Below are 57,035 nucleotides of genomic sequence, written 5' to 3'. Positions count from 1 at the left end.
ACGTAGATGGGCGGGTTCTTTTCGCCGCCGAACGACGCTTCCGTGTCGGACTGGCTGATTTCGCGCATGGGCACGCGGATGTCGGGGCGGCTGCCCTGCACGTAGATCTTGCGCGAATTGGGCAGCGGCGCGATGGCGGCTTCGTCGACCGTGGCGGTGGCGGAGAGGAATTTCGGATTGGCGTTCATTTTGGCTCCTTGGCTAGACTATTTTTAAGCCTGGAGCCAGCTAAGGAGGTTCGGAATTGCGCACGCGGAAAAGCGGGGTGCGGTCATCCTAAAGCTTCCCTTCGCTGGCATTATCCAGATCAGGTTCGGAGGGTATTTCTCACCCGCGCTTGCACCGTGTTTCCACAGCGAAAGGCAGGACCCCTAGCGTTTGCCGCCTTGCGGCAGCGAGCCAATTATACGCGTTTCAAGACGCGTGGCCAGATGATTTCTTGCAGTTGTCGTCTTTGTGTATCTGCTGCGCCGCAACAGATGACGGCGCCTATTGCTTCTTGCCCCAGCGCCAGCGCGTCGGTTCGCCTTTCAGCCAGCACACGCCGACGAGCGCGCCGGCGATGACGGCTTCATAGACGATGTACAGGGCCAGCGATTCCTGCGGCGGGAAGAGGAAGGCGCCGCAGGCAAACAGCCCCAGGGCGGCCAGGAAGACCAGCCAGCCTTGCCAGGTGATGGGCATGCCCCAGCCCCAGCCATAGGTCTTGGCGGGGAACCAGTAGCGCGGGGGCGTTGCCGGAGGCGATTTGTCAGCCATGATGCATTCCTTGTCGATATCGATACCGGCAAGTATAAAGCAGCCCGCCGCCCGTCAAGCCTTGCGCAGGCGCTGCGTGACGTCGAGGCCGATGCCGCGGTAGCCGATGAAGCGGCTGCCATTGTCGAACATCGGTTCGCCGCTCACCTGCAGGTACTGCGTGCTGCCGTCCCCGTTCGTGCGGCTGTAGATAAAGTCGAGGAATGGTTCCCGCGCAGCAATCTTGGCGTCGAGCAAGGCGCGCTCGCTGGCATTCCAGCGCTGCGGCTCTTCCTCGCTGCCGATGCCCAGCATGTCGGCCACGGGGCCGGAAAAGCGCGTCAAATTGCCCTGCGCATCCTGTTCCCAGTACCAGTCGGACGACAGTTCCGTGAAGCGCTGGAAGCGCGCTTCGCTTTCGCGCAATTCCGCCGTGCGGTCTTCCACCATCTTTTCCAGCGACTTGCTGTATTCGCCCAGCTTCTGGTACAGCAAGCGCACTTCCAGCATGTTGTGGATGCGCGTCTTGACTTCCACCAGGTCGAAGGGCTTGCTGACGAAATCCTTGGCGCCCGCCTGCAGGGCGCGCAGCTTGTGACCGGGCTGGGCCGTGATCACCAGCACGGGCAGGTAGCTGCCCGCTTCGAGGTCGCGCAAGCCTTCCATGACTTCGAAGCCATCCATTTCCGGCATCTGCAAGTCGAGCAGGATCAGGTCGTAGCGGTGCTGCTGGTGCAGCGCGCGCACGGCTTGCGGGTCCATGGTGGACGTGATGCGCGTGTAGCCGGCGCTGCGCAGCACCTGCTCGAGCAGCATGACGTTGGCCTCCTGGTCATCGACGATGAGGATGCTGGCGTTCAGGATCTCGGTGGCTTGAAGCATGGCGGTATTCCTAAAAATGGGTGCTGAATTAGCGTACTGCGTGAATGTCGTCGGCCAGGCCATGCGCAGCCGCATGGTGCAGGGCCACGTCGAGCGCGTCCATGAATTCGACGACCTTGATGGGCTTGGTCAGATAGCGGAAGAAACCCGCCTGCAAGCCCTTTTCGATGTCGCGCGGCACGGCGTTGGCCGACAGGGCCATGACGGGAATGTGGCGGGTCAGCGGATCGCCGAGCAGGATGTGCAGGGCGCCATAGCCGCTGATGCCGGGCAGGTTGATATCCATCAAGATCACGTCTGGCTGGTAGGTGCGCGCCAAGTCGATGCCCAGGTGCGCATCGATGGCCGTCAGCAGCTTCAAGTCGCTGCGGCGGGCGATCAGTTGCTCCACCAGCGCCAGGTTGGCGGGATTGTCTTCCACGTACAGCAGGGTGCGCAGGCTTTCCTGCGGCTCCTGCACCTGTGGCAGCGCATCCCCATCGTCCAGCGCCAGTGCAGGCGCGCGGCTGGCGGCCAGCTCGAACCAGAAGGTAGTGCCCACGCCCACCGTGCTGTCGACGCCGATGGTGCCGCCCATCAACTCCACCAGCTGCTTGGTGACGACGAGGCCGATGCCCGTGCCCTCTTCCGTGCTGTTTTCCTGTCCCAGGCGGTTGAAGGGCTGGAACAGCTGCGCCACCTGGGCCGCATCGAGGCCGGCGCCGCTGTCGCGCACGCTCACGCGCACCTTCTCGCCGTGGCGGCTGCATTCGACGGTGACGGCGCCGCCGCCCTGGTTGTACTTGATGGCGTTCGACAGCAGGTTGATCATCACCTGTTTCACGCGCGTGCGGTCCGCATGCACGTAGAAGGCCTGGCCGCAGCGGGGGAAATGCAGGCGGATGCCGCGTTTTTCCGCCTGCGGCGCGATCATCGCCTGGCAATCCTGCAGCACGTCGAGCAGCGACATCGCCTCTTGCGACAGAGTCACCTTGCCCGATTCGATCATGGCCAGGTCGAGGATTTCATTGATCAAACGCAACAGGTACCAGCCGCCCTTGAGGATCTGCTCGATCGAACGCTGCTGCGGCGGGCTGGGCGGCGGCACGTCGGACGCCATCAGCTGGGCAAAGCCCAGCACGGCGTTCAGCGGCGTGCGCAATTCATGGCTCATGCTCGAGAGGAATTCGGATTTGGCGCGGTTGGCCTTTTCCGCCACCTGGCGCGCCTTTTTCAGCTCGGCATTATTGCTCTCGACGAGCGAGCGCGTGTACGCCTGCTGCTCCTGCAGGCGCTGGTCCAGCAGCGCCTGTTCCGCCTCGACCTGCTTGCGCGCCGTGTTGTCCGTGCCGATCAGCAGGTAGCCGATGACCTTGTTCTGCGCATCGCGCAAGGCCGTCACGGAGACGATGGCGGGAAAGCGGCTGCCATCGTTGCGGATGTGGGTCAGCTCATAGATGTCTTCGATGCCGCGCATGGCCTTGAAGAAGAGCGCTTCCACGCCCGGCGTGATGGGCGTGTCGAGCTCGACGCTGAGAGCGGCGGCGCGGGTGACGATTTCTTGCGCGTCAGAAATTCCGGCCGGCGTCAGCTTGTCGACGACGTCGCTGGCGGCATAGCCGAGCATGCGTTCGGCGCCCACGTTGAAGATCTGGATCACGCCCTGCGCATCGGTGGCGATGCACGAGAAATTGGCGCTGTTGAAGATGGCGTCCTGCAGGGCGCCCGCCTTGAGCACCTGGCGCGGCAGGCTGGCCGCCGCCGTGCGCCGGTACAGCGCCACCAGCATCAGCAACAGCAGGCCAAGCAGGGCCTCGATCAGGATCGCCGTATCGAACGGCGCACGCCAGGCCAGCGCGCCGACGGCCAGCAGCACGATGGCGCTGAACGAGAATGCCAGTGCCATGGGCCAGCGCGACGGGGCGCGATGGGGATTATTTTCAACTGAGTGCATGGGAAGCCCGGGCAATGAAACAGTAAGAGGGGGAAAGGGGGACTCAGGCGCCCTGGCGCTGGCGCACGTCCGACAGCAGGCGCGCGAATTCCTTCTTCACCACGCCATAGCATTCGCACACGTGGCCTTCGAGCCCGGCGCGGTCCAGCACGGAGATATGCCCGCGCCGGTAGCTGATGAAGCCGCGCTGCTGCAAGCGCCCTGCCGCTTCCGTCACGCCTTCGCGGCGCACGCCCAGCATGTTGGCGATCAGTTCCTGCGTCATGGTCAGCTCGCGGTTCGGCAGGCGGTCCATGGTCAGCAGCAGCCAGCGGCACAGCTGCTGCTCCACCGTATGGTGGCGGTTGCACACGGCCGTCTGCGACATCTGCGTGATCAGCGCTTGCGTGTAGCGCAGCAGCAAGCGCATGACGGGGCCGGCGCGATCGAACTCTGCCATCAGCAGGTGGGCCTTGAGCCGGTAGCCGACGCCGCCCGTCTGCACGACGGCGCGGCTCGGCGTCGAATTGCCGCCCATGAACAGCGACACGCCCACGATGCCCTCGTTGCCGACGCCGGCAATTTCCGACGAGCCGCCGTTTTCCAGCAGGTAATGGATGGAAACGATGGCGGTGGTGGGGAAATACACATGCTGCAGCTTGTCGCCCGAGTCGTAGATCACGTCGCCCAGCAGCATGGAGACTTGCTCCAGGTGGGGCGCCAGGCGCGCGAAATCGGCGTCGAGCATGGCGGCGAGCAAATGGTTTTGATTCGGGTTGTGCAGCTGGGCATGCGGACTCGACATGGGCAGTTTTCCTGGTTTCCAGTCGTCAGCTAGGGGGTAGATGAAAGGCGTCCGAACGAGGGTCGCCATGGTGTGCAGCGTAACACACTGCTTGCACGGTGGCCCGACTATATTTCTTATCGGCATGATCGTCCGTTCGGTACCGAACGGACCCTGCGGCGCCTGCCGCCCTACAGTCAGTCACTGCCCGGCCTGCCTGATCATGGATAGGCACCGGCGCTGCCACGGGACCCATCATGCAATCATTCTTCAAGCGCATCTCCATCTCCGTCTCCACCTCGGCCCTGCTGACCCTGGCCGTCGGGCTGTGCCTGACGGCCCTGTGCTATGTCTCGGCGCGGCAGATCGAAGCGGAAAGCGCCCGGCTGCTGTGGCAGCAGCATGCCAGCGGCCATGCGCTGAGCGCGGCCATGCTGCCCGCGCATGGACTGACCCTGGATGCGAACCGCCGCGGCTCGCTGTACGTGCTGCTGGGCGGAATGCTGTCGAGCCTGCTGGCCACGGCGTATGTGTACCAGCTGGTATCGCGCAATTCCGTGATTGCCCGCATCACGGGTGAACGCACGGCGGCCCTGCAGTTTGCCAACCTGCGCCTGTCCGAAGACATCGCCGCGCGCATGCGCAATGAAAAGTCGCTGCGGCTGCGCGAGCGCATCATCGAAGTCTCGGCCAATGCCATCATCCTGTGCAGCGCCGACGCGCCGGGCTACCTGATCGAATACGTCAACCCCGCCTTCGAGCGCATCACGGGGTACGCGGCCAGCGAAGTCATCGGGCAGCGCCTGGAAGACTTGCAGGGCCCCGAACAGGGGCGGCAGGACATGCACGCCATCACGGCCGCCCTGCGCGAGCGGCGCGAAGGCAAGGCCATCGTGCGCAATGCCCGCAAGGATGGCAGCTGCTACTGGAGCGAGCTGTTCGTGGCCCCCGTACGCGACGATGGCGACGGCGCCGTCAGCCACTTTGTCGTCGCGCAATACGACATCAGCACCGTCATGCGCTTCGAGCAGGAGATGGAATTCCAGTCGCGCCACGATATCCTCACGGGCCTGGCCAACCGGGCCCTGCTGCGCGAACGGCTGGCACAGGCGATGGCCGTGACGCGGCGCAACCATTTGCCCCTGTGGGTGGTCTTTATCGACCTCGACCGTTTCAAGTTCGTCAACGACACGCTGGGCCACGACGCGGGCGACCGGGTACTGCAAAACGTGGCCGGGCGCCTGCGCGACGCCACGCGCGAAGTCGATACGGTGGCGCGCCTGGGCGGCGACGAATTCGTGCTGCTGCTGCCCCAGCATGGCGGCGGCGAACCGGGCGCGGCCACCTTGCAGCGCATCCTCGACGCCGTGGCCCAGCCGCTGCAGCTGGGCGAGTACGAATTCATGCTCAGCTGCTGCATGGGCGTGGCCGTGTACCCCGCCGATGGCCAGGATGCCGATACCCTGGTCAAGCACGCCGACATCGCCATGTACCGCGCCAAGGAACAGGGACGGGGCCACTGGCAATTCTATGCCGCGAGCATGAATGCGGGCACCCTGGAGCGGCTGGGACTGGAAAGCGAGCTGCGCCACGCGCTGGCGCGGGACCAGTTCCACCTCGAATACCAGCCCCAGCTGGACCTGGCCAGCGGCAAGGTGGTGGGCATGGAAGCGCTGCTGCGCTGGACCCACCCGCAGCTGGGACGCATTCCCCCCATCGATTTCATCGGCCTGGCCGAGGAAATGGACTTGATCATCCCCATCGGCGACTGGGTCCTGCGCACGGCATGCGCCCAGACGCGCGCCTGGCAGCTGGCCGGCCATGGTCCGCTGCGCCTGGCCGTCAATTTGTCGGCGCGGCAATTCAAGCAAAAGAACCTGCTGCACGCCGTGGCGCAGACGCTGGAGGCGACGGGACTTGATGCGGCCCTGCTGGAATTGGAGTTGACGGAAAGCATGGTCATGCGTGACGTGGAACAAGCCACGGCCACCATGGACAAGCTCAAGGCGCTGGGCGTGCAACTGTCCATCGATGACTTCGGCACGGGCTATTCCAGCCTGGCCTACCTGCGCCACTTCCCCATCGACGTCTTGAAAATCGACAAATCCTTCGTCAGCGACATCACGCACAGCGACGACGACGCGGCCATCGTGCGCGCCATCATTTCGCTGGCGCACAGCCTGCGCCTGAAGGTGATTGCCGAAGGCGTGGAAACGGCGCAGCAGCTGGCCTTCCTGCGCCAGCACGGCTGCGACCAGATGCAGGGCTACCTGTTCAGCCGCCCGCTGGCCGCGCCCGCCTTCGGGGAACTGTTGATGCAGGGAAAAATGCTGCCCGCCTAGAAGGCGTGACGCAAGCCGATGTTCAAGGCCCGGTCGCCGCTGCCCACTTCCGTGGCGTTGCCCACCATGTAGGCGGCACCGTTGCGGTTGCGGATGTGCGCGTAGGCAACATAGACCTTGCTGCGCTTGGACAAGGCATACGTGGCACCGACGGCCAGCTGCTGCGCGTCGCGGTTGGCCGCATCGCGGTCATCCTTGTGGATGAAGGAGGCCAGCAGGGTGGTCGCGCCCAGCGGCACGGAAACGCCGACGATGGCGTCGCGGCTGTCCGTCGAAGCGGCGGGCGCCTGCGCCGCGCCGTACGGATTTTCCGCAAAGAACATGGAACTGCCGTCGCCCGTGTTGCGGCCATAGCCGGCAAAGGCCGTGGCCACGCCAAAGTTGTAGTTGCCGGCCAAAATGGTGTTGTTGGCGTCGGCCTTGCCGACATCGCCGCCACGGCTCTGGCGCGCCAGGCGCAGGGTCAACGGACCGTTGACGTAGCCCAGGGCCAGGCCCAGCGAGCGTTGATCTGCCGCAATTCCCGTGTGTTCGCCAAAGCCATACATGACCGTGCCCGTGACGCCGCGCCATTCCGGCGAGGTGTAGCGCACGGTATTGTCGATGCGCGTGGCCGAATAGCCGGCCAGGTTGGTCGAAGCGCCCGCCATGCCGCCCTCGAACGGGTCGGCCACGTCCGTCAGCGCCTGGCTTTGCAGGTTGTACTGGCGGCCCACGGTCAGCATGCCCAGCGGGCTGTTGAGGCCGACGAAGGCCTGGCGGCCGAACAATTGCCCCGCCTGGTCCGAGCGGCCCGTGTCGCTGAGCAAGCCCGCTTCCAGGGTGAAGACGGCTTGCCAGCCATCGCCCAGCGCTTCCGTGCCCCGGAAACCGAGGCGCGAACCGGCCGAGACGCCACTGGTGAGCTTGCTGATGCCGCGTTCCTGCACCAGGGCCGCATCCATCAAGCCATACACGGTGACGGACGACTGGGCGTGGACGGCGGGCAAGGCGCCCAGGGCAGCGAGTGCGAGACAGATTTTCTTCATGGTGGTTTCCTTATGCAGGCGAAACCGGGAAAGCGCGCGGCCATGGCAAGCCCACAGGCGGCAAGGCGCGCCGTGGATCAGTGCCGTATCGAAAGACGACTGGCCAGATAACAACATTCCTGGCTAAGCTGTGGCGGCGCGGCCGGTGAACGATGGCGCGCGGTGGTCCGCCGTGAATGGTGCACCGCTGGCGGTGCGCGTGGCTCAGGCGCCCGGCCCGCAGGGGACGCACTGAATTGGCAGGCATCGCAGATGCGCTGGCCGGGTGGCGCGGACGGGAGTTGGATAAAACTGCGTCCGCTGGCGCCGTCCGCAAAGTTGAGGCAGGAGGCGCCGAGGCCGGCATTATAACATCGTCAGCGCTTTCACCCCCGTTCCGTTGCCGCCAAACGGGCCGCAAAGCCGCGAAAACACTGAAAAAGGCCGGTTGCCGCAGTGCAGGCGATGCCGCGTCATCTATAATGGTTCCTTTTGCCAATCACACGCCAAATCATGGAATTAGCCAAGTCTTTCGAGCCCGCCGACATTGAACAATTCTGGCGCACCGAGTGGGAACAGCGCGGTTACTTTACCGCCACCCTCGATGCGGGAAAACCTTCCTTCAGCATCCAGTTGCCGCCGCCGAACGTCACCGGCACCCTGCACATGGGCCATGCGTTCAACCAGACCATCATGGATGGCCTGACCCGCTACCACCGCATGCTGGGCCACAACACGGCCTGGATCCCGGGCACCGACCACGCGGGCATCGCCACGCAGATCGTCGTGCAGCGCCAGCTGGACGCGCAAAAGATTTCGCGCCATGACCTGGGCCGCGAGAAATTCGTGGAAAAAGTGTGGGAATGGAAAGAAAAATCCGGTTCCATCATCACCGGCCAGATGCGCCGCCTGGGCGCCTCGGCCGACTGGCAGCGCGAATACTTCACCATGGACGAGCCGCGCTCGAAAGTCGTCACCGACGTCTTCGTGCGCCTGTTCGAGCAGGGCCTGATCTACCGCGGCAAGCGCCTGGTGAACTGGGACCCCGTGCTGGGCACGGCCGTGTCCGACCTGGAAGTGGTGTCCGAGGAAGAAGACGGCTCCATGTGGTACATCAAGTACCCGCTGGCCGACGGCAGCGGTTTCCTGACGGTGGCCACCACCCGTCCGGAAACCATGCTGGGCGACGTGGCCGTGGCCGTCGATCCGACGGACGAGCGCTACACGGCGCTGGTGGGCAAGATGCTCAAGCTGCCATTGACCGACCGCGAAATCCCCATCATCGCCGACGAATACGTCGACAAGGAATTCGGCACGGGCTGCGTGAAGATTACCCCGGCGCACGACATGAACGATTACGCCGTGGGCCAGCGCCACAAACTGGCGCAGATCGTCATCCTGACGCTGGACGCGAAGATCACGGACGACGCACCCGAAGCGTATCGCGGCATGGACCGCTTCGCCGCGCGCAAGCAGATCGTCGCCGACCTGGACGCGCAAGGCTTGCTGGAACAGGTCAAGCCGCATAAATTGATGGTGCCGCGCGGCGACCGCACGGGCGTCGTCATCGAACCGATGCTGACGGACCAGTGGTTTGTCGCCATGAGCAAGCCGGCCCCGGAAGGCACTTTCTTCCCGGGCAAGTCGATCGCGGAAACGGCGCTGGATAAAGTAGCCAGCGGCGAAATCAAGTTCGTGCCGGAAAACTGGAGCACCACCTACAACCAGTGGCTCAACAACATCCAGGACTGGTGCATCTCGCGCCAGCTGTGGTGGGGCCATCAAATTCCGGCCTGGTACGACGACAAGGGCAATATCTTTGTTGCGAAAACGCAAGCCGAAGCGGAAGCCAAGGCCCTGGCCGCCGGCAGCACGGGCCCCTTGAAACGCGACGACGACGTGCTCGACACGTGGTTCTCGTCCGCCCTGGTGCCGTTCTCGACGATGGGTTGGCCTGAAGAAACCCCGGACATGAAGGCTTTCCTGCCATCGTCCGTGCTGGTGACGGGTTTCGACATCATCTTCTTCTGGGTCGCGCGCATGGTCATGATGACGGCGCACTTCACGGGCAAGGTGCCGTTTGAAACCGTCTACGTGCACGGCCTCGTGCGCGATTCGACGGGGCAAAAGATGTCCAAGTCCAAAGGCAACACGCTGGACCCGATCGACCTGATCGACGGCATCGATCTGGAAGGCTTGATCGTCAAGCGCACGACGGGCCTGATGAACCCGCGCGACGCGGAAAAGATCACCAAGGCAACGCGCAAGGAATTCCCGGAAGGCATTTCCGCCTACGGCACGGACGCCGTGCGCTTCACCATGGCCAGCTATGCATCGCTGGGCCGCAATATCAATTTCGACCTGGGCCGCTGCGAAGGCTACCGCAACTTCTGCAACAAGATGTGGAACGCCACGCGTTTCGTCATGATGAATACGGAAGGCAAGGATTGCACGGCGAACGACGTTGATCTGTCGCAAGCGGACAAGTGGATCATCTCCCTGCTGCAAAAGGCGGAACTGGACGTGGCCAAGGGCTTCGAAGACTTCCGTTTCGACAACATCGCCGCCACCATCTACAAATTCGTCTGGGACGAGTATTGCGACTGGTACCTGGAAGTAGCTAAAGTGCAAGTACAGCAAGGCACGGAAGGCCAGCAGCGCGCCACCCGCCACACCCTGCTGCGCGTGCTGGAAGTGGTGCTGCGCCTGGCCCATCCGATCATTCCGTTCGTCACGGAAGCGCTGTGGCAGAGCGTTGCGCCGCTGGCCGGCAAGCTGCCGAAGGCCGACGGTGAGCCCAAGGGCGTGTCCATCATGATGCAGCCGTATCCGATCGCCAACACCGACAAGATCGACGAATCGGCCGAAGCGTGGATGCAGCAGCTGAAAGCCTTGACGGACGCGACGCGCAACCTGCGCGGCGAAATGCAGATCTCGCCATCCGTGCGCGTGCCGCTGATCGTCGAGGCAAGCAATGCGACGGAAAAGGCCGCGCTGGCGTCGTACGCACCGTACATCCAGTCGCTGGGCAAGCTGGCCGAAGTGCAGATCGTCGATGCGCTGCCGGACTCGCCGGCGGCCGTCGCCATCGTCGGCACCACCAAGCTGATGCTGAAAGTGGAAATCGACGTGGCGGCCGAACGCGAGCGCCTGTCGAAAGAAATGGCACGTCTTGAAGGCGAGATCAACAAAGCCAACGGCAAACTGTCGAACGAAAGTTTTGTCGCCCGCGCACCGGCTGAAGTGGTGGCGCAGGAAAAAGCCCGCGTCGCTAACTTCTCCGCGACGCTGGAAAAGATGCGCGAGCAGTTTGCCAAGTTGTCAGCATCCTAAGCAAACCCAAGCAATGTTGCAGTTGAAAAGCCGCCCTACCGGGCGGCTTTTTTTTGGCCATGCGCCTATGCTGTCATGGTTAAGCGTTAAATTTAGTAGAAAATAGTACGACCGGTCATTTATTTGCTACACTCGACAAACAAAAACCAATGAGGAGACTTACCATGAAATTTGCCGCATTTGCCATCAGTGCCATGCTGTGCGTCGCCCCTGCCCTCGCCTTGGCTGCAGATGTATCGCCGGTTGGCCTGTGGAAAAACATCGACGATGAGACTGGCAAGCCAAAGGCGCTGATACGCATCACGGAAAACAATGGCGTACTGCAAGGCCAGATTGAAAAGCTGTTCCGCGAGCCGAATGAAGACCAGAGCCCAAAGTGTGAAAAGTGCGAAGGTGCACGCAAGGATCAGCCCGTTATCGGCATGGTGATCCTGACTGGCCTGAAAAAAGATGGCAACGAATTTACCGGCGGTGAAATCGTCGATCCCAAAAATGGCACTGTCTATAAAAGCAAAATCAGTCTGAGCGATGGCGGCAAGAAAATCAGCATGCGCGCTTACAAGGGCATACCGATGCTGGGCCGCACGCAAACTTGGCTGCGCGAAGAATAATCCCTCCCCTGCGCTATCGAAGCCGGCCGCTGCGCCGGCTTTTTTGTGTCTATCTTCCGCACACGGCCGTTGTTTTCGAGGCCGAATTGCTCGCGTTTGCGCCGATTTCCAGCCAAAGACAGGCTATGCGCGCCACCGAACATACTTGAAGTTTCCTAAGTGAAATAGTGCAGGTCTGTGACGCCATCGCCCTGTAGCGACGGGCGGCATGGCTCTGCCGGGTGACCTCATCCGCGGATGCCCGGCAATGACTGCCATGCACAAAGGAACTATATGAATCTCTTCAAGCGATACTTGAACCCGCTGCTCGTCTCGGCAGGTTTTCTGGCCATGACCGCCCTGGCCGGTTGCGGCGGCGGCGACCAGGGACGCGAACCCATCCTCGGCTTGCCGGGCGCCACCTTGTCCAGCCTGGCCGTCACGCCAGCAACGGCCACGGTCGCCATCGGCGCCGGCCAGCAATTCACGGCGATCGCCACGTATAGCGATGGCTCCTCGCAGGACGTCAGCGCCAGGTCGGCATGGACTTCCGCCACGCCAGCGGCCGCCACCGTCAACGCCAGCAGTGGCGTCGCTGCCGGCGTGACCGCCGGCAGCAGCAGCATCACCGCCACTTTCGGCGGCAAGAGTGCCGCGGCGCAATTGACCGTGTCGCCCGCCACCCTGACGGCCATCGCCATCGCCCCGCTCACCCCGGCCATCGCCATCGGCGGCACGCAGCAATTTGCGGTGGCCGGCAGCTTCAGCGACGGCAGCACGCGCGACGTCACGGCAGTGTCGGCCTTTGCTTCGGCCAGCCCTGCCACGGCGAGCATCGCCGCTGGCGGCTTGGCGCTGGGCAAGGTTGCCGGCACCACGCAGATCACGGCCTCCACGGGCACCCTGACCGCCAGCACCGTGCTGACCGTCACGCCAGCCGTGCTGCTGTCGATCGCCGTCACGCCGCAAAACCCGACCGTGCCGGTCGCCGCCACGCGCCAGCTGACCGTCATCGCCACCTATTCGGACGGCACCACCCCGGACGTCAGCGCCAGCAGCACCTACAGCGCGGCCAATGCCGCGTCGGCCAAGGTCGGCGCCAGCGGCCTGGTCACCGGCGTCGCCTCGGGCAGCAGCATCATGACGGCCAGCTTCGGCGGCAAGAGCGCCAGCACCACCGTCACCGTACCGGCCGTCACCCTGACCGGCATTGCCGTCACGCCAGCGACGGCCAGCATCACCGTCGGCGCCACGCAGCAATTCATCGCCACCGCGACCTATTCGGATAACTCGACGGCCAACATCACGGCCAGCGCCCTGTGGACGAGCGCAGCGCCAGCCACGGCCACCGTGCTCAACACGGGTGTGGCCACGGGTATCACCGCCGGCACCGCCAGCATCACCGCCACCTCCGGCGCCCTGTCCGGCAGCGCCCTCCTGAGCGTCACCGCCGTGGTCGTGCCGCCACCCGTGGTCCTCGTGTCGATCGCCGTCACGCCGCAAGCCCCGACCGTGCAGATCGCCGCCACGCGCCAGCTGGCCGTCATTGCCACCTACTCGGACAGCAGCAGCGTCGACGTCACGGCCGGCAGCGCCTTCGTTTCCGCCACACCAGCTGCAGCCAGCGTCGCCAGCGGCGGCCTGGTGACGGGCGTTGCCTTTGGCAGCAGCATCATGACAGCCAGCTTTAACGGCAAGAACGCCAGCACCACCGTCACCGTGCCTGCGGCCACCCTGGTCAGCATCGCCGTCACGCCGGCAACGGCCAGCATCGCCGTCGGCGGCGTGCAGCAATTCGTTGCCACGGCTACCTATTCCGATAACTCGAACGCCGTCATCACCAACAGCGCTACCTGGACTTCGGGCAGCATCGCCACGGCCACGGTGCTGAACACGGGCATCGCCACGGGCATTACCGCCGGCACCAGCACGATCACCGCCACCTCCGGCGGCCAGTCAGGCAGCGCGCTGCTGACCGTCACGGCAGTCGCCATCCCGCCCGTCCTGAACCCGATCATCCTGGGCCGCGCGGCACCGTTCGGCGTGCTGGCCGGCACCTCGATCACCAACAATTCGGGCGGCACCACCCTGGTCACGGGCGACGTCGGTGCGCCGTCGCAAACCGTCGATCCGACCCAGGCGGCAGGTTTTAATAACTACAAGTCGGGCGCCATCCTTGCCGGCGCCATGACGGATTTACAAGCGGCGATCACGGACGGCAACAGCCGCAGCTGCGACGTCAGCTTTGCCGGCGGCATCGACCTGGGCGGCCAGACCTTCGGCCCGGGCGTGTACTGCTATGCGGGCGCCATCAGCATCACGGGCACGCTGACCCTGAACGGTCCCGGCGTGTACATCTTCCGCACGGCGCTGACCCTGAACTCGACCGTCAATTCGGTGGTGGCCCTGAACAACGGCGCCACGGCCGACAACGTCACCTGGCTGCCCGTCGGCCCCACCACCCTGGCCGCCAACAGCGTCTTCAAGGGCAATATCCTGGGCCAGTCGGCCGCCATCACGGTGGGCGACAACACGACCCTGCTCAACGGCCGCGTGCTGACGGCTGCCGCCGTCACCCTGCGCAACAACCAGATCACCAAATAATCGGGACATGACCATGACTATCGCACACACACTGGGCGCCCTGGGCGTAATGGCCGGCGCCTTGCTGGCGGCGCAAGCGGCACAGGCGCAGGACAACACCTTCATCAACCCGGACTGGGCCAACAGCGCCTGGTACCTCGGCGCGGGCGTAGGCCAGTCGCGCGCCACCATCGACGAGCCGCGCCTGCGCGCCAGCCTGGCCGCCAATGGCGAGACCGTCACCGGTTTTGCCAAGGACCAGCGCGACACCGGCTATAAACTGTTTGTCGGCCGGCAACTGAACCAGTATGTCGCCGTGGAAGCGGGCTACTTTGACCTGGGCAAGTTCGACTTCCAGTCCACCACCAGCGGCAACGGCGTACTCAACGGGCAAGCGGGCTTTCGCGGCGTGAACCTGGACTTGCTGGGCCAGCTTCCGCTGTCGCAGCGTTTGTCACTGCTGGGCCGCGTCGGCATGCATTACACGAAGACCAGCACGGAGTTCAGCGGCAACCGCCTGCTGGGTTCGTCCAACATGCATGCGAGCGAGCGCAAGCTCAACGCCAAGCTGGGCCTGGGCCTGGAATACAAGTTCAGCGAAGCGCTGGCCCTGCGCGGCGAAGTGGAGCGCTATCGCGTGAACGATGCCGTCGGCAACCGCGGCGATGCGGACCTGTATTCCGTCAGCCTCGTGTATAAACTGGGCCGCCCGGCCAGCGCCACGCCGGCCTACCAGCCCGCGCCACCGGCGGCATTGCCGCCGATCAGCGAAAGCATGCCGGCGCCCGTCGCCGTGGCCGAACCGGCCCCGGCCCCCGTCTCGGAAAAAGTGTCGTTTGCCGCGGAGGCGCTGTTTGATTTCGATCAATCGACGCTCAAGCCGCAAGGCAAGGCGGCGCTGGACCAGCTGCTGGGCCAGTTGCACGGCATGGATGTGGAGGTGATCGTCACGGTGGGCCATACGGATGCCGTCGGTTCCGCTGCCTACAACCAGAAACTGTCCCTGCGCCGCGCCGAAGCCGTCAAGGCTTACCTGGTGGCGCAAGGCGTGGAGACGGGCCGCGTCTACACGGAAGGCAAGGGAGAAACGCAGCCCGTGGCCGACAACACGAGTGCCGCCGGCCGCGCCAAGAACCGCCGCGTGACGGTGGAAGTCGTGGGCACGAGAAAAGTCATGCGTTAAGTTTGACGCGCACAAAAAACCGGCTTACGCCGGTTTTTTTTCGTCTGCGGATTATGCTGCCGGAGCAGGCTTGCGGTGGTGCTTGCTCAGATGCCGGTCCAGGCTGTTGGCGAACTGCTGGCGGTCCGACTGGCTGAAGGCAGCCGGGCCACCCGTGTCCACGCCGCCGCTGCGCAATTCTTCCATGAAGGCGCGCATGGTCAGTTGCTGGGCGATATTATCCTTTGTGTAAAACTCGCCACGGGGATTCAGGGCATAGCCGCCCTTGGCCAGCACGTCGGCGGCCAGCGGGATGTCGCCCGTGATCACCAGGTCGCCCGGGTTGAGCAGGCGCACGATTTCCTGGTCGGCTACGTCGGCGCCGGACGGCACTTGCACGGTGCGGATGAAGCGCGACGGCGGCACGCGCAAGCCCTGGTTGGCCACCAGGGTGAGCGGCAACTCCAGGCGGTCGGCCACGCGGTACAAAATGTCCTTGATGACCACGGGACAGGCATCCGCGTCGATCCAGATCTGCATGCCCGGCATGCCCGGCCTTCCCTCGTCCGCCATCACAGTTCCCACGCTTCGCCGCCCGGGCCCATGCGCGGCGCGCTGACGCCGAAGTGCAGGTAGGCGGCCGGCGTGGCGACCCGGCCGCGGGGCGTGCGCTGCAAGAAACCTTGCTGTATCAGGTAAGGTTCCAGCACATCTTCGATGGTGTCGGCCGCTTCGCCGATGGCGGCCGCCAGGTTGCCGATGCCGACGGGGCCGCCGCCGAACTTGAACAGTACGGCTTCGAGCAATTTACGGTCCATCACGTCGAAACCGGCGGAATCGACGTCGAGCATGGCCAGGGCACGGTCGGCCACCACCTTGGTGATCTCGCCATTGCTTTTGACTTCCGCGAAATCGCGCACGCGGCGCAGCAGGCGGTTGGCGATGCGGGGCGTGCCGCGCGCGCGCTGGGCGATCTCAATCGCGCCTTCCGGGTCGATGGGCGCCTTCAGCAAGGCGGCGCTGCGCGTGACGATCTTCGTCAGTTCGCCCGTGTTGTAGAACTCCAGGCGGGCGACGATGCCGAAGCGGTCGCGCAGCGGGTTGGTCAGCATGCCGGCGCGCGTGGTGGCGCCCACTAATGTAAACGGCTGCAGGTCGAGTTTCACGGAGCGGGCGGCTGGGCCTTCGCCGATCATGATATCGATTTGATAATCCTCAAGTGCAGGATACAAAATCTCTTCCACGACGGGCGACAGGCGGTGGATTTCATCGATGAACAGGACGTCGTTCGCTTCCAGGTTCGTCAAAATCGCCGCCAGGTCGCCCGGGCGCTCCAGCACGGGGCCGGACGTCTGGCGCAGATTGACGCCCATTTCGCGGGCGATGATGTGCGCCAGGGTCGTCTTGCCCAGGCCCGGCGGGCCGAACAGCAAGGTGTGGTCGAGCGCTTCCTTGCGCTGGCGCGCGGCCGTGATGAAAATTTCCAGCTGGTCGCGGATCTTTTCCTGCCCTACGTACTCGTCGAGCTGCTTCGGGCGCAAGGCCCGTTCGATGGCCTCTTCATTGTGCGAGATGGGCGCCGCATCGATGATGCGCTGTTCCGTGAAGCTGTCGGTCTGGATGCTCATGCCCTATCAGCCTTTCGACAGCGCTTTCAGCGCCAGTTTGATGCCATCGGACACGCCGCTGCCGGCCGGCACGTTCTTGACGGCGGCCAGCGCTTCCTTGTCCGAATAGCCGAGCGCGACAAGCGCGTTCAAGATGTCCGACTGGGCATCGGGCGCCGCGTGCGCGCCCAGCGGACCGAGATCCGCACCGATCTTGCCCTTCAATTCCAGCAGCAGGCGTTCCGCCGTCTTCTTGCCGATGCCGGGCACTTTCACGAGGCGGCCGGAATCCTGCAAGGTAATGGCTTGGGCCAGGTCGGCAATCGTCATGCCCGAGAGAATCGACAGGGCCATGCGCGCGCCCACGCCCGTGATCTTGATCAACTGGCGGAACACGGCCCGCTCGGCCGCATTGCCGAAGCCAAACAGCAAATGCGCATCTTCGCGGATGGCCTGGTGCGTGAACAGCACGACTTTTTCGCCCACGTGGGGCAAGTTGTAAAAGGTGCTCATCGGCACGTCGACTTCATAGCCGACGCCCTGGCAATCGACCAGCAATTGTGGCGGATTTTTTTCGAGCAAAATACCGGAGAGACGGCCTATCATCGCGTGTTCCTAATGTTGTGTATCGTAGTTTTTATGGATTATGAGGGCCATGCAGCTATCCCACCAGGCGGCCGCGCTTCATACGCAAGCCCTGCAGCTGCGGTGCCAGCGCACCGAGCATGGCCAGCGCATCGATGCTGTTGGCGTGGCAAATGGCCACGCCCAGGGCATCGGCCGCATCCGTGCCGGGCAGGCCGGGCAGTGACAACAGCCGGGAAACCATCTCCTGCACCTGCTCCTTGGCCGCCTTGCCGTGGCCCGTGACGGCCTGTTTCACTTGCAGGGCCGTGTATTCGGCCACCGACAGGTCGGCGTGCACGAGCGCGCAAATGGCCGCGCCCCGTGCCTGGCCCAGCAGCAGGGTCGATTGGGGATTGACGTTGACAAACACTTTTTCGATGGCCGCGCAATCGGGCTGGTAAGTGCCGACGATTTCGCTCACGCCCTGCAGGATGATCTTCAGGCGCGGCGGCAATTCCCCTTCGGAACCCGTCTTGACGGTCCCCGACGCGATATAGCGCAGCTTGTTGCCGTGTTTTTCAATGACCCCAAAGCCCGTCGTGCGCAGGCCAGGATCGATGCCAAGAATAATCATCGCCAGATTCTATAATGAATACGGCAGGCACCGGTGAATAACCGGTGCCTGCCGTATTGTCACATTTAAGGAAGGTGGGATAAACCGTAGCGAGCGGCGATGCGGCGTGGCCGAGAAGCGCAACTGTGCTGGAGCACAGTGAGCATCGCAGGCCGCGCCCCGCGCCGCGCAGTAGGTTTAGACCGCCTTCTTAATGACGGAAGTGACGCGTTCCCGTGTACAGCATGACAACGCCGCGCTCGTCCGCCGCATCGATCACTTCCTGGTCGCGCATGGAGCCGCCCGGGTGGATGACGCAGGTCGCGCCCGCGTCGACGACGACGTCGAGGCCGTCGCGGAACGGGAAGAAGGCGTCCGACGCCACGACGGAACCCGTCAGCGACAGGCCCGCGTTCTGTGCCTTGATGGAAGCGATGCGGGCCGAATCGATGCGGCTCATCTGGCCTGCGCCCACGCCCAAGGTCATGTTATTGCCGCAGAAGACGATGGCGTTCGACTTGACGAATTTCGCCACTTTCCAGGCGAACATCAGGTCGGACAATTGCTGCGGCGTCGGCTGCAGCTTGCTGACCACGCGCAAGTCGCCGATGCCGACGTTTTTCGCGTCCGGCGATTGCACCAGCAGACCGCCGCCGACGCGCTTGAAGTCCATGGCGTTGACGCCATTGCCCAGCGGAATTTCCAGCATGCGCACGTTTTGCTTGCTCGACAGAATTTGTTTCGCTTCGGCGGAGAACGATGGAGCGATCAGCACTTCGACGAAGAGCTTGGCGATTTCGCCGGCGGTGGCGCCGTCCAGTTCGGTATTAAACGCGATGATGCCGCCGAATGCCGAGGTCGGGTCCGTCTGCAGGGCGCGCGCGTACGCTTCGGCCGCATTCTTGCCCAGGGCTACGCCGCATGGATTCGCATGCTTGACGATGACGCAGGCAGCGCTTTGCTCGAAGCCGCCCATGCTCTTCACGCATTCCCAGGCCGCATCGGCGTCGGCGATGTTGTTGTACGACAATTCCTTGCCTTGCAGCTGGCGGTAGTTGGCCAGTGCGCCATCGATGGTGACGAGGTCGCGGTAGAAGGCAGCGCTCTGGTGCGGGTTCTCGCCGTAGCGCATGTCCTGCACTTTTTCAAAGGCCACGTTGAGGATTTGCGGATAGGCGCCGCGCTCGGCGTGCACTTTCGTCGGGCCCAGGCTGGTCAGGTAGTTGGTGATGGCGCCATCGTATTGCGCCGTGTGCGCAAAGACTTTTTTAGCCAGCATGAACTTGGTGTCGTAGCTGACGTCGCCGGCCGTGCCGTCGGCCGAGCGCAATTCCGCCAGCACCGCATCGTAGTCGGTCGGGTCGCAGATGACGACCACGTCCTTGTGGTTCTTGGCCGCCGAACGCAGCATGGTCGGGCCGCCGATATCGATGTTTTCGATCGCGTCTTCCAGGGTGCAGTCGGCCTTGGCCACCGTGCCCTGGAACGGGTACAGGTTGACGACCACCATGTCGATGGTCGGCATGTCATGCTCGACCAGTTTCGACATGTGCTCAGGGAAATCGCGGCGCGCCAGGATACCGCCGTGCACTTTCGGGTGCAGGGTCTTCACACGGCCATCGAGCATCTCCGGGAAACCCGTGTAATCGGCAACTTCCGTGACGGGAACACCGTTGTCTGCCAGCAATTTGGCGGTGCCGCCCGTGGACAGGAGGTTGACGCCGAGGGCGGACAGGGCACGGGCGAAGTCGAGGACGCCGGTCTTGTCGGAAACGGAGAGGAGAGCTTGTTTGATCATGGCTGTGGCTAGGTGGTTAAGTGTTCTTGGCGAATGGCGCAGCGGTCAGCTTCAGGCTCAGCCCGCTGCGGCGGATTCAAATCTTGGCGTCACTTGCATGCCGGCATTACAGCAAACCGTGCTCCTGCAATTTCTTGCGCAGAGTATTGCGGTTGATGCCCAGCATCTGCGCGGCGTGCGACTGGTTGCCATCGGCGCGTGTCATCACGACTTCCAGGATGGGCTTTTCCACGGTCAGCACGACCATGTCATAGATATTCGATGCTTGCTGTTCGCCCAGGTCATTGAAGTAATCTTCTAGACTTTTCTGTACGACTTCCTGAATGCTTTCTTTGCTCATTTGTATGCTTCAACCGGCTGAACACCTGGCCATCCGGCGCCGCGCCGCTCCTGCGGTCCGCGTGCTGCCATCCTTCCTCGGTGTTGTAATTAATATTGCATGACGCTCTGTATAGGCGCTCGCCCTTGTACTGCTTTCAACTGTTTACGCAACGGATACAGGTGAAACGTTGCTTTCTGCTCATGCTGCCGTGGCCGTTTCTATCAGGCCACTTTCACTGGATTCGGAGAGGCGGTATTGTAACCGTTCGCCAAATTTCCATTGCGACTCAAAAAATTGATCCACGGCCAGCAATTGCGCCTCCGTCGACTCCAGCAAGTTCATTTGCTGGCGGAACGCTTCGCCGCCTTCCAGGTCCTTCACGTACCAGCCGATGTGCTTGCGCGCCGTGCGCACGCCGAGAAATTCCCCGTAAAACGCGTAATGGGCGCGCAAATGCTCGTCCATCAGAGTGCGCACTTCGTCCACGTAGGGCGCCGGCAACAAGGTACCGGTGCGCAGGAAATGGTCGATTTCGCGGCAAATCCACGGCCGGCCCTGCGCCGCGCGGCCGATCATGACGGCATCGGCACCCGTTTGATCGAGCACAAAGCGGGCCTTCTCCGGGCTGGTAATGTCGCCGTTGGCCACCACGGGGATGCCCACCGATGCTTTCACGGCGGCAATCGTTTCATATTCGGCATCGCCCTTGTAGCCATCGGCGCGCGTGCGGCCGTGCAGGGTCAGCATCTGGATGCCGGCCTCCTCGGCGATGCGGGCGATTTTCAGGGCATTCTTGTTTTCGCGGTTCCAGCCCGTGCGAAATTTCAGGGTGACGGGCACGTCGACGGCATTGACGACGGCGTGCAGGATCTTTTCGACCAGGCTTTCGTTTTGCAACAGGGCAGAACCGCACCAGCTGTTGCACACCTTTTTGACGGGGCAGCCCATGTTGATGTCGATGATCTGCGCGCCCCGGTCCACGTTGAATTTGGCGCAGTCGGCCAGGTCCTGCGGGTCGGCGCCGGCGATCTGCACGGCTTTCGGCTCCATTTCGCCTGCGTGGTCCGTGCGGCGCGAACTTTTTTCCGTCGCCCACAGGCGCGGATTCGACGCCGCCATCTCCGACACGGCGTAACCGGCACCCAGTTGCTTGCACAACTGGCGGAAAGGCCGGTCCGTCACGCCCGCCATGGGAGCGACGAAAACGTTGTTGCGCAGAATGTAAGGGCCGATTTGCACTGAAGAACCTGGAATGGACGGAGGAACCTGCTATTTTAACCGATTCCCTGCCTAATTAATAAGCACTATTTTTCCACCTCAGTGCGTCAGAGCGGGCGATGCGCTTGTGCAGCACAGCAAAACAGGCCGCTGGCGGGCCGGGCCGACGACTCGCCAGGCCCTTAGCCCAGCTCGTCCATCGCGGGCGCGCTCAAATGCTCGACATTTCCCCAGTGCACCAAATGCAGCTTGCCATCCGCGTAAGAAAAACGGTTCACGCTGGCATTTTTCACCTGGAAGTCGCGTGGACTGTCTAGCGTCATGCCGACCGCCTCGCGGTAGGCGCACTCGAGCACGCCGCCGTGGGCCACTATGGCAATCGTCTGGCCGTCATGGCGTTCGGCCCAGCGGGCGATGGCGCCGTTCGCGCGCGCATAGAACTGGCGGAAGCTCTCCGCCTGGCGTTCGCCCGACGGCATCACGGCGTCGATCTGGCGCGATTGCCATTGCGCGTATTCATGCGGATAACGCGCCGCGATGTCCGCGTACAACAAGCCTTCGAAGGCGCCATAGCAGCGCTCGCGCAGCAAGGAGTCCGTCTGCACGGGCAAATGTTTTACGTCGGCCACGGCCTGTGCCGTCTGCTGCGCGCGCTGCAAGTCGCTGGCGATGATGGCGGCCAGCGGCTCGTCCGCCAGCGCCTGCCCCAGCGCGGTCGCCTGCGCCAGGCCCGCCGCGTTCAGGGCGATGTCGATATGGCCCTGCAGGCGACGGTCCGCATTCCAGGCCGTTTCGCCATGGCGTATCAATAGTATGTTTGTGCTCATGTTTTCAAGGTAAGTGCCAGCCCGGGATTGAGCGAGTAGGCAACGACGAGCTGGGCTTCGTCGAGGATGTGGCCATAGATGGCGGCATGGGCTTGCTGCCCCGTGAAGCGCGCCGGCAAGTCCAGGCGCGGCACTTCGAGCGCGTACAGGCGGAAGATGTAATGGTGGATACGCTCGTCGTTCCACGGCGGGCACGGGCCGTCGTAGCCGTAATAGTCGCCGGCCATGTCCGGGTCGGCGGCAAACCAGCCCGTATAGTCATTCAAACCTTGCCGCAGCCCGTTACCAGTAGCGGCCGCCTTGCCGCGCGGCGTGATGCCGCTGGAAAATTCCCCGGCGGCAATGGCACGCAAGGTGGGCGGCAAGTCGAGCAAGCTCCAGTGATAAAAATCGCCGCGCGGCGCCGCCAGCGGCAAGACCTGGCCTTCAACATTGACCAGGCTGGCGTCCTGCGGCGCATCGGGATCGATGCAGAACAGCACCAGCGACTCGGTGCCGTTGGGCACCTCGTCCCAGGCCAGATGGGGATTGCGGTTGCCGGCGAGGCGCACGCGGCTGGCCGGATCGATCTCGGCAAAGGCATACTCGGCCGGCATCAGGCCGCCATCACGAAACGTCTCGCTCCACAATTTCATCGCTTGCTCCCCCTTTAGTTATTGTTTTGCACTTATTTAGCGTTCACTTGCAGCCAGAAGGTGACGGGCCCGTCATTCGTCAGCGACACTTGCATGTCGGCACCGAACTGCCCCGTTTGCACGGTCGCATGGCGGCTGCGCGCCTGTTCCACGAAGTGCGAAAACAGGCGCAAGCCGTCCTGCGGCGCGGCCGCCGGCGTAAACGACGGGCGCGTGCCGGACTTGGTGTCGGCCGCCAGTGTAAACTGCGGCACCAGCAGCAAGCCACCGGCCACGTCCGTCACGCTGCGGTTCATCTTGCCGGCATCATCGGCGAACACGCGGTAGCCCAGCAGCTTTGTCAGCAGGGCATCCGCTTCCTTCTCCGTATCGCCCCGCTCGGCGCACACGAGCACCATCAGGCCGGCATCGATGGCGCCGACGGTGGCGCCGCCGACGTCGACCTTCGCCTGGGTAACGCGCTGCAGCAGCGCGATCATGCCGTCAAGGTGACGCGCGCGAAACTGCGCTTGCCAACTTGCAACACGAATTCGCCAGCCGCCACTTGCAGGCCCTTGTCGCTGATGACGGTGCCGTCGATGCGCACGCCGCCCTGGTCGATCTTGCGCATGGCTTCCGAGGTGGATGGGCACAGGCCCGCCTGTTTCAGCAATTGCGGGATACCCAGCGGCGCGCCGGCCAGGGTCACTGCCGGGATATCGTCGGGAATGCCTCCCTTCGAGCGGTTGACGAAATCGGCCAGCGCCTCTTCCGCCGCCTGCTGCGAGTGGAAGCGGGCGACGATTTCTTGCGCCAGCGCAACCTTTGCATCGCGCGGATTGCGGCCTTCCTCGACTTCGCGCTTGAGCTGCGCCAGTTCGGCGATCGAGCGCCACGACAGCAGCTCGTAGTAGCGCCACATCATGACGTCGGAAATGCTCATCAGCTTGGCGAACATGGTGTTGCCCGGTTCCGTGATGCCGATGTAGTTATTCTTCGACTTGGACATTTTTTCCACGCCGTCCAAACCTTCCAGCAGCGGCATGGTCAAAATACACTGCTGCTCCTGTCCGTACTGCTTTTGCAGTTCGCGGCCCACCAGCAGGTTGAACTTCTGGTCCGTGCCGCCCAGTTCCAGGTCCGATTTCAGGGCCACCGAGTCGTAGCCCTGCATCAGCGGGTACAGGAATTCATGCACGGAAATCGGAATGCCGCCCTGGAAGCGCTTGGTGAAGTCGTCGCGCTCGATCATGCGCGCCACGGTGTAGTGGGAAGCGAGCTGGATGATGCCGCGCGCGCCCAGCGGATCGCACCACTCGGAGTTATAGCGGATTTCCGTCTTGCTGGCGTCCAGCACTAAAGATGCTTGCGCGAAATACGTCATCGCGTTAATCTCGATCTGTTCTTTCGTCAGCGGCGGGCGCGTGACGTTGCGGCCCGAAGGGTCGCCGATCATGGAAGTGAAGTCGCCGATGAGGAAAATGACTTGATGGCCCAGGTTTTGCAACTGGCGCATCTTGTTCAGGACGACAGTGTGGCCCAGATGCAAGTCGGGTGCGGTCGGGTCCAGGCCCAGTTTGATGCGCAGTGGAACACCGGTTTTCTCGGAGCGGGCTAATTTTTGCGCAAATTCGCTTTCGATCAAGAGTTCGTCGACGCCACGCTTGGTAATCGCGAGGGCTTCTTGTACTCTGTCCGACAGCGGCAGCGCGGTCTGAGCGGCGTTAGCCTTTGTAGGCGATGCAGTGGTGTTGATTTCCATAAAATTTGACTGTAGATCTCAAAATGGTAGTAGGTTTGCGGAGTTTGTTATAATGCTCGATCCCATCAATCTTGCCGTATGAGCGAACCAAAATAACAATAACAAAAAGCACTAGTTCAGGTCACGTTCAAGGGCAAATTTTAACTGATTGCATGAACCCTATACATAAAATCACAGGCTCACGCTTGTACACACAGCTGGCGACGACGCGCAAGGCACGCATTATTGGCGTGTCGGCAGTGCTGCTTGCCGTGGCCGCCTTCGGCGCGGTCGCTGTGTCGCCCATGGCGCCCGACGCGTCCGACCTGCCGGTCAAGTCGATCGCCCAGAACCTGGAAATGCCGGATATCGCCTCGCAAATCTCCGCGATGGAGCAGGTAGACCAGAATTTCACCCACGAAGAAAAAGTCCGCGCCGGCGATACCCTCGCCACCCTGCTGACCCGTCTCGGCGTGGATGATGCGGCGGCCGCCAATTTCATCAAGACGGACAAGATTGCGCGCGGCGTGATGTTGCTGAAATCGGGCAAGCGCGTACAGGCGCAAACGTCCGAAACCGGCGAACTGAACTGGATGCGCGCCACTCTCGTCGACGGCACCGACAAATCGGTCAAGAACATCCTGATCACCCGCAAGGGCGACAAGTTCGTGGCCACGGAAGTGGCAGCCCAGCTGGAACGCCGCGTTGAAATGCACGCGCGCAAGATCACCTCCACCCTGTTCGCCGCCACCGACTCCAGCCTGGACGGCACCCGCCTGCCAGACTCGATTTCCGCGCAAATCGTGGAAATGTTCTCCACCAATATCGACTTCCGCTCCGACCTGAAACGCGGCGACTCGTTCAATGTTGTCTATGAAACATTCTGGCAAGACGGCGAATTTGTCCGAGCGGGCCGCATCCTGGCCGGTGAATTCACCAACCGCGGCACGACCTACCAGTCCGTTTGGTTCGAAGACCCAGCCAGCAAGCAAGGCGGCGGTTACTACAGTTTCGACGGCAAGTCCCTCAAAAAAGCCTTCCTGAAATCCCCCCTCGAATTCTCCCGCATCTCGTCAGGCTTCTCCATGCGCGTGCACCCGATTTCCGGCAACTGGAAAGCGCACAAGGGCATCGATTTCGCCGCAGCAACGGGCACGCCCATCCGCGCTTCGGGCGACGGCGTGGTCGATTCCGTCGGCATGCAAAACGGTTATGGCAATGTTGTTGTCCTGAAACACTGGGCCAACTACAGCACGGCCTATGCCCACATGAGCCGCTTCGCTTCCGGCCTGAAAAAAGGCCAGAAAGTCAGCCAGGGCGATGTGATCGGCTACGTCGGCACCACCGGCTGGTCCACGGGCGCCCACTTGCACTATGAATTCCGCGTCGGCGGCGTGGCACAGGACCCAAGCAAGCTGAACGTCCAGGCACAGGCGCCGCTGACGGCTGCCGAACTGACCCGCTTCCGCCTCGTGTCGGCCGACATGATGCACCGCTTCACCCTGCTGCGTCCGAACGACACGGCCCTGGCGTCGCGCTAAGCAACACTGCCTTCGGGCAACAATCAAAGGCACCGCCCATGCAGATGGCCGGTGCCTTTGTTTTATGTGCACGAGAAAATACGGCACAATGCATCCATTACTTACGCACGCGAGGAAATACCCATGCTGTATATCGGTTTGATGTCGGGCACCAGCCTGGACGGCGTCGACGGCGCACTGGTCGACTTTGCCGACGACGGCAGCGTGCGCAGCCTGGGCGACGCCTATATTCCCTTTCCCGCCAGCCTGCGCGCCGACCTGATGGCGCTGCAAAGTGCCGGGCAGAATGAAATCGAACGCGAAGCACTGGCCGCCAATGCACTCGTGCGCCATTACGCGGACTGCGTCGCCATGCTGCTGAGCAACGCGGGCATCGGTGCCGATGCCATCGCCGCCATCGGTGCGCATGGCCAGACCATCCGCCACCGCCCCGAACTGGGCTTTACGCGCCAGCTGAACAACCCGGCTCTGCTGGCCGAACTGACGGGTATCGACGTCATTGCCGACCTGCGCAGCCGCGACGTGGCGGCCGGCGGCCAGGGCGCGCCGCTGGTGCCCGCCTTTCACCAGGCCATTTTCAATGCGCCGGGCCACACGCGCGTGCTGGCCAACATCGGCGGCATCAGCAACATCAGCGTGCTGCACGCGGACGGCACGGTGACGGGCTATGACACGGGCCCCGGCAACGCACTGATGGATGGCTGGGTGCTGCGGCACCTGGGCCAGCCCTACGACGCCGACGGCGCCTGGGCCGCCACGGGCCAGGTCATCCCTGCCCTGCTGGCGGACTTGCTCCATGACCCATATTTTGACTTGCCGGCGCCGAAAAGCACAGGCCGCGACCTCTTTCACGCCGACTGGCTGCAAGACAAGCTGGCGAATCACCGTGGCGCCCAGCCCGCCGACGTGCAGGCAACCTTGACGCAATTGACGGCGTCCAGCCTGGCGCAGGCCATCGCGCGCGACGGGGCGCAGGCGGAAAACGTGTATGTGTGCGGCGGCGGCGCGCAGAACGCCAGCCTGATGGCGGCGCTGGCGCGGGAATTGCCGGGCATGGCGGTGGCATCGACGGACGCCTTGGGCGTGGCGCCCAGCCAGGTGGAAGCGCTGGCGTTCGCCTGGCTGGCCTGGCGTTTCACCCAGCGCAAGCCGGGCAACTTGCCGGCCGTGACGGGCGCGCGGGGATTACGGGTGCTGGGGGCGCTGTATCCGCGTTGAGCAGATGTAGAAACACAAATAGCGGATCATCGATCCGCTATTTGTATAGCTGCGCCTGTAAACCGGTGCACCTGAAAGACGTTCAGGGCAAGGCGCATTGCCGAAGACAGTACGAATAGTACGGCGAGGCAATACAACGCCGCCATGGACGTTGTCTCAGGTGTGCTTGCTTATACCGAGAACGACGAACCGCAACCGCAGGTCGAGGTCGCGGTCGGATTCTTGATCACGAACTGCGCGCCTTCCAGGTCATCCTTGTAGTCGATTTCCGCGCCGACCAGGTACTGGTAGCTCATGGAATCGATCAACAGCTGAACGCCGTTCTTGACCATGGTGGTGTCATCTTCATTGACGATTTCGTCGAAGGTGAAGCCATACTGGAAACCCGAGCAGCCGCCACCTTGCACGAAGACGCGCAATTTCAGGTCGGGATTGCCTTCTTCTTCGATCAGCTGCGCGACTTTCTCGGCGGCGCTATCGGTAAAGATAATGGGTGAAGGGATCACATCTTGCATTTCAGCGACGGCATTCATATCGGACACTCCTACTAGAAAACATTAACTCATTATAGACTGTTGGCGCAACTCGCGCTCTGCCAGCCCTCGGCGCCAGCAGCCACTGTTGTTCTTGATCACATTTCAGACACGGCCAGGTGCAGCACGGGGTCGGCGCTTTCATGGCGGCTGAGCTTACCCTGCACCAATGCGCCGCTGTGCATTTCCAGCACCTTGTAGTAGACCTCTCCTACAATGCGGGCTTTTGGCTGGATTTCAAGCATTTCGGACACGTACACGGGACCGTTGATCTCGCCGCTGACGACCAGGCTGGAGCAGCGCACCTCGCCATCGATGCGCCCCGCCTCGCCCAGCACCACGTAGGTGGGGTCGCCGGCTTCGCCCGTGACGTTGCCGCGCACATGGCCATCGATGCGCAGGCCGCCGCAAAACAGCAAGTCGCCCTCGATCCGCGTCGAGGCGCCGATCAGGGTATCGATGGGGTTTTTCGCGTTGCGCTCGAACATGAACGTCATCCTATGGGGGTACGTGGCAGTCCAATTTAGCACAGGTCCGGCAAAAACGCGCTGGACCCGCGCAAGCACTCGTGCCTATTTTTAAGGCATCACGGCGATATGTTGCAAACCGGCCGTTTCTTTCAAGCCAAACATCAAGTTCATGCACTGCACGGCCTGGCCCGATGCGCCCTTGACCAGGTTATCCTGCACCACCAGCACGATGACGGTATTGCCGCCTTCAGGACGGTGCAGGGCCAGGCGCAGCATGTTCGAGCCGCGCGTGGAGCGGGTTTCCGGATGCGAGCCGAATGGCATCACGTCGACGAAAGGCTCGTCCTTGTATTGCGCTTCGAACAAGGCTTGCAGCTCTTCATTGCTGACGTCCTTATTCAGCTGCGCGTACAGGGTCGAATGCATGCCGCGGATCATCGGCACCAAATGGGGCGTGAAGGTCAGCGCCACCTTGTCGTCCGTGAAACGCTGCAACTGCGCCGTCGTTTCCGGCAGGTGGCGGTGGCCGGCCACGCCGTAAGCCTTGAAGCTGTCGCTGCTCTCCGAGAACAGGATGCCGATTTCCGCCTTGCGGCCGGCGCCGGACACGCCCGACTTGCAGTCGGCGATCAGGCCGCCCGCATTCACCAGACCCGCCTTAAGCAGCGGGTAAAAGCCCAGCTGCATGGTGGTCGGGTAGCAGCCGGGGTTGGCGATCAGCGTGGCTTGCTTGATGTCTTCGCGGTTCAGTTCCGGCAAGCCGTACACGGCCTGTTCGATCAGTTCAGGGGCCGTGTGGGGAATCTTGTACCACTGCTCGAACTTGGCCTGGTCTTTCAGGCGGAAGTCGGCGGCCAGGTCGATGACTTTCACGCCGGCGGCCAGCAAGGCCGGGGCTTGCGCCATTGCCACACCGTGGGGCGTGGCAAAGAAGACGACGTCGCACTGCTCCAGCTTGGCTTTCTCCGGCGAGGAAAACGCCAGACTCACGTGGCCGCGCAGGGAAGGATACATGTCAGCAACGGGCAAGCCATCTTCCTTGCGCGAAGTAATCGCCGTCAACTCGACATCCGGATGGGTTGCCAGCAAACGCAGCAATTCCACGCCCGTGTATCCAGTGCCGCCGACGATGCCAACTTTGATCATGTTCTTTCCTTGTGTATAGACTGCATAGAGATGGAGGGGAGACGCCCCCCATGGGATTTCCGCGTATTTTACAGCGCAACGGCACATCCCGCTGAAATGCAAAAAAGCCGCGGGACCGGAGTCCAGCGGCTTTTCGCACAGCACCGGGAAGGTGCTGCAGCGTAAAAATTAACGCTTCGAGAATTGCTTTGCGCGACGTGCTTTGCGCAGACCAACTTTTTTACGCTCGACTTCACGTGCATCGCGGGTCACGAAGCCGGCTTTTGCCAGTTCCGGTTTCAGCGCTGCATCGTAGTCGATCAGAGCGCGGGTGATGCCGTGACGAACTGCACCAGCCTGGCCCGACTCACCGCCGCCATGGACGTTGACTTTGATGTCGAAACGCTCGACATTGCCGGTCAGTTCCAGTGGTTGACGGATGACCATCAGACCCGTTTCGCGCGAAAAGTATTCGTTTGCTGGTTTGCCGTTAACAACGATCAAGCCTGTGCCAACTTTGATAAAAACCCGAGCCACTGCACTTTTGCGACGGCCGGTTCCATAATTGTAATTACCGATCATGTCAGTTCCTTAGAGAACAAGTGCTTTAGGTTGCTGAGCAGCGTGCGGATGGGAACCTTCCGCGTACACTTTCAGCTTCTTGATCATTGCGTAGCCGAGTGGGCCTTTAGGCAGCATGCCCTTGACCGCTTTCTCAAGCGCGCGACCTGGAAAACGCTGTTGCATTTTCTGGAAGTTGGTTTCGTAGATGCCGCCTGGATAGCCAGAGTGACGGTAGTAAATTTTCTCAGTAGCTTTGGTACCGGTCACACGCAGTTTGCCTGCGTTGATGACGACGATGAAGTCGCCGGTATCGACGTGAGGAGTAAATTCTGGTTTGTGTTTGCCGCGCAGTCGGAGTGCCACTTCGCTGGCAACACGTCCGAGGACTTTGTCCGTCGCGTCAACCACGAACCAATCGCGCTGGACTTCATGTCCTTTAGCGGAAAATGTTTTCATGTTGACTTCCTAATAGATTACACGCTCAAATGGTGGTTCCGACTATATTGCTGTACGGACTCTGCCTTATTTACTTTTCCTGAGCGAACGGAAAGCCGACAAGTATAAGCGGCTTTGCCCTGCCGCGTCAAGCCGCAATGCAGGCCGGCTGCGGCCCGGCGGCCGGCACATGGACAGGCATTCCTCTATTACAATACAAAACGCTTACAATTTTCGGAGAGTACGATGGAATGCAAAGTCAGCTGGAATGGCCCGTCGGGCATGAGTTTTCGGGCAGAAACGGGTTCCGGCCACCTGGTGACCATGGATGGCGCGCCCGACGGCGGCGGCCATAACCTGGCGCCGCGCCCCATGGAAATGGTCTTGCTGGGCACGGGCGGCTGCACCGCCTATGACGTGGTGCTGATCCTGAAACGGGGGCGCGAAGCCGTCAGTGGCTGCGAAGTGACCCTGAAGGCCGACCGCGCCGAGACCGATCCGAAAGTGTTCACCAAGATCCACTTCCACTTCACCGTGCGGGGCAAGTCTTTGAAACCGACGGCCGTGGAACGGGCCGTGGCCTTGTCGCATGACAAATACTGCTCAGCATCGATCATGCTGGCGAAAACCGCGGAGATCACGCATTCCTTCGAGATCATCGAGGAAAGTGCCTGACCAAACCTGCTGCGCGTCGGTATAGGCGGCCTGCGATGCTCACCGTTCTCCAGCACGGTTGCGCTTCTCGACCACCTCTCCCTTCCGCTCGCTACGGTTTTGCCAGGCGTTTCACGTCTCAGGCATGCATAAAAAAGGCGCTCTTCGGAGCGCCTTTGTTTTAAATATAATACGCCGTCTTGGTCATGACTTTCCCCATCAGCCCCATCAGCGCCTTGACGGGCGCCGGGGTATCGATGGCGCCCAGTCGCTGGGCGGCGGCGCCGTGTTCCACTTCATCGATGGCCATCTGCTTGACGATGGCGCGCGATTTCGCATCCTGCGGGGGCAATTCCTGCAGGTGGCTGGCCAGGTGCGCTTCCACCTGGCGTTCCGTTTCCACGACAAAACCCAGGCTGCGGCCGTCGCCCATGCGCGCGGCAATCGTGCCCAGCGCAAAGGACCCCGCATACCACAGGGGATTGAGCAGGCTCAGACGCGAGCCCAGCTCCGTCAGGCGCTGCGCCGTCCAGGCCAGGTGGTCTTCCTCTTCGCGGCCCGCTTCGTCGAACTGGGCGCGGATGGCGGCGCTGTGCGCATAGCGGGCCTGCGAGTTGTACAGGGCTTGCGCGCAGACTTCGCCGACATGGTTGACGCGCATCAAGCCGGCGCTGTGGCGCTGCTCGGCCGGGCTCAATGCCGCATCGGGCGCGTGCGCGGCCGGCGAAGGGCGCGAGGCGGACGCCACGCCCGCGATGACGCGCAAGGCCTTGTCGGCGCCGACAATCAAACGATCCAGGGGGTCAAAGTAAGGCTTCGCGCTCATCGTGGCTATTCATGTAAGGGAAAACATGAATTATAGGACCATCACGGCCAGGCGTCCCCATGCAGCGCGCAGGGCAAACGGGGCTTTATTGACCTGTGCGCGCTTTTTCCTGCTCGATCCAGTCCACCACGGGGCCGACGGCGTCGAGGCCGGACAGGCTTTTCGCCACGCCCAGGTTCAGTGAAATCAGGAAGGAAATGCTGTCGACGGGAATGTCCGGGCAGTGCCGGGCAAACGCGGCGAGGAAGCGTTCCGACTGCAGGACGCGCAAGACTTTCTCGCCGCTCATGAATTGCAGCACGCTGGCAATGCTGTGCCCGCCACCTAGCGAGTGGTAGATGAAACGGTTGTACTGCGCGTCGATCTGCTTGAAATCGAGGGTTTCCTCCGTCATCAGTCCCGCCAGGTAGTACAGGCCCAGGCTGACGCGGAAGAAACCGATGGCTTCGGCGCTGGTCATGCCGGCGCGCGCCACGGCCAGTACCTTGTCCTGCATCGCCTGATCGATCGTTTGCATTGCCCTCTCCCGCGCCGTCCGCTGGCGCCCACCGGGCCAGCTTGCATGAAGATGCTGTTTTTTTCAATAGATCAAACGATATTTCCATCTTGCAAGTTACATTTTTTACATGCTACTCTAGCTCCTCCCTGTCGAATGGATGATGCACATGATTGAGGTCAAGCACCTGGCAAAACGTTTCCGCATGCCGCCCCACAAGGGCAAGGCCGTGCACATCAGCGATCCACGCGAACACGACGGCTGGTTCCATGCCGTGCGCGACGTCAGTTTCAGCTGCGCCCCCGGCGAAGTGCTGGGCTTGCTGGGGCCGAATGGCGCCGGCAAGACCACCACCCTGCGCCTGCTGTCGACGGCCTTGCAGGCCGATGCGGGTAGCGCCCTCGTCAATGGCGTCGACGTGCTGCAGCAGCCGCTGGTGGCGCGCCAGAGCATCGGCTTCCTGTCCGGCTCGACGGGCCTGTATGGCCGCCTGACGGCGCGCGAGAACGTGGAATACTTTGGCCGCCTGCACGGCATGCCGGCCGACAAGCTGAAACGCCGCTGCGACGAGCTGTTTTCCCTGCTGCAGATGGAGGAATACGGCGGCAAGCGGGCCGATCAGTTGTCGACGGGCATGAAACAAAAGTGTGCCATCGCCCGCACCGTCGTGCACGAGCCGCAGGTGGTGATCCTCGACGAGCCGACCACGGGCCTGGACGTGATGTCGGCCAAGATCCTGCTCGACTTCATCGCCAGCTACAAGGCGCTGCGCGTGCCGCTGATCTTCTCCACGCACCACCTGCACGAGGTGGAAAAGCTGTGCGACCGGGTCTGCATCATCAACCGCGGCACCACCGCCTTCAACGGCACCATCGACGCGCTGCGCCATCTGGGCGGCAGCGCGGACTTGTACGACGCCTTCGTCAGCGTCATCAACCAGGGAGCGTGATGCCATGTGGACCATTTATCTGAAAGAGTTGCTGGAGCTCACGCGCGACCGCAAGACGCTGATCTTCACCATCCTCATCCCCATCTTTGCCATGCCGCTGATCTTTGGCGGCTTCGCTTATGTTTCCAGCAATATGTTCAAGAACGCCAAGACGGCGGAAATGCGCTATGCCCTGTTCGGCAAGGACCATTCGCCGGGCTTGAGCGCGCGTTTTGCGCAGCAGCACAACCTGCGCGAAGTGCCGCTGGCCAGCGAGGCGGAAATCCGCCGCGCCATCGGCGACGACACCATCAAGTTCGCCGTGGTCATCCCGCCGCATTTTGAAGATACGTTGAAGCAACAAGAACAGGCCAAGGTCACGCTGCACTACAACAGCGCCAGCTCCGTGGACGTGACGCACCAGCGCGTGCGCGAGATCGTCGACGCCTACAACGCGGGGCTGCGCGAAGGCGCCCTCTCGACCCTGAACCTGAGTCCCGCCCAGCTGGCCTTTGCCCTCAATCCCATCGTGCTCGACAAGAAATCGACGGCCAACGAGCGCGAGCAGATGGGCGCTATCATCGGCGGCATGGTGCCCTACCTGCTGCTGATGGTGTGCCTGACGGCGGCCATGTACCCGGCCATCGACCTGGGCGCGGGCGAAAAGGAGCGGGGCACGCTGGAAACCCTGTTGCTGGCCCCGGTGCCGCGCAGCGCCATCGTGCTGGCCAAGTTCCTCGTGCTGTTTACCGTCGGCATGACGTCCGCCGTGCTGATGGTGGGCAGCATGGGCATCCTGCTGGCCATCTTCGGCAGTTCGCTGGAAGGCCACATGGCCATCCTGGTGCACAGCATCGGCTTGCCGGACCTGGCCATGGTCACCTTGATGCTGGTGCCCACGGCCGCCATCTTCGCCTCGCTGCTGCTCTCCATCTCGATCTATGCGAAAAGCTACAAGGAAGCGGCCGGCATGATCACGCCGCTGATGCTGTTCGTCATCCTGCCCACGGTGACGGCCATGCTGCCTGGCGTCGAGCTGAACTGGATCTGGGCCATGGTGCCGCTGACCAACGTGTCGCTGGCCATGAAGGAACTGGTGAAAGGCACCATGGATTACCGCATGTTCGGCGTGATCCTTGCCTCGACCACCGTCATCGCCGGCGCCCTGCTGATGCTGTGCCGCTGGTGGTTTAACCGGGAGTCAGTACTGTTCCGTAACTAATGCGCAGGCGGCGCGCCAGCGGGGCAATCTGCTCCCCGCCGCCGGCGCGCCGCCCACCCCGTCCAACTGCACTCTGGGCACGCGAAAATGCCGTGCATCGCATGCAACTGCCCAGTACGTCTTAAATTCAATACAATGCCAGCATAGAGAAGTCCCGCAGCGCGGGGCTGCAACAGCATGAGCAAGGAGTTGTATGGAATTGCAGATCCGCAAATTGTCGAAGACCTACGCGAATGGCGTGGTGGCGCTGGACAACGTTTCGCTGACGATCCCGCCAGGCATGTTTGGCCTGCTGGGGCCGAACGGCGCCGGCAAGTCGACCCTGATGCGTACCCTGGCCACCCTGCAGGAATGCGATTCCGGCTCGGTCTTCTTCGGCGACTATGACGTGCTCGACGACAAGGACGAGGTGCGCCGCCTGCTGGGCTACCTGCCGCAGGACTTCGGCCTGTACCCGAAGGTGACGGCCTACGAGCTGCTGGACCACTTCGCCATGTTAAAAGGGCTGTCGCAGCGGGCGCGCCGGCGTGAAGTGGTCGACGGTCTGTTGCAGCAAACCAATCTGTTCGACGTGCGCCACCAGCGCCTGGGCGGCTTTTCCGGCGGCATGCGCCAGCGCTTCGGCATCGCCCAGGCCCTGCTGGGCGACCCCAAGCTGATCATCGTCGACGAACCGACGGCCGGCCTCGACCCGCAGGAGCGCGTGCGCTTCCACAATTTGCTGTCCGACATCGGCGAAGACAAGACGGTGATCCTGTCGACCCACATCGTCTCCGACGTGGCCGACCTGTGCGCCAACATGGCCATCATCAACAAGGGCCATTTGCTGCTGTGCGGCAAAACCCAGGAACTGATCGACGAAGTCAGCTGCAAGATCTGGGCGCGCTTCGTCGACAAGAAGGAGCTGGCCAGCTTCCAGCAGCGCCACGCCGTCATTTCCACGCGCCTGCTGTCGGGCCGCACCCTGATCCACGTCTACAGCGACGACGACCCGGGCGACGGCTTCGAGGAAGCCATCGGCGACCTGGAAGACCTGTATTTCGCCACCATTGCGGGGCGCCACCGCGTCGCCCCGCAGTGCGACTGAGGAGGCAGCCATGTTTGCCATCGCCCGCTTCGAAGCGCGGCAGCGGCTCAAGCTGCTGTCCACCTGGGTGTATTTCGCCATGTTCCTGGCCCTGGCCATGCTGTGGATGGCGGCCGCCGGCGGCGTCTTCAAGGAAGCGAGCATCAGTTTCGGCGGCAAGTTCCTGATCAACGCCCCCCGTTCGCTGGCCTTCACGTGCAGCGTGCTGGGCTGCTTCGGCGCCGTGGTGGTGGCCGCCATGATGGGCCGCTCGGTGCAGCAGGATTTCGAGTACGGCATGCAGCATTTCTTCTTCAGCGCGCCGATCAAGAAATACCAGTATGTCTTCGGCCGCTTCCTCGGCGCCTGGCTGGTGCTGGCCGTGGTGTTTTCCAGCATCGTGATCGGCGCCTGGCTGGGCGCCTGGCTGCCCGGCATCGACCCGGAACGGCTGGGGCCGCAACGGGCGCTGGCCTACCTGATGCCCTACGTGTTTACCCTGCTGCCGAACCTGTTCATCTTCGGCGCCATCTTCTTCGTCATCGCGGCCCTGACGCGGCGCATGCTGCCCGTGTACATCAGCTCGGTAGTCATGCTGATCGGCTACCTGGTGGCGCCCTCGCTGGCGCGCGACCTGGACTACAAGACCCTGGCTGCCCTGATCGACCCCTTCGGCACCACGGCGCTGATACGCCTGACGGAATACTGGCCAAATGCGGAGCGCAACACGCGCCTGGTCACGCTGGAAGGCGTGTACCTGCTGAACCGCGCCATCTGGTCCGGCTTCGCCCTCGTGGCCTTGCTGCTGGGCTACTGGCGCTTCCAGTTCCACGCAACGACGGACGCGGGCGCCGCCAAGCGCCGCAGCGACGGCGACGCGCCCCTGCGCCTGTCGCACGCCTCCCTGGACACGCAGGAAGCGCCGGACTTTGCGCAGCGCAGCCTGGCCGCCCTGCTCCTCAAGATGAGCTGGCTGAACCTGCGCGAAACCATCAAGAACATCTATTTTGTCGTCATCGTGCTGGCCGGCGTGCTGACCATGTATGCAGGCGCGCTGGACATGGGTTCCATCTACGGCACGAATACCTATCCCGTCACGGAAAAGGTGCTGGAGATGGTCAGCTCCTCGTTCGCCCTGTTCATGCTGGTCATCACCACCTTCTATGCGGGCGAACTGGTGTGGCGCGAACGGGAAGCGGGCACCAGTCTGATGCTCGACGCCCTGCCCGTGCCGAACTGGCTGCCCCTGCTGTCGAAACTGTGTGCGCTGGTGGGACTGCAAGCCGTGCTGAGCGTGGTCATCATGCTGTGCGGCATGTCGATCCAGGTCTTCAAGGGCTATTACCGCCTCGACCCCGGCCTGTATGTGGAATCGCTGTTCCTGTCGCACCTGCCCTACTACGCACTGATCGCCGTGCTGGCCATCTTCCTGCAGGTCGTGATCAATCACAAGTACCTGGCATATTTCGCCATGATCCTCTACCACATCGCCAGCCTCAGCTTTGCCTCGCTGGGCCTGGGCGACCCGCTGCTGCTGTACGCCAGCACGCCGGACGTCGTGTATTCGGCCATGAACGGCGCCGGCCACTTTGTGTTGCGCGAGCGCTGGTACTTGCTGTACTGGAGTGGCGCGGCCGTCATGCTGACGGTGCTGGCGCTGCTGTTCTGGCCCCGCGGCGCGCAGGATAGCTGGCGCATCCGCCTGCGCCTGGCGCGCCATGGCCTGACGCAGGGCGTGCTGGCCAGCTTTGCCATCGGCGCCCTGATCTTCACGGGCGCCGGCGCCGTGCTGTTCTACACCTTCCACGTAGCCAACGATTACAAGTCCGAATTTGCCCGCGACGCGGACCGGGCCAGCTTCGAGCGCCAGTACCGCAAGTTTGCCGCCACGCCGCAGCCGCGCATCACCGACGTGAAACTCGACGTGGCCATCTATCCGGGGCAGCGCAGCCTGGCCGTGAAGGGCCGCTTCGAGCTGCAGAACAAGACCAGCTTGCCCATCAGCCACATTTTTGTGCAGCAAGATCCCACGGCCACCATGCGCCTGCGCTTCGATGCGCGCGTGCATCCCGGCCTCGATGACAGCAAGCTGGGCTTTTACAGCTACCGTCTGGCCGCGCCGCTGGCGCCGGGCGCCACCCTGGGCCTCGATTTCGACATTTCCTATGCACCGCGCGGCATCTTCGGCCTGGGCCAGGACACGCCCGTCGTGGCCAACGGCACTTTCTTCACGAATGCCGTGCTGCCGCACATCGGCTACCAGCCCCAGCTGGAACTGACGGACCCGCGCGACCGCAAGAAACACGGCTTGCCGCCCCGCGCGCGCGCCCTGCCGCGCGACGATGCGCGGGGGCTGGCCGACAATTACGTCAGCAACGACGCCGACCGCATCCGTTTCGACGCCACCGTCAGCACCGTCGACGGCCAGACGGCCATCGCGCCGGGCATGCTGGACAACGACTGGATCGCCAATGGCCGCCATTATTTCCATTACACGATGGACCAGCCCATCCTGAACTTTTACTCGTTCCAGTCGGCCCGCTACGCCGTCAGGCACGAGCGCTGGCAAGACGTGGCCATCGACGTGTATTACCACCCGGGCCATGAGTTCAACCTGGACCGCTTCGTGCGTGGCAGCAAGGAAGCGCTCGAGTACTACACGAAGAACTTCGGCCCCTACCAGCACAAGATCCTGCGCATCGTCGAATTCCCCCGCTACGCCATGTATGCGCAGTCGTTCCCGAATACCATTCCGTATTCGGAAGGACTGGGCTTCATCGCCAGGGTCGACGACCGCAACCCGAAGGACCTCGATTATCCGTTCTACATCACGGCGCATGAAGTGGCGCACCAGTGGTGGGCGCATCAGCTGGTGGGCGGCAACACGCGGGGCGCCACCGTGCTCAGCGAAACGCTGGCCGAGTACTCGGCCCTGATGGTGATGAAGAAAAACGTGGGACCGTCCAGGATGCGCCGCTTCCTGCACTATGACCTGAATCAATACCTGATGGGGCGCAGCGAGGAACGCCGGCAGGAACTGCCGCTGGCCGACAATGAAAACCAGGACTACATCCACTACCACAAGGGCAGCCTGGCCATGTACTTGCTGCAGGACATCATCGGCGAGGACAAGGTCAACGGCGTGCTGCGCGAGCTGCTCAAGACCTATGGCCAGCAAGGCCCGCCCTATGCCAGCGTGACGGCTCTGATAAGCGGCCTGCGCCAGGTCACGCCGCCCGAACAGGCTTACCTGATCGACGACCTGTTCGAAAAAATCGTGCTGTTCGACAACCGCGCCCTGTCGGCTGCGGCGACGAAACGCAGCGATGGCAAATATGTCGTCACCGTGAAGGTACAGGCCAGCAAATTGACGGCAGGGGCGCAGGGCGAAGAGCAGGAAGCGCCGCTGCACGACCTGATCGAGATCGGCGTCGACGATGCGAATGGCCATCCGCTGCTGCGCGAACGCCAGCGCATGACGGCGCGCGAAGCGAGCTATACCGTCATCGTCGGCAGCCGGCCCGGCAAGGCGGGCATCGATCCTGACAACAAATTGATCGACCGCAAGCCGGACGACAATATGATCACCGTCGAGATCGACGAACCGTGACGAAAAATGGCCGCCTGTTCAGGGCGGCCATTTTTTTGGGCTGTCACACGGATTCAGGCGGCGGCGCGCGTCACCAGGCTCAGGCTGATGCCCATTTCCGTCAGGTGCTGCATGTCGGCCAGGGTCAGGTCGAGGGGAGCGTCGAGCGTGTCGTCGCCATTCAGCTCCAGTTGCAGTTCCGCCACGATGCGCGGCATGGTGAACGTCACGCCGCGCGAGCGGCATTCCGCCAGGTAGGTGCGCACGCGCGAGGGCAGCACTTGCGACTTGGCCGCCTGCGCGATCACCACTTCAAAGCCGGAATCGAGGTAGACGCGGCCGCCCGCCTTCGGCTCGCCCTTGCGCCATTGCCGCTCCGGGTCCGTGGGCAAGACTTCGAGGATGGAGCTGAGCGTGGGGTCGTCCCCATGCACCGACAACTTCGCCATATTCATTTTGCAAGACTCTCTAGTCAGGGCGCCGCCAGGAAGGCGGCGCGATCATCAGACCGACAAGTCTACGCATGGAAGGTAAATATGTCCATACGGCAATATTTGATATCAAGCTCTAATTTGTGCCAGATCAACAACAGGCGGAACCAACTTGTTCCGCCTGCAACACGCAATTACAGGGCTACGCCACGCGCCTGCAGGGCGGTCCGCACGCCGGCGCCGTAGGCGGGGTCGGCCCGGTCGAAGTGGCCCAGCTGGCGCTGCAGGGTTTCCGGGCGCACCTGGCTCAACGGTCCTGCCAGGTTGTCGAACAGGTTCTGCTTTGCCTGGGGCGACATCAGGCGGAACAGGTTGCCGGCCTGCGTGTAGTCGTCTTCCACGCCGCGTCCGTCGTAGCGCGCCGCGCCGCCGTCCAGCGCCAGCGCCGGCTCGCCATGGCCCAGCCCCTGCGGCTGCGTGCCGGCCGCCGCCACGTTGGCATAGTTGCGCGCCGCGCCGCCATTGTGGATGGCCATGCCGCCATCGCGCTGCTGGTTATGGAAGGGGCAGCGGGCCGCGTTCACGGGCAGATGCTGGTGGTTCGTGCCGACGCGGTACAGCTGGGCGTCGTGGTAGGCGAACAGGCGGCCTTGCAGCATCTTGTCCGGCGAGTATCCCATGCCGGGCACGGCGTTGGCTGGCGAAAACGCGGCCTGCTCGACTTCCGCGTGGTAATTGTCCGGGTTGCGGTTCAGCTCGAAAATCCCCACGGGCAGCAGCGGGAAGTCCGCATGCGGCCACACCTTCGTCAAGTCGAACGGGTTCCAGCCCGTGCGCTGCTCCCATGCATCGAGCTGCTCCTGCGTCGCCACCTGCAGCTTGACTTCCCACTGGGGGAAATCACCGCGTGCGATGGCGCCGAACAGGTCGCGCTGGGCGTAGTCGGGGTCGGCACCGGCCAGGCGGCCAGCCTCCGCCGCAGGTAAATTCTTGATGCCCTGGCGCGTCTTGAAATGCCATTTCACGTACACGCGCTGGCCGTCGGCATTGATCAAGCTATACGTGTGGCTGCCGAAGCCGTCCATGTGGCGGTAGCCGTCCGGCGTGCCGCGGTCCGAGAACAGCATGGTGACCTGGTGCAGGCTTTCCGGCGCGTGGCTCCAGAAGTCGAACATCATTTCCGCCGATTTCAGGTTGCTTTGCGGATCGCGCTTTTGCGTATGCACAAAGTCGGGGAACTTGATCGGGTCCTTGATGAAGAACATGGGCGTGTTGTTGCCGACCAGGTCCCAGTTGCCCTCTTCCGTATAGAAGCGCACGGCGAAGCCGCGCGGGTCACGTTCCGTGTCGGCGCTGCCGCGTTCGCCGCCGACGGTGGAAAAGCGGGCAAAGGTGGCCGTCTGCTTGCCCACTTCACTGAACAGCCTGGCCTTGGTGTAGCGCGAGATGTCGTGCGTGACGGTGAAGGTGCCGTAGGCGCCCGAACCTTTCGCGTGCACGACGCGCTCGGGGATGCGCTCGCGGTTGAAATGCTGGAGTTTTTCGATCAGGTGGAAGTCTTGCAGCAGCAGGGGGCCGCGGGGGCCGGCGCTGATGGAATTCTGGTTGTCGGCGACGGGAATGCCCGACGCGGTGCTCAATGGCGGCTGTTGACTCATGGCTGCTTTTCCTTCGTTGTTGACTGATGGGATCAGTGTAACGAGGTCAACAACAAAGGAAAAGCTAATTGATTTTATCGATTCGATAGATATTTACAATATACCCCTAGAGGGCGCATCCGGCCGCGTCGCACACGCCGCCCAGCTGCGCCTGCAGCTTGCCCGGCTGGCCCAGAAAGCCCCCGATGTCGATGACGGACAGCTTGCCCGTGCCATCGTCGAGCACGAAGGTGGGAAAGCCCTGCCCGCCCACCCGCGCCAGCAAGGCACGGCTGGCATCGATGTGCCGCTGCGTGGCCGCGCCCGCCTGCCGCGCATACTCCGCCTGGAAAGCATCGCCATCCATGCCCAGCTGCTGCGCCAGCACCACCAGCACGGGCACGTCGGCGATGCGCAAGCCTTCCACGTAATGGGCGCGCTGCACGCGCTGCAGCATGTCCAGGCCCTTGCCCGCCAGCGCCTCGGCCGCCAGGATGGCCGTGATCGGCGGTTCGGAATCCATCATGGCCGTCGTGTCGTTCAGCAAGCCGTTCAGGTAGGCGTCGCCAAACGGCTGGCCGGACAATTGCTCGATGCGCCGGTCATGCGGCAGCACATAGCCGCGCCAGGCGGGCGTGATCTGGCGGCGATTACTGCCCGTCATCATGCCGCCGCCGTGGAAGGCCAGCGTCAGGCCGGGCACGGCGCGCGCCGCCTCGACCAGCGGCGCGGCGCCGTAGCACCAGCCGCACAGGGGATCGAAAATGTAATGCAGTGTAGGGTTGGCCATGTTGGCTCCTTGATTCTTGAATGCGTTTCAGTCAACCCCGCGCGGCCAGTGCGGGCGCCGCGCGGCAGTTTTTACCACCTGGTTACCACTTCATCTCGCCCTTGGCGACCTTGGCGCTGGTTTCCAGCGCGCCATCGAGGCCTAGTTGCGGGTAGTGCTGCTTCATGGCGGCGATCAGGGCGGCCGAATTGGCCGCCTTCGCCGTTTCCGCCTCGAACGTCACCAGGTAGTCGCGCGTAAAGCCGATGCTGTCGGGCGTCATGGGCGAGCCTACCTTGAAGTGGCCGGGTACGACCGTGACGGGTTTCAGCGCGGTGATGCCGTCGAGCGTCTTGAGCCAATCCTGGCGCGACTGCAGGCTTTGCGTATCGGCCGTCCACACGTGCAGGTTCCCAAACAGCACCACGCCGCCGACGACGGCCTTGATCGACGGAATCCACACATAGGTGCGCGAGGGCGTCGGGCCGGCGATGTCCAGCGACTGCCCTTCCAGGGTGATGCGCTTGCCCTTCAGGGCTTGCGGAATGACGATGGCGTGCGGCGCATTGTCCTTCAGGATGGGGCCCCAGTAGGCGACCTTGGCGTCGGCCTTGCGGCGGATTTCCGCCACGGTCTCCGGCGTGGCGACGATTCTGGCCTGCGGGAACGCTGCCTTGATCACGTCCAGGCCGAAGTAAAAGTCGGGATCGCTGTGGCTGATGTAGACGGTGGTCAGTTTCTTGCCGCTGGCGCGGATCTTTTCCACCAGCTTTTGCGCTTCGGCGCGCGAAAACTGCGCATCGATGAGCACGGCGTCATGCTGGCCCGCCACCAGCACGGAGGCGACGGGGAAGATGGCGGCTTCGCCCGGATTGAAGACGTCCAGTGTCAAGGGCGCGCCAGCGGCGGCCGAGGCGGCGCCGGCGGCAAACAGGGTGGAAACAAGAACGCTGCTGATGGATTTGGAGAACATGGTGCGCCTTCACGAAGTAGATGGGGATGCAGGCATCTTACGTTGCTTGAATCGGTAGAAAAACCCGATAAAGCGCAATAGTTTATTGCGTAAGTCGATGCAATAAGCGCTGCCGCGCCACCGGATTGGCGCCACCTTGCACGGCACAGTGTATTTTTCCAGGCTAAACGCCCCTTAAAACGACAATCACGGCAACGGCATAGCGCCGTCACAAAACGTGTCACATCGTCATGAGGCTGTCACATTGGATTGTTATCTTGCTAGCTCTTTCAAACCTAGCCGGATGAATCACATGACACGCAGAAAAATTTCCGTCGCTGGTTGCAGCGTCGCTATCACCCTGATGCTGGCCGCCTGCGGCAGCGACAGTAAAAAAGACGATGTGGTGGTGGAAGCGCCGCCGAAAAACGTCATCTTCTTCCTCGGCGATGGCATGGGCCTGACCACCATGACGGCCGCGCGCATCTACTCGGTGGGCGAAGAAGGCTCGCTGACGATGGACACCCTACCGGAAACGGCCTTCGTCAAGACCTTCTCGAACGATGCGCAAGTGACGGACAGCGCGCCATCGATGGCCGCCTACATGACCGGCGTCAAGATGAACAATGAAGTCATTTCCATGTCGGCCAACACGGTGGCCATCGATCCGGGCACGGATGCGAATGGCAACAAGCTGGTCAACAAATGCGGCACCGGCAACGGCACGCCTGCCACCACCCTGCTGGAACTGGCCAAGGCCAAGGGCTTCGCCGCCGGCGTCGTCAGCACGGCGCGCGTGACGCACGCCACGCCGGCCGCCACCTACTCGCACATCTGCCACCGCGACCTGGAAAACGATATCGCCGCGGCCCTGGTGCCGGGCGGCACGGGCTACAACAGCGCCCTGGGCACGACGGGCCTGGAAGTGGTGCTGGGCGGCGGCGCGCAATTCTTCACGCAGTTCAAGGATGGCGGCAAGCGTTCCGACGGCCGCGACCTGATCGCCGAACTGAAGGCGAAGAGCTACACCGTCGCCAACAACGCCACCGACTTCAAGGCCGTCGATGCGGCCAAGACGGACCGCTTGTTCGGCGTGTTCACTTCCAGCCACATGAGCTACGACCTGGACCGCGATGCGGCCAAGGAACCTAGCCTGGCGGAAATGACCACCAAGGCGATGGACGTGCTGGCAAAAAACAAGAAGGGTTACTTCCTGATGGTCGAAGGCGGCCGCATCGACCATGCGCTGCATGAAACCACGGCCAAGAAGGCCCTGCAGGACACCGTCGCTTTCGACAACGCCATCAAGGCCGCCATCGACAAGGCCAAGCTCACCGATCCGACCCTGGCCAATACCCTGATCGTCGTCACGGCCGACCACGACCACACCCTGGTGCTGAACGGCTACGCCAAGCGCACGGGCAAGACGGCTGCCGGCAACGCGGGCGTGCTGGGCGTGGTGAAGAACTACGTCACCGGCGCGGTCGAAAAGGACCTGGACGGCGCACCGTATTCCATCATCGGCTTCGGCAATGGTGAAAACCGCACGCAATCGAGCCGCGCCGCCATGGCCAGCCTCGACGAAACCGTCACCAGCGCCAACACCTATCACCAGGAAGCCGTGATACGCACGACGGCCGGCAATGAAACCCACGGCGGCACGGACGTCTTCCTGGGCGCCATCGGCAAAGGTGCGGACACCTTCCTGGGCACCATCGACAACACCAAAGTATTCGGCCTGGTCAAGACCGCCGGCGGTCTGTAATCACCAAGACATCAGAATTGGACAAGCACATGAAACATGCATTGAAACTCTCCTTGCTGACCACCCTCGTGGCCGCCAGCGTTGCCAACGGCGCCTACGCCGCCGACGCCAAGAACGTCATCTTCTTCCTCGGCGACGGCATGGGCCCCTCCGTCGTGACGGCAGCGCGCATCTACCAGTACAAGGAAGAAGGCAGCCTGGCGATGGACACGCTGGAGCGCACGGCGCGCATCAAGACGTTCTCGAACGATGCGCAAACGACGGACAGCGCGCCCTCGATGGCCGCCTACATGACCGGCGTCAAGATGAACAATGAAGTCATCTCGATGGCGCAGGAGACGATCGCCAAGGAACCCAGCCGCGACGCCAACGGCAACCTGGGCGTGGATAACTGCCCGGCCGGCGGCAAGACCGTGCCGACCATCCTGGAACTGGCGAAAGCCAAGGGCAAGGCCGTGGGCGCCATCACCACCACGGAACTGACGCACGCCACGCCGGCGACGACCTTCTCGCACATCTGCAACCGCAATGCGCAATACGCGATCGCCGCGCAAACGGTGCCGGGCGGCACGGGCTACAACGCCGCCCTGGGCGACGGCGTCGACGTGCTGATGGGTGGCGGCCGCAACCACTTCACGCCATGGTCGGCCGGCAACAAGTACGGCCGCGCCGACGGCCGCGACCTCTTGAGCGAATTTGCCGCCAAGGGCTACACCGTGGCCGCGACGAAAGCGGAAATGGCGGCAGCGCCAAGCGGCAAGAAGTTCATCGGCCTGTACAGCACCCGCAGCCACCTGGAATATGAGCTGGACCGCACCGCCACGCCGCCGCTGGGCGAAGGCGCGACCCAGCCTAGCCTGACGGAAATGACGCTGAAGGCCATGGACTTGCTGTCGAAAAACACCAATGGCTACTTCCTGATGGTCGAAGGCGGCCGTATCGACCACGCCTTGCACGGCATCAATGCCAAGCGCGCGCTGACGGACACCATCGCCTTCGACGACGCCATCAAGGCGGCCATCGCCAAGATCAAGGAAACCGATCCGACGCTGGCCAATACCCTGATCATCGTCACGGCCGACCATGACCACACCCTGGCGTTCAACGGCTACGGCAAGCGCGGCAATCCTATCCTCGACATCAACCGCGGCTACAAGGATAACCAGCCGAGCAAGGATGCCGATGGCAATACCTACACCACGCTGGTGTTCGGCAATGGCCCGAACCGCCCTGACCTGCGCAGCAACGTCGACAGCGCCACGGCCCTGAAAGACAACTACCTGCAAGAAACAGGCGTGCGCCTGGCCAGTGAAACCCATGGCGGCGGCGACGTCAAGCTGCTGGCCACGGGCGCCGGCGCCAAGGCCTTCAAGGGCACCCTGGACAACACCAAGGTATTTGACCTGCTGAAGGCCGCATTCGGCTTTTGATGTAGCACAGGCAGCGTAACCCCCACCGGGGCGGATGGCGTATGCCCTCCGCCCCCTTTGCACAAAAAGGCAGCACCATGAAACCGACCCTGATCGCCATCCTCCTCGCCGCCGGCTTCGCGGCTACCGCACAGGCGGCCCCCGCCGCCCCTGCCGACCTGGACCTGGGCATCACCTATTACAGCCGCGTCCTGACGCCCGAAGGCGTGACGCGCGAAAGCCGCTACGAAGAAAAGATGCTGCGCCGCCCCGGCCACGTATGGGTCGAGCGCGTGCTGGCGCCGGCCACCGACGCGCATGCCGGCCACAGCCATGGCGAGAACAGGAAAGTGGCGCTGAAGACGTCGACCGCGGCCACGCAGCACGAACACAAGCACTTCAACCCCGTGCTCATTCCCCGTCACGTGACGCTGGAAAAGAACACGGTGCGCGTGGAATACATCGATGCGCACGACAAGATCGTCGTCTCCATTCCGAAGGCGGAGTACGAGAACGTCAATTTCGACGGTTCCTGGGAAAACAGTTTTTATCTGCTGGACCCGAAGCTGGTGGCCGCCATGCCCCTGGCGAAACAGGCGTCGAACGTGCCGGGCGCGCGCTGGCGCGAAGTGGAAAAGAATGGCGTGTTCCAGCGTATCCTGTGGGATGAGCAAAAACAGATTCCGCTGATCATCGAAAGCGGCGACCGCGCGAATACCTTCTATCGCCGCGTCGACGTCAAGCTGCAGCCGAGCGTCAGCAAGGCGCAGCCGTGGGCGAATTTGCAGAATTACGCGCAGCGCGAATACTCGGACTATCTCGACTAAGCTTGACCACCCCATGCCGGCTCGCTAGTATCGAAAGCGTACAGCAACGGGAGCGCGGCATGGATGAACAATTCGAGAACGGTTTGCGCATGCGCAAACAAGTGATGGGTGACGCCTTCGTCGAGCGCGCCTTCGCCCAGGTGGACGCCTTCACGGCGCCCCTGCAGGACTTCGTCACGCGCAACGCCTGGGGCACGACCTGGTGCCGCGACGGCCTGGACCTGAAAACCCGCAGCCTGGCCACGATTGCCATGCTGACGGCCCTGGGCCGCGCCCAGGAGCTGCGCGGCCACGTGCGCGGCGCCGTCAACAATGGCGCATCCATGCAGGAAATCCAGGAAGTGCTGCTGCACGCGGCCGTGTACTGCGGCATGCCGCTGGCCATCGACGCCTTCCGCTCGGCCCATGACGTGCTGAGGGAAATGGGCCTGGTGGAGCCGGCTTCAACAGGCGGGGGCTGACCCCTCATACGCATAAAAAAAGCCAGGGAACGATCCCTGGCTTCCTGATGTCGGCAGATGCCGCCGCGGATTACTCCGCCGCTGCCGCTGCCTTCTTCGCCGGCGCCTTCTTGGCGGCCGGCTTTTTCACGGCCGTGGCTTTCTTGGCCGGCGCCTTTTTGACGGCTGCCGCTTTCTTGACGGCCGTTTTCTTCGCTGGCGCCGCGCCTTCTTCGCCTTCGACCTCGGCAGCGGCTACCTTGGTCTTCGCGCCAGGCTTGGCCTTGCGCTCTTCAAATTCGAAGCTCACCTTGCCATCCTTGCCCCGTACGAGGAAAGCCTTGAACGGACGGCGCGTGCGCTGGGAAACAAAGCCCGGCAGCAAGTCGGTCTTGCCATCGTTGAGCAGTTTTGCCATTTGTTCCGGCAAGATTTCCTGCTGCAAGATGATGCGGCCGCTGCGGAAGTCGCACGTCTTCGGCTTGGCCACGCTGTGTTCGCACACATAGGCCAGGCCCATTTCGTACACGCCGGCATTGCACTTGGGGCACGGTCCCACAGGCGTCTGGCCCGTGAAATCGATGCCTTCGCCATCTTCGCTCTCGTCGTTCTGGCCGAAATCGAATTCCAGCTTGAAATTCTTGATTTCTTCATCGCGCACGATGCGCAGGATGGCGGCGAACGGACGGCCCATCTTCGAGCGGAAGCCTTGCAGCGGGCCGATGGTGCGGTCCTTCAGCAATTGTTCCACTTCGGCGATCTCGAACTGGCGCGAACCGGGCGTCTTGCTCATGGAGAATTCGCACTTGGTGCAGGCGAAACGGCGGTAGTTTTCCTTCACCACGCCGCCGCAGTTCGGGCATGGCGTTTCCAGGGTCGCGTAGTCGCCGGGAATGGTGTCGTTATCGTATTCCTTGGCGCGCTTGACGATGATTTGCGTCATCTGCGCGATTTCGCGCATGAATTCTTCGCGCGAAATCTTGCCTTTTTCCATCTGCGACAGCTTGTATTCCCACTCGCCCGTCAACTCCGGCGCCGTCAATTCGTTGACGCCCAGGCCTTTCAACAAGGTCATCAGCTGCGACGCCTTGGCCGTCGGGATCAGTTCGCGGCCTTCGCGGATCAGGTAGCGTTCCGTCAGCAAGCCCTCGATGGTGGCCGCGCGGGTGGCCGGCGTGCCAAGACCCTTGCCGGCCATCGCATCGCGCAGCTCGTCGTCGTCGATCAGCTTGCCGGCGCCTTCCATGGCCGACAGCAAGGTCGCTTCCGTGAAGCGCGCTGGCGGCTTCGTCACCAGGCCGTTGGCGCTGACGCTTTCCGTGTGCACTGTTTCGCCCTTGGCGACGGGCACCAGGTTGCCGTTGCCATTGCTTTCCTTGTCCGCGTCCGTCGAGGCTTCCTTGCCGTAGATGGCCAGCCAGCCCGGATTGGTCATGACCTTGCCTTCAGTCTTGAACTGATGGCCGGACACTTCCGTGTAGCGCGTGGTGACCTGGAATTCCGCAGGCGGGAAGAACACGGCCATGAAGCGGCGCGTGACGAGGTCGTACAGCTTCTGTTCCGGCTCGGACAGGTTCTTCGGCGCAATCGTCGTCGGGATGATGGCGAAGTGATCCGAGATCTTCGTGTTGTCGAAGATGCGCTTGTTCGGCTTGACCCAGCCCTTGTCGATGATCTGCTTGGCGAACTGGTGGTAGTTGCTGTTGTCCTTCACCGTTTCCAGCGCCTGCAGCACGGTCGGCATGTAGTCTTCCGGCAAGTGGCGCGAATCGGTACGCGGATACGTCAAGACCTTGTGCTTTTCGTACAGGGCCTGGGCCAGGCCCAGGGTGTTCTTGGCCGAGAAGCCGAAACGCGAGTTCGCTTCGCGCTGCAGGCTGGTCAGGTCGAACAGGCCCGGCGCCATCGAGGTGGTCGGTTTCGACTCTTCCGTGACGGTGCCTTGGCGGCCGCGGCAGGCGGTGGCGATCGAGTCGGCAGCCGTCTTGCTCCACAGGCGCTCGGCGCGCTTCTCGGGATCGTTCTCGTCCTTCTTGAACTTCGTGTCGAGCCAGCGGCCTTCATAGATGCCGGCCGCGCAGACGAATTCGGCGCGCACTTCCCAGAAGTCGCGCGGCACGAATTTTTTAATTTTATCTTCGCGTTCGACGACGATGGAAAGCGTCGGCGTCTGCACGCGGCCCACGGTGGTCAGGTAAAAGCCGCCTTCCTTCGAATTAAACGCCGTCATGGCGCGCGTGCCATTGATGCCGATCAACCAATCGGCTTCCGAGCGGCAGCGGGCCGCGTCGGCCAGCGGCAGCATTTCTTCGTCGCTGCGCAGGTGGGCGAAACCGTCGCGGATGGCGCCCGGCGTCATCGACTGCAGCCACAGGCGCTTGACCGGCTGCTTGGCCTTGGCGTTTTGCGCGATCAGGCGGAAAATCAGCTCGCCTTCTCGCCCCGCGTCGCATGCGTTGATGAGGGTGGTAACGTCTTTACGTTTGATCAGCTTGTTTAATACTTTGAGGCGCGCTTCCGTCTTGGCGATCGGGTTCAGCGCGAAATACGGTGGAATCATCGGCAAGTGCGCGAAACTCCATTTGCCGCGCTTCACGTCGAATTCTTCCGGCACGGCGATCTCCAGCAAGTGGCCGACCGCCGAGGACAGGACGTATTCATCCGATTCAAAGTACTCATCGTGCTTGGTAAAGCCGCCAAGCGTCTTCGCGATATCGTTCGCGACAGAAGGCTTCTCGGCGATGATGAGGGTTTTTGTCATATTTTTTAGTCTCGAAAAATGCTCTAGGATAGTTTCAGCATGCGCATCATACAGTGCATTGCCAGGCGCCGACGCTTTTGTCTGCGCAAGGCCTTGTGACTTGTGGTCTTGTCAAGCGGCCAATGATAAGCGTCTATTGGAGAATTCGGCAAGTTATCTGCAAGCAAGACTGCTCAGGCGCAAACACAATGCTCAACTGCACGGGGCGGCGCACGGCATGCCGGCCACGGACATATTAAAGGGGATGGCGCGGCAGCGGCGCCTGGGACAGGCAAACCCTCATGCAGCGGGCGGTACAGGGCAGCATGAACCTGTTCAGGGCAAGGCGCCGCAACGCTGCCCGGCACAGTTTATTAGTGTAGCAGGCGGGGCGGCAGGTCTTCGTCGTCGACGAACAGGTCGTCGAACATCAGGGCATCGGGCTCCTTGCCCTGGCTCCACAGCAGCATCAGCACGATGACTTTCAGCTTGCCCAGCGAAACGGGCGCTTCGTCGAGCGCCAGCGCCCGTTCAATGACGATTTCGCGCTGCAGCGGCGAGAGCACCTTGGCGCTTTCGAGGAACTGGATGAAGCCGATGGCGGCCGTGCCCAGCACGTCGCTTTCCTGCTTCACGTAGAAACGCGTGCCCGTGGAACTGGCCGTCAACGTCTGCTCGACGCCAGCCATGGCGTTCAGGTCCGTCAGCCACACGAGCGCCTCGGAAATTTCCACGTCGTCGAAACCGACGGCCGACAGTTTGCGCGCCAGGGCTGCCGGCTCGGGGCAGGCATCGGGGCGATAATAAGTCTCGTAGAGGTACACCAGGATATCGAACATGGCTCTACTCTAGCAGCTAAGTTCGCTGGGGCACAAGGGTGCGCGCCGACAAAGGGCAAGCGTGCGGCGTGGCCGCCACACAAGTGACAAGCTGTCATTTGCAGCGTTGAAACAGTCCTCCCGGCAAGCGTTCCACGCGCCCCGCCAGCTCCAGCGCCAGCAATTCGCCCATCAGCGCGCCCATGTCCAGGCCGCTGCGCGCGGCCAGGGTATCGGCATCGAGGGGATCGTGGCCCAACGCCGCCAGCAGCGGCGTGTCGCCCTCCGGCCGCGCCGGCGGCGCGCCGGGAACGCCGCCCAGCCACTGCAGTTCCTGCAGCACGTCATCGGCCGACTCGACCAGCTTGGCGCCCTGCTTGATGAGCGCATGGCAGCCCTTGGCCAGAGTCGCATGGATGGAGCCGGGCAAGGCATACACGTCGCGCCCCTGCTCGCCGGCCAGGCGCGCCGTGATCAGGGAGCCCGATTGCGCGGCCGCCTCGATCACCAGCACGCCGCGCGCCAGGCCGCTGATCAGGCGATTGCGGCGTGGAAAGTTGCCCGGCATGGCGGGCAAGCCCAGCGCGTACTCGCTGACGATGCAGCCTTGTTCGGCAATTCTTTGCGCCAGATCAAGATTACGCCGCGGATACACGAGATCCGCGCCCGTGCCGATCACGGCCACCGTGGAAGCCTCGCTGCGCAGGCCGCCCTCGTGCGCGTGCGTGTCGATGCCCAGCGCCAGCCCGGAAATGATGGTCAGCCCTGCCGCGCCAAGGGCTTGCGCGAACGCCGCCGCGTTCTGCATGCCTTGCGCGCTGGCATTACGGCTGCCGATGATGGCCACGCCGGGCCGCGACAGCAGCTCCGCGCGTCCCCGCACGTACAGCAGCAGGGGCGGATCGGCAATTTCCAGCAGCAGGGGCGGATAGGCGGGGTCCGCCAGCGTCAGCACGGCGTTGCCGGGCCGCTGCAGCCACTGCAGGGTCAGTTCCAGCTGGCTGTTGGCCAGTGGCTTGGGCGGCTGCGCGATGGCGCGCGCCACGCCGGCCGGCACCACCTCGCGCAAGGCCGCGAAGGAGGCGGCGAAGATCTGCGGCGGCAGGCCGAAGCGGGCCAGCAAGGCGCGCGCCGCCACCGGCCCCACGCCGGGCAGATACTGCAGGCGCAGCCAGCCGGCCAGTTCGCCGGCCGTCTCCGCCTCCGTTGCAATTGCGTGCATGACAACCTCCGTCCATGTTGTGCCACTCCCATGCTAGCGCCATGGCAAACAGGCGATGCCGACGCGCGCAAGGATGGCGCCGATGGCGGGGAAAACGGCCCGCCATCCACAGGGCCACGGGCGTCTGTGATAAAATTTCCCTTTGCAGCAGACTAACCGACGCACTGGCAAGCGCATCTGCCGCGCCGTTGCGCCACACGCAGCCAACCGTAGCGCACTCAACTCGATAACAGACAGCCCATACCGCCATGCCGCCTTGCGCATGGCCCAGGCATGAATAATCCGGCGCACCGGCGCCCACCTTAACCAGTCGAATCCGTATGTCCATCTTAAATATCCTGCGTTACCCCGATCCACGCCTGCACACCGTCGCCAAGCCCGTCACCGCTTTCGACGAGCGCCTGCAAACCCTGATCGACGACATGGCCGAAACCATGTACGACGCCCCCGGCGTCGGTCTTGCTGCATCGCAAGTCGATGAGCATATCCAGATGATGGTGATCGACATCACCGAAGAAAAAAACCAGCTGCAAGTGTTCATCAATCCGGAAATCACCTGGGCCAGCGAAGAAAAGCAGGTCTACGACGAAGGCTGTTTGTCCGTGCCCGGCGTCTACGACGGCGTCGAGCGCCCGGCCCGCATCAAGGTGCGCGCCCTGGACCGCCATGGCAAGCAGTTCGAACTGGAAGCCGATGGCTTGCTGGCCGTCTGCATCCAGCATGAGATGGATCATCTGCTGGGCAAGGTATTCGTCGAATACCTGTCGCCGCTCAAGCGCAACCGCATCAAGACCAAGATGATCAAGGAAATCCGCGGCCTCGAGCGCGAAGCGAGCCTGCGCGCGCAGAACCGCCGTTTCTAAGCCACTGCTGATAGACTAAGCAACAACAGTAGTCGTAACACCACGCCAGCCTGGCGCCTCCGGCGCGGGCCTGCGCACCTCACGTCAAGGAATAATATGAAAGTGATCTTCGCAGGCACGCCTGAGTTCGCCGCCACGGCCCTGAAGGACTTGCACGAGGCGGGATTCGAGATCCCGCTGGTGCTGACCCAGCCCGACCGTCCTGCCGGACGCGGCATGCAGCTGCACGCCTCGGCCGTCAAGCAGTACGCGCAGGCGCACGGCATCGAGGTGCTGCAGCCGCTGTCGCTGCGCATGGACAGCAAGGACCCGCAGCGCGCCGCCGAGGCGCAGGCGGCCCACGCGCGCCTGCTGGCCACGGACTACGACGTGATGGTGGTGGCCGCCTATGGCTTGATCTTGCCGCGCAGCACGCTCGACATCAAGCCTTGCATCAATATCCACGCTTCCCTGCTGCCGCGCTGGCGCGGCGCGGCGCCCATCCACCGCGCCATCGAGGCCGGCGACGACGAGACGGGCGTGACCATCATGCAGATGGAAGAAGGCCTGGACACAGGCCCCATGCTGGCCGTCGAACGCCTGCCCATCGAGGCGGGCGATTCCACCGCCACCCTGCACGACAAGCTGGCCAGCCTGGGCGGCAAGATGATCGTCGAAACCCTGCGCAAGATGCAGCAGCAACCGCTGGAAGCGGTGCCGCAGCCGGAAGCGGGCGTCACCTATGCGGCGAAAATCGCCAAGGACGAGGCGGCGCTCGATTTCAGCCAACCGGCGCTGGAACTGGGCCTGAAAATCCGCGCCTTCAACCCGTTTCCCGGCGCCTGCGGCCAGGTCGATGGCGTCACCATCAAGATCTGGGCCGCCGACGTGCTCGAAGCGGACAGCAAGGAAGCGCCCGGCCAGGTGCTGGCGGCAGACGCCCAGCACGGCATCATCGTGGCCTGCGGCAACGGTTCCCTGCGCCTGACGGAACTGCAAAAACCGGGCGGCAAGCGCCTGCCCGCGCTGGACTTCATCAAGGGTTTCCCGCTGGAAGGCAAGCGTTTCGTTTGATGCGGCACGCATGCCGGTGCCTATAAAAAAGGGCTTGCCGCGGCAAGCCCTTTTTGCATCCGGCTGCGTCGCCTAGCGGCGCGAGACCTTCATCAGGCGCGCGCCCAGGGTGGACGACAGGCTGACCTCGAAACGGCCGCCGGCCGGCAAGGCGCTCACGTCGACGCTGGCGTTGCCGCCCGTCAAGCCGCTGGCGACCACCGTCTTGCGGCCATCGGCGGCCACGTGCAGCACGGCGGCGTACGGTTCCGCCTGGGCATTCCAGGCCAGGGCCAGCTTGCCGCCCGTTTGCGTGGCATCAAAGCTGGCATCGTTGGCCGCCGCCTGGCTGCGGCGCGCAGGGCGCTCCAGCTTGGCTAATGCCTTGCCTTTTGCCAAGACTTGCACGTCGCTGATGTCGCCCGGGTTGGCAAAGCTGACGCGGAAATGGCTCATGGCGCTGCCGCCGTGGTCGGCCAGGGTGACGGCATCGAAGGGCAAGTCGATAGTCTGTCCCGCCGCCGTCACCACGCGCAAGGTATAAGCGTGTCCGCTGCCGCTGGCAGCATCGCCGATGCGCACCGACGAGGCAACGGCGGGACGCAGCCCCACGCCGGCAGGCGTGATGCGCCCGGAAATGGTCAGGTAGCCATGCTCGGCAGCGGACACGCTGGCGGCCAGCACATTGCCGCCCGTGCCTTGCGCGCTGCGTTTTTCCAGGAATTGCTGCACCCGGGCATAGCTGTAGTCGGAGAACCAGGCGCCGCTGCAATAGCTCATCACGTCCTTCATCGGCGTGCCCGCGCCATAGGCGGCCTTGCTCAGTTGGCCGATGCTGCCGTCATAGCTGCTGTTATACAGGGGCTGCGGCCCCAGATTGCCATTCGCATACGGATAATCGGTGGCCGGATCGGCCGGGCCGCCGCAGGCGACGTGCTGCAACGAGTGGTTGTGGCCCAGCTCATGCACGAGCGTCGTCAGCCATTCAGGCCAGCCATTGCCGAAGGGATCGACCGACGCCGTGCTGCCGTAGCGGACATCGAGGCCGATGGCCGAGGTGAAGTCCTTGCCGCTGGTGCGCTGGTTGATGTACGCTAGGCCGGCGGAACGGCCGACGGACATTTTCGGCACGAAGCCATAATAATAGGCGCCGCTGTCTTCGCGGATGCGCGCATCCTCCACCAGCGGCAAGGTGTTGCTCCACCAGCTGTCGGCCGTACTGCTGCCCGGCACGCTGAGCGGCGCGCGCGTGGTGATGCTGATATTTTCCGCCGCATACGGATACACGCGGATCAGGGCGGCACGGATCACTTCGGCGTCCGGCAGCTGGGCCACGCCATCGTCCGTGCTGAGCGGCACAAGCACGAGGCGGATCTTGGCCGCGCTGGCCACGGCAGGCGCCGCTTCCTGGCTCACCTGCGTGCCATCGTTGCCTACGGCCGTGACGCGCACGCGCACGCCGGGCAAGATCCAGGCCGCCGGCAAGACGCCGCTGAAGTTGCCGCTGAAACTGTAATCGCTTTTTTCCGTTGGCAAGATGGCGGGGCCGCTCATGGCGACGCTGCCCAGGTTGCCGCCAGTGGCAGAGGTGGCGCTCAAGGTCACGATGGGGCTGCTCCGTCCTGCCTGGGTGCCCAGCACGGACACGCGCACGGCGGCCGCCTTGCCGCGCGTCAGGCGCAGGGCCGTATCGCTGGCGTTCAGGTTCAGCACTTGCGCAAAATCAATACTGCCCAGGGTAAACGCCGACACCGTGCCCGCATTCACGGCGATGCGCGACGCGGCCGACAGCATCACATTGCCCGTCGCCGACGCCGGCGCGGACAGGACCAGCTGGCTGCTGCTGGCGCTGACGATGGTCGCCGGCGTTCCGCCCACGGAGGCGGCGCTGACCTGGTCGAGGTTCGTGCCCTGCACCGTCACCGACATCGCCTGGCCGCTGATGGCCGTGCTGATCGACGTCACCGTCACGCTGGCCAGCACGGTGTACGTGTCGCCGCTGGCGACGTCATTGTAGGGACCGCGCACCGTCAGCGGCCCCGTCGCGGCACCCGCCGGCACGAGGACGGTCACGCTGCCCGCGCCCTGGCTCTGCGGGACGGCCGAGGCGCCGCTGCCGAATTGCACCGCCGTGACGGCGCCCATGCCGCTGCCCGCGATGGTGACGCTGGAACCGACGCCGCCCGTGGCCGGTGCGACGCTGCTGATGCTCAGCGGCACATACACGTTCACGCTGTAGCTGCTGGCCGCCGTGCCGCTGGCACTGACAAGGCTCAAGGCGCCTGACACGGGCACGCCCGGCATGATCAAGGTAGCGCTCGTCTCGCTGACGGCACTCGTGGCCACGGTCACGCCGCCCACCTGGAAAGCCGTGACGCGGCTCAGGTTCGTCCCCGTGATCACGACGCTGCCGCCCACGGCGACGTTGCTTGCCGCAACGGCCGTGACGGCGGGAATCACGACGGGACTGCCCGACGTGGTTGCCACCACCGTGTCGCCGCCACTACTGCCGCCACCACCACAGGCGGACAGACCCAGCATGAGAAACAATGCAACAAGCAAATGGTTTTTCATGGCCGGCAACCATGTTCGAACAGCGCCAGGCCGGATGAGACACGCGGGAAATGTGACATATTGGTGACTTTTGGTGAGAATTTAATTTCGAGGAACCAATATTATCCGTGACTTCAATTCCGAAAGACAACTATTAATGCTTTTGATTCAATTGGTTTTGATAATAATTAAAATATCTACCTGGCAATTTTTATTGTGAGCATTATTCGTCTCCCTCTGCATTGTTTCAAATCAAGATTGTTTCCAGAT

The 57,035-nt window shown here is 63.1% G+C and carries 50 protein-coding genes and 1 riboswitch (1 of these 51 cut by a window edge); of the genes, 18 read left to right on the top strand and 32 right to left on the bottom strand.

Annotation, left to right across the window (positions count from 1 at the left end; all coding sequences use genetic code 11):
- The 5 genes from thiC to AC07VL_RS17235 form a co-directional block, all read right to left on the bottom strand.
- Positions 1-188: the beginning of a phosphomethylpyrimidine synthase ThiC gene (thiC, locus tag AC07VL_RS17255; RefSeq protein WP_494806917.1), read on the bottom strand. The gene continues 1,726 nt to the left of window position 1, outside the view; the window shows 188 of its 1,914 coding nt (coding positions 1-188); the start codon lies at positions 186-188; its stop codon lies beyond the left edge, outside the window.
- Positions 189-267: 79 nt separating this feature from the next.
- A riboswitch (TPP riboswitch) is annotated at positions 268-383 on the bottom strand.
- Between the two features lie 106 nt (positions 384-489).
- Positions 490-759, bottom strand: coding sequence for a hypothetical protein (locus AC07VL_RS17250; protein ID WP_494806916.1), 270 nt, complete (start codon positions 757-759; stop codon positions 490-492).
- Between the two features lie 54 nt (positions 760-813).
- Positions 814-1,620, bottom strand: a complete 807-nt coding sequence (locus tag AC07VL_RS17245; RefSeq protein ID WP_494806915.1) for a response regulator — start codon at positions 1,618-1,620, stop codon at positions 814-816.
- Between the two features lie 28 nt (positions 1,621-1,648).
- Complete coding sequence (locus AC07VL_RS17240; RefSeq protein WP_494806914.1) at positions 1,649-3,505, bottom strand: PAS domain-containing hybrid sensor histidine kinase/response regulator; 1,857 nt, start codon at positions 3,503-3,505, stop codon at positions 1,649-1,651.
- A 91-nt stretch (positions 3,506-3,596) separates the two neighbouring features.
- A complete protein-coding gene (locus AC07VL_RS17235; RefSeq protein WP_494806913.1) occupies positions 3,597-4,337 on the bottom strand; it encodes a Crp/Fnr family transcriptional regulator in 741 nt (246 codons plus the stop codon).
- A 236-nt stretch (positions 4,338-4,573) separates the two neighbouring features.
- Between AC07VL_RS17235 and AC07VL_RS17230 the strand changes: the two genes are divergently transcribed.
- Positions 4,574-6,658 (top strand): putative bifunctional diguanylate cyclase/phosphodiesterase, encoded by a 2,085-nt coding sequence (locus AC07VL_RS17230; protein WP_494806912.1) that lies wholly within the window; start codon positions 4,574-4,576, stop codon positions 6,656-6,658.
- Here the strand turns inward: AC07VL_RS17230 and AC07VL_RS17225 are convergent.
- A complete protein-coding gene (locus AC07VL_RS17225; protein ID WP_494806911.1) occupies positions 6,655-7,686 on the bottom strand; it encodes a porin in 1,032 nt (343 codons plus the stop codon). The genes AC07VL_RS17230 and AC07VL_RS17225 overlap by 4 nt on opposite strands.
- 492 nt (positions 7,687-8,178) lie before the next feature.
- Here AC07VL_RS17225 and AC07VL_RS17220 point away from each other — a divergent pair, with 492 nt between their 5' ends.
- From AC07VL_RS17220 to AC07VL_RS17205, 4 genes are all read left to right on the top strand, one after another.
- A complete protein-coding gene (locus AC07VL_RS17220; protein WP_494806910.1) occupies positions 8,179-10,998 on the top strand; it encodes a valine--tRNA ligase in 2,820 nt (939 codons plus the stop codon).
- 164 nt (positions 10,999-11,162) lie between these two features.
- A complete protein-coding gene (locus tag AC07VL_RS17215; RefSeq protein ID WP_121668451.1) occupies positions 11,163-11,609 on the top strand; it encodes a DUF2147 domain-containing protein in 447 nt (148 codons plus the stop codon).
- 273 nt (positions 11,610-11,882) lie between these two features.
- Positions 11,883-14,192 carry a beta strand repeat-containing protein gene (locus AC07VL_RS17210; RefSeq protein ID WP_494806909.1) on the top strand — a complete coding sequence of 770 codons (2,310 nt, stop codon included), beginning with the start codon at positions 11,883-11,885 and terminating at the stop codon, positions 14,190-14,192.
- 13 nt (positions 14,193-14,205) lie between these two features.
- Positions 14,206-15,354, top strand: a complete 1,149-nt coding sequence (locus AC07VL_RS17205; protein WP_494806908.1) for an OmpA family protein — start codon at positions 14,206-14,208, stop codon at positions 15,352-15,354.
- Positions 15,355-15,405: 51 nt separating this feature from the next.
- Here the strand turns inward: AC07VL_RS17205 and AC07VL_RS17200 are convergent, their stop codons facing one another.
- From AC07VL_RS17200 to tyrS, 11 genes are all read right to left on the bottom strand, one after another.
- On the bottom strand, positions 15,406-15,873 hold the full coding sequence (locus AC07VL_RS17200; protein WP_494807047.1) for a YaiI/YqxD family protein: 468 nt from the start codon (positions 15,871-15,873) through the stop codon (positions 15,406-15,408).
- Between the two features lie 32 nt (positions 15,874-15,905).
- Positions 15,906-16,961 (bottom strand): Holliday junction branch migration DNA helicase RuvB, encoded by a 1,056-nt coding sequence (gene ruvB / locus AC07VL_RS17195; RefSeq protein WP_046683444.1) that lies wholly within the window; start codon positions 16,959-16,961, stop codon positions 15,906-15,908.
- 6 nt (positions 16,962-16,967) lie between these two features.
- Positions 16,968-17,546, bottom strand: a complete 579-nt coding sequence (gene ruvA / locus AC07VL_RS17190) for a Holliday junction branch migration protein RuvA (RefSeq protein WP_034784779.1) — start codon at positions 17,544-17,546, stop codon at positions 16,968-16,970.
- A gap of 55 nt (positions 17,547-17,601) precedes the next feature.
- Positions 17,602-18,141: a crossover junction endodeoxyribonuclease RuvC gene (gene ruvC, locus AC07VL_RS17185; RefSeq protein WP_436478412.1), complete on the bottom strand. Its 540-nt coding sequence runs from the start codon at positions 18,139-18,141 to the stop codon at positions 17,602-17,604.
- 190 nt (positions 18,142-18,331) lie between these two features.
- Positions 18,332-19,918, bottom strand: coding sequence for a bifunctional phosphoribosylaminoimidazolecarboxamide formyltransferase/IMP cyclohydrolase (purH, locus tag AC07VL_RS17180; protein WP_494806907.1), 1,587 nt, complete (start codon positions 19,916-19,918; stop codon positions 18,332-18,334).
- 106 nt (positions 19,919-20,024) lie between these two features.
- Positions 20,025-20,258 (bottom strand): helix-turn-helix domain-containing protein, encoded by a 234-nt coding sequence (locus AC07VL_RS17175; RefSeq protein ID WP_008445162.1) that lies wholly within the window; start codon positions 20,256-20,258, stop codon positions 20,025-20,027.
- A gap of 180 nt (positions 20,259-20,438) precedes the next feature.
- Positions 20,439-21,479, bottom strand: a complete 1,041-nt coding sequence (gene dusB / locus AC07VL_RS17170) for a tRNA dihydrouridine synthase DusB (RefSeq protein WP_494806906.1) — start codon at positions 21,477-21,479, stop codon at positions 20,439-20,441.
- A 161-nt stretch (positions 21,480-21,640) separates the two neighbouring features.
- Complete coding sequence (locus AC07VL_RS17165; RefSeq protein ID WP_494806905.1) at positions 21,641-22,285, bottom strand: histidine phosphatase family protein; 645 nt, start codon at positions 22,283-22,285, stop codon at positions 21,641-21,643.
- On the bottom strand, positions 22,282-22,920 hold the full coding sequence (locus tag AC07VL_RS17160) for a YbhB/YbcL family Raf kinase inhibitor-like protein (RefSeq protein WP_494806904.1): 639 nt from the start codon (positions 22,918-22,920) through the stop codon (positions 22,282-22,284). The genes AC07VL_RS17165 and AC07VL_RS17160 overlap by 4 nt, the downstream gene beginning before the upstream one ends.
- A gap of 32 nt (positions 22,921-22,952) precedes the next feature.
- Positions 22,953-23,399: a D-aminoacyl-tRNA deacylase gene (dtd, locus tag AC07VL_RS17155; protein WP_152253548.1), complete on the bottom strand. Its 447-nt coding sequence runs from the start codon at positions 23,397-23,399 to the stop codon at positions 22,953-22,955.
- On the bottom strand, positions 23,396-24,661 hold the full coding sequence (tyrS, locus tag AC07VL_RS17150) for a tyrosine--tRNA ligase (RefSeq protein WP_494806903.1): 1,266 nt from the start codon (positions 24,659-24,661) through the stop codon (positions 23,396-23,398). The genes dtd and tyrS overlap by 4 nt, the downstream gene beginning before the upstream one ends.
- Positions 24,662-24,813: 152 nt before the next feature.
- Between tyrS and AC07VL_RS17145 the strand changes: the two genes are divergently transcribed.
- Positions 24,814-26,181 (top strand): M23 family metallopeptidase, encoded by a 1,368-nt coding sequence (locus AC07VL_RS17145; RefSeq protein ID WP_494806902.1) that lies wholly within the window; start codon positions 24,814-24,816, stop codon positions 26,179-26,181.
- Positions 26,182-26,304: 123 nt separating this feature from the next.
- Entirely contained in the window at positions 26,305-27,399 is a 1,095-nt protein-coding gene (locus AC07VL_RS17140) for an anhydro-N-acetylmuramic acid kinase (protein WP_494806901.1), read from the top strand.
- A gap of 170 nt (positions 27,400-27,569) precedes the next feature.
- Here the strand turns inward: AC07VL_RS17140 and erpA are convergent, their stop codons facing one another.
- The 5 genes from erpA to rplM form a co-directional block, all read right to left on the bottom strand.
- On the bottom strand, positions 27,570-27,932 hold the full coding sequence (gene erpA, locus AC07VL_RS17135; protein ID WP_029496047.1) for an iron-sulfur cluster insertion protein ErpA: 363 nt from the start codon (positions 27,930-27,932) through the stop codon (positions 27,570-27,572).
- A 98-nt stretch (positions 27,933-28,030) separates the two neighbouring features.
- Positions 28,031-28,420, bottom strand: coding sequence for a bactofilin family protein (locus AC07VL_RS17130; protein ID WP_290607119.1), 390 nt, complete (start codon positions 28,418-28,420; stop codon positions 28,031-28,033).
- Between the two features lie 90 nt (positions 28,421-28,510).
- A complete protein-coding gene (gene argC, locus AC07VL_RS17125; RefSeq protein ID WP_494806900.1) occupies positions 28,511-29,548 on the bottom strand; it encodes an N-acetyl-gamma-glutamyl-phosphate reductase in 1,038 nt (345 codons plus the stop codon).
- Positions 29,549-29,716: 168 nt separating this feature from the next.
- A complete protein-coding gene (gene rpsI, locus AC07VL_RS17120) occupies positions 29,717-30,109 on the bottom strand; it encodes a 30S ribosomal protein S9 (RefSeq protein ID WP_010393285.1) in 393 nt (130 codons plus the stop codon).
- 9 nt (positions 30,110-30,118) lie between these two features.
- Complete coding sequence (gene rplM / locus AC07VL_RS17115; protein ID WP_010393282.1) at positions 30,119-30,547, bottom strand: 50S ribosomal protein L13; 429 nt, start codon at positions 30,545-30,547, stop codon at positions 30,119-30,121.
- Between the two features lie 225 nt (positions 30,548-30,772).
- Here rplM and AC07VL_RS17110 point away from each other — a divergent pair, with 225 nt between their 5' ends.
- Positions 30,773-31,201 (top strand): OsmC family protein, encoded by a 429-nt coding sequence (locus tag AC07VL_RS17110; protein ID WP_494806899.1) that lies wholly within the window; start codon positions 30,773-30,775, stop codon positions 31,199-31,201.
- Positions 31,202-31,361: 160 nt separating this feature from the next.
- On the opposite strand, the gene coq7 is transcribed toward AC07VL_RS17110, so the two are convergent.
- A complete protein-coding gene (gene coq7 / locus AC07VL_RS17105; RefSeq protein ID WP_494806898.1) occupies positions 31,362-32,006 on the bottom strand; it encodes a 2-polyprenyl-3-methyl-6-methoxy-1,4-benzoquinone monooxygenase in 645 nt (214 codons plus the stop codon).
- An 85-nt stretch (positions 32,007-32,091) separates the two neighbouring features.
- Positions 32,092-32,523, bottom strand: a complete 432-nt coding sequence (locus AC07VL_RS17100) for a hypothetical protein (RefSeq protein ID WP_494806897.1) — start codon at positions 32,521-32,523, stop codon at positions 32,092-32,094.
- Positions 32,524-32,671: 148 nt separating this feature from the next.
- On the opposite strand from AC07VL_RS17100, the gene AC07VL_RS17095 reads away from it, so the two are divergent.
- The 4 genes from AC07VL_RS17095 (at position 32,672) to AC07VL_RS17080 (ending at position 39,328) form a co-directional block, all read left to right on the top strand.
- Positions 32,672-33,451: an ATP-binding cassette domain-containing protein gene (locus AC07VL_RS17095; protein WP_290607129.1), complete on the top strand. Its 780-nt coding sequence runs from the start codon at positions 32,672-32,674 to the stop codon at positions 33,449-33,451.
- A 4-nt stretch (positions 33,452-33,455) separates the two neighbouring features.
- On the top strand, positions 33,456-34,652 hold the full coding sequence (locus AC07VL_RS17090; RefSeq protein ID WP_494806896.1) for an ABC transporter permease: 1,197 nt from the start codon (positions 33,456-33,458) through the stop codon (positions 34,650-34,652).
- A 193-nt stretch (positions 34,653-34,845) separates the two neighbouring features.
- A complete protein-coding gene (locus tag AC07VL_RS17085; protein WP_494806895.1) occupies positions 34,846-35,739 on the top strand; it encodes an ABC transporter ATP-binding protein in 894 nt (297 codons plus the stop codon).
- Positions 35,740-35,749: 10 nt separating this feature from the next.
- Positions 35,750-39,328 carry an ABC transporter permease/M1 family aminopeptidase gene (locus AC07VL_RS17080; protein WP_494806894.1) on the top strand — a complete coding sequence of 1,193 codons (3,579 nt, stop codon included), beginning with the start codon at positions 35,750-35,752 and terminating at the stop codon, positions 39,326-39,328.
- Between the two features lie 53 nt (positions 39,329-39,381).
- Here AC07VL_RS17080 and AC07VL_RS17075 read toward each other — a convergent pair whose 3' ends face one another.
- From AC07VL_RS17075 to AC07VL_RS17060, 4 genes are all read right to left on the bottom strand, one after another.
- Positions 39,382-39,756 (bottom strand): hypothetical protein, encoded by a 375-nt coding sequence (locus tag AC07VL_RS17075; RefSeq protein ID WP_494806893.1) that lies wholly within the window; start codon positions 39,754-39,756, stop codon positions 39,382-39,384.
- Between the two features lie 176 nt (positions 39,757-39,932).
- Positions 39,933-41,396 (bottom strand): catalase, encoded by a 1,464-nt coding sequence (locus tag AC07VL_RS17070; RefSeq protein ID WP_494806892.1) that lies wholly within the window; start codon positions 41,394-41,396, stop codon positions 39,933-39,935.
- 106 nt (positions 41,397-41,502) lie between these two features.
- A complete protein-coding gene (locus tag AC07VL_RS17065; RefSeq protein WP_494806891.1) occupies positions 41,503-42,165 on the bottom strand; it encodes a DsbA family protein in 663 nt (220 codons plus the stop codon).
- Between the two features lie 82 nt (positions 42,166-42,247).
- The gene (locus tag AC07VL_RS17060) at positions 42,248-43,117 is read right to left on the bottom strand and encodes an MBL fold metallo-hydrolase (RefSeq protein WP_494806890.1); all 870 of its coding nucleotides are present in this window, start codon (positions 43,115-43,117) and stop codon (positions 42,248-42,250) included.
- Between the two features lie 343 nt (positions 43,118-43,460).
- Between AC07VL_RS17060 and AC07VL_RS17055 the strand changes: the two genes are divergently transcribed.
- From AC07VL_RS17055 to pcaC, 4 genes are all read left to right on the top strand, one after another.
- Positions 43,461-44,861: an alkaline phosphatase gene (locus tag AC07VL_RS17055; RefSeq protein WP_494807046.1), complete on the top strand. Its 1,401-nt coding sequence runs from the start codon at positions 43,461-43,463 to the stop codon at positions 44,859-44,861.
- Between the two features lie 29 nt (positions 44,862-44,890).
- Entirely contained in the window at positions 44,891-46,291 is a 1,401-nt protein-coding gene (locus AC07VL_RS17050; protein WP_494806889.1) for an alkaline phosphatase, read from the top strand.
- Between the two features lie 77 nt (positions 46,292-46,368).
- Entirely contained in the window at positions 46,369-47,097 is a 729-nt protein-coding gene (locus AC07VL_RS17045) for a hypothetical protein (RefSeq protein WP_494806888.1), read from the top strand.
- Positions 47,098-47,156: 59 nt separating this feature from the next.
- Positions 47,157-47,558, top strand: a complete 402-nt coding sequence (pcaC, locus tag AC07VL_RS17040; protein WP_494806887.1) for a 4-carboxymuconolactone decarboxylase — start codon at positions 47,157-47,159, stop codon at positions 47,556-47,558.
- 70 nt (positions 47,559-47,628) lie between these two features.
- Here the strand turns inward: pcaC and AC07VL_RS17035 are convergent, their stop codons facing one another.
- The 3 genes from AC07VL_RS17035 to dprA form a co-directional block, all read right to left on the bottom strand.
- The gene (locus AC07VL_RS17035) at positions 47,629-50,298 is read right to left on the bottom strand and encodes a DNA topoisomerase III (protein WP_494806886.1); all 2,670 of its coding nucleotides are present in this window, start codon (positions 50,296-50,298) and stop codon (positions 47,629-47,631) included.
- Between the two features lie 353 nt (positions 50,299-50,651).
- Positions 50,652-51,116 carry a Smg family protein gene (locus tag AC07VL_RS17030; protein ID WP_290608193.1) on the bottom strand — a complete coding sequence of 155 codons (465 nt, stop codon included), beginning with the start codon at positions 51,114-51,116 and terminating at the stop codon, positions 50,652-50,654.
- A 94-nt stretch (positions 51,117-51,210) separates the two neighbouring features.
- The gene (gene dprA / locus AC07VL_RS17025; RefSeq protein WP_494806885.1) at positions 51,211-52,317 is read right to left on the bottom strand and encodes a DNA-processing protein DprA; all 1,107 of its coding nucleotides are present in this window, start codon (positions 52,315-52,317) and stop codon (positions 51,211-51,213) included.
- Positions 52,318-52,637: 320 nt separating this feature from the next.
- Between dprA and def the strand changes: the two genes are divergently transcribed.
- Positions 52,638-53,180 carry a peptide deformylase gene (gene def, locus AC07VL_RS17020; RefSeq protein ID WP_290608196.1) on the top strand — a complete coding sequence of 181 codons (543 nt, stop codon included), beginning with the start codon at positions 52,638-52,640 and terminating at the stop codon, positions 53,178-53,180.
- Between the two features lie 96 nt (positions 53,181-53,276).
- Positions 53,277-54,233, top strand: coding sequence for a methionyl-tRNA formyltransferase (gene fmt / locus AC07VL_RS17015; protein ID WP_494806884.1), 957 nt, complete (start codon positions 53,277-53,279; stop codon positions 54,231-54,233).
- A gap of 72 nt (positions 54,234-54,305) precedes the next feature.
- On the opposite strand, the gene AC07VL_RS17010 is transcribed toward fmt, so the two are convergent.
- Positions 54,306-56,753 (bottom strand): IPT/TIG domain-containing protein, encoded by a 2,448-nt coding sequence (locus tag AC07VL_RS17010; protein WP_494806883.1) that lies wholly within the window; start codon positions 56,751-56,753, stop codon positions 54,306-54,308.
- Positions 56,754-57,035: the final 282 nt, after the last annotated feature.

The organism is Janthinobacterium sp. GW821-FHT03C08 (assembly GCF_059420905.1).
The sequence above is the reverse complement of the archived record's forward strand: the minus strand, read 5'-3'. Positions and strand labels throughout refer to the sequence as shown.

What these genes read in the sequence shown, in the direction of transcription:
- AC07VL_RS17235 (WP_494806913.1), bottom strand. Translation starts at nt 4,337, where the DNA reads ATGTCGAGTCCGCATGCCCAGCTGCACAACCCGAATCAAAACCATTTG.
- AC07VL_RS17215 (WP_121668451.1), top strand. Translation starts at nt 11,163, where the DNA reads ATGAAATTTGCCGCATTTGCCATCAGTGCCATGCTGTGCGTCGCCCCT.
- AC07VL_RS17075 (WP_494806893.1), bottom strand. Translation starts at nt 39,756, where the DNA reads ATGGCGAAGTTGTCGGTGCATGGGGACGACCCCACGCTCAGCTCCATC.
- dtd (WP_152253548.1), bottom strand. Translation starts at nt 23,399, where the DNA reads ATGATCGCGCTGCTGCAGCGCGTTACCCAGGCGAAGGTCGACGTCGGC.
- ruvB (WP_046683444.1), bottom strand. Translation starts at nt 16,961, where the DNA reads ATGAGCATCCAGACCGACAGCTTCACGGAACAGCGCATCATCGATGCG.
- AC07VL_RS17095 (WP_290607129.1), top strand. Translation starts at nt 32,672, where the DNA reads ATGATTGAGGTCAAGCACCTGGCAAAACGTTTCCGCATGCCGCCCCAC.
- AC07VL_RS17035 (WP_494806886.1), bottom strand. Translation starts at nt 50,298, where the DNA reads ATGACAAAAACCCTCATCATCGCCGAGAAGCCTTCTGTCGCGAACGAT.
- AC07VL_RS17210 (WP_494806909.1), top strand. Translation starts at nt 11,883, where the DNA reads ATGAATCTCTTCAAGCGATACTTGAACCCGCTGCTCGTCTCGGCAGGT.
- AC07VL_RS17100 (WP_494806897.1), bottom strand. Translation starts at nt 32,523, where the DNA reads ATGCAAACGATCGATCAGGCGATGCAGGACAAGGTACTGGCCGTGGCG.
- AC07VL_RS17240 (WP_494806914.1), bottom strand. Translation starts at nt 3,505, where the DNA reads ATGGCACTGGCATTCTCGTTCAGCGCCATCGTGCTGCTGGCCGTCGGC.
- pcaC (WP_494806887.1), top strand. Translation starts at nt 47,157, where the DNA reads ATGGATGAACAATTCGAGAACGGTTTGCGCATGCGCAAACAAGTGATG.
- AC07VL_RS17130 (WP_290607119.1), bottom strand. Translation starts at nt 28,420, where the DNA reads ATGTTCGAGCGCAACGCGAAAAACCCCATCGATACCCTGATCGGCGCC.
- dprA (WP_494806885.1), bottom strand. Translation starts at nt 52,317, where the DNA reads ATGCACGCAATTGCAACGGAGGCGGAGACGGCCGGCGAACTGGCCGGC.
- rpsI (WP_010393285.1), bottom strand. Translation starts at nt 30,109, where the DNA reads ATGATCGGTAATTACAATTATGGAACCGGCCGTCGCAAAAGTGCAGTG.
- AC07VL_RS17055 (WP_494807046.1), top strand. Translation starts at nt 43,461, where the DNA reads ATGCTGGCCGCCTGCGGCAGCGACAGTAAAAAAGACGATGTGGTGGTG.
- AC07VL_RS17175 (WP_008445162.1), bottom strand. Translation starts at nt 20,258, where the DNA reads ATGAGCAAAGAAAGCATTCAGGAAGTCGTACAGAAAAGTCTAGAAGAT.
- AC07VL_RS17230 (WP_494806912.1), top strand. Translation starts at nt 4,574, where the DNA reads ATGCAATCATTCTTCAAGCGCATCTCCATCTCCGTCTCCACCTCGGCC.
- coq7 (WP_494806898.1), bottom strand. Translation starts at nt 32,006, where the DNA reads ATGAGCGCGAAGCCTTACTTTGACCCCCTGGATCGTTTGATTGTCGGC.
- purH (WP_494806907.1), bottom strand. Translation starts at nt 19,918, where the DNA reads ATGATCAAACAAGCTCTCCTCTCCGTTTCCGACAAGACCGGCGTCCTC.
- AC07VL_RS17250 (WP_494806916.1), bottom strand. Translation starts at nt 759, where the DNA reads ATGGCTGACAAATCGCCTCCGGCAACGCCCCCGCGCTACTGGTTCCCC.
- AC07VL_RS17110 (WP_494806899.1), top strand. Translation starts at nt 30,773, where the DNA reads ATGGAATGCAAAGTCAGCTGGAATGGCCCGTCGGGCATGAGTTTTCGG.
- AC07VL_RS17085 (WP_494806895.1), top strand. Translation starts at nt 34,846, where the DNA reads ATGGAATTGCAGATCCGCAAATTGTCGAAGACCTACGCGAATGGCGTG.
- AC07VL_RS17165 (WP_494806905.1), bottom strand. Translation starts at nt 22,285, where the DNA reads ATGAGCACAAACATACTATTGATACGCCATGGCGAAACGGCCTGGAAT.
- AC07VL_RS17010 (WP_494806883.1), bottom strand. Translation starts at nt 56,753, where the DNA reads ATGCTGGGTCTGTCCGCCTGTGGTGGTGGCGGCAGTAGTGGCGGCGAC.
- AC07VL_RS17070 (WP_494806892.1), bottom strand. Translation starts at nt 41,396, where the DNA reads ATGAGTCAACAGCCGCCATTGAGCACCGCGTCGGGCATTCCCGTCGCC.
- def (WP_290608196.1), top strand. Translation starts at nt 52,638, where the DNA reads ATGTCCATCTTAAATATCCTGCGTTACCCCGATCCACGCCTGCACACC.
- erpA (WP_029496047.1), bottom strand. Translation starts at nt 27,932, where the DNA reads ATGAATGCCGTCGCTGAAATGCAAGATGTGATCCCTTCACCCATTATC.
- AC07VL_RS17145 (WP_494806902.1), top strand. Translation starts at nt 24,814, where the DNA reads ATGAACCCTATACATAAAATCACAGGCTCACGCTTGTACACACAGCTG.
- AC07VL_RS17140 (WP_494806901.1), top strand. Translation starts at nt 26,305, where the DNA reads ATGCTGTATATCGGTTTGATGTCGGGCACCAGCCTGGACGGCGTCGAC.
- AC07VL_RS17060 (WP_494806890.1), bottom strand. Translation starts at nt 43,117, where the DNA reads ATGTTCTCCAAATCCATCAGCAGCGTTCTTGTTTCCACCCTGTTTGCC.
- AC07VL_RS17220 (WP_494806910.1), top strand. Translation starts at nt 8,179, where the DNA reads ATGGAATTAGCCAAGTCTTTCGAGCCCGCCGACATTGAACAATTCTGG.
- fmt (WP_494806884.1), top strand. Translation starts at nt 53,277, where the DNA reads ATGAAAGTGATCTTCGCAGGCACGCCTGAGTTCGCCGCCACGGCCCTG.
- ruvC (WP_436478412.1), bottom strand. Translation starts at nt 18,141, where the DNA reads ATGATTATTCTTGGCATCGATCCTGGCCTGCGCACGACGGGCTTTGGG.
- ruvA (WP_034784779.1), bottom strand. Translation starts at nt 17,546, where the DNA reads ATGATAGGCCGTCTCTCCGGTATTTTGCTCGAAAAAAATCCGCCACAA.
- tyrS (WP_494806903.1), bottom strand. Translation starts at nt 24,661, where the DNA reads ATGGAAATCAACACCACTGCATCGCCTACAAAGGCTAACGCCGCTCAG.
- AC07VL_RS17065 (WP_494806891.1), bottom strand. Translation starts at nt 42,165, where the DNA reads ATGGCCAACCCTACACTGCATTACATTTTCGATCCCCTGTGCGGCTGG.
- AC07VL_RS17205 (WP_494806908.1), top strand. Translation starts at nt 14,206, where the DNA reads ATGACTATCGCACACACACTGGGCGCCCTGGGCGTAATGGCCGGCGCC.
- argC (WP_494806900.1), bottom strand. Translation starts at nt 29,548, where the DNA reads ATGATCAAAGTTGGCATCGTCGGCGGCACTGGATACACGGGCGTGGAA.
- rplM (WP_010393282.1), bottom strand. Translation starts at nt 30,547, where the DNA reads ATGAAAACATTTTCCGCTAAAGGACATGAAGTCCAGCGCGATTGGTTC.
- AC07VL_RS17245 (WP_494806915.1), bottom strand. Translation starts at nt 1,620, where the DNA reads ATGCTTCAAGCCACCGAGATCCTGAACGCCAGCATCCTCATCGTCGAT.
- AC07VL_RS17200 (WP_494807047.1), bottom strand. Translation starts at nt 15,873, where the DNA reads ATGCAGATCTGGATCGACGCGGATGCCTGTCCCGTGGTCATCAAGGAC.
- AC07VL_RS17050 (WP_494806889.1), top strand. Translation starts at nt 44,891, where the DNA reads ATGAAACATGCATTGAAACTCTCCTTGCTGACCACCCTCGTGGCCGCC.
- AC07VL_RS17045 (WP_494806888.1), top strand. Translation starts at nt 46,369, where the DNA reads ATGAAACCGACCCTGATCGCCATCCTCCTCGCCGCCGGCTTCGCGGCT.
- AC07VL_RS17080 (WP_494806894.1), top strand. Translation starts at nt 35,750, where the DNA reads ATGTTTGCCATCGCCCGCTTCGAAGCGCGGCAGCGGCTCAAGCTGCTG.
- AC07VL_RS17160 (WP_494806904.1), bottom strand. Translation starts at nt 22,920, where the DNA reads ATGAAATTGTGGAGCGAGACGTTTCGTGATGGCGGCCTGATGCCGGCC.
- AC07VL_RS17030 (WP_290608193.1), bottom strand. Translation starts at nt 51,116, where the DNA reads ATGTTCGATATCCTGGTGTACCTCTACGAGACTTATTATCGCCCCGAT.
- AC07VL_RS17225 (WP_494806911.1), bottom strand. Translation starts at nt 7,686, where the DNA reads ATGAAGAAAATCTGTCTCGCACTCGCTGCCCTGGGCGCCTTGCCCGCC.
- AC07VL_RS17090 (WP_494806896.1), top strand. Translation starts at nt 33,456, where the DNA reads ATGTGGACCATTTATCTGAAAGAGTTGCTGGAGCTCACGCGCGACCGC.